Here is a 45904-nt window from a genome sequence, read left to right as displayed (position 1 = left end):
GCCCCTGGACGGCGCCGACGGCCTGACGGGCTTCATGATCATCGAGTCCGACATCACGGCGCGCAAGCAGCTGCAGGCCCAGGCCGACGAGGCGCGCCAGAGCTTCCAGGACCTCTACGACAACGCGCCCTGCGCCTACTACGCGCTGGACCAGAACGGCCGCTTCCTGCAGATCAACGCCCTCGGCCTGAGCTGGCTGGGTGCGACGGCCGAGGAGCTGATCGGCCAGGCCAGCCCGGCGGACTTCTTCGATGCCGAGGGCCGGGTGCTGTTCAGCCAGGCCTTCCCGCGCTTTATGCGCGAAGGGAGGGTCTCGGAGCTGGAGTTCAACGTCAAGGGCCGCCAGGGCGAGGTCCGCCGCGTCAGCCTGTCCGCCACGGCCATCTACGCCCCCGACGGCCGCTACCTGCGCAGCCGCTCGGTGATGTTCGACATCAGTGAGACCCACCGCATCCGCCAGCAGCTGCACCAGCTGACGCTGGACCAGGAGGCTATGCTGGAGAGCGATCTGGTCGGCATCACCAAGCTGCGCGACCGCACGATCGTCTGGCGCAACCATGCGCTGGAGCGCATCTTCGGCTATGCCGAAGGCGAGCTGCTCGGCATGCCGGCGCGCCAGCTCTACGTCGACGACACCGCCTACGGGACCCTGGGAGCCCTGGCCTATCCGCAGCTCAAGGCCGGCGGGCGCTTCCGCACCCAGCTGCAGATGCGGCGCAAGGACGGCTCGCTGATCTGGGTGGACCTGGCTGGCGTGGAACTGCCCGCAGTCTCCAGCGAACGGGGCGGCGAGTCGCTGTGGATGATGGTGGACATCACGCAGAGCAAGGCCCACGAGGCGCGCATGGAGCGCGCTGCCCTGCACGACGCGCTGACCGGCCTGCCCAACCGCCTGCTGCTGGGTGACCGGCTCAAGCAGGCCATCGCGGGCGCGGAGCGCAACGGCCACGTCTTTGCGCTGGCCTATCTCGACCTGAACGGCTTCAAGCAGATCAACGACAACCATGGCCACGACGCCGGCGACGAAGTGCTCAAGGCCGTGGCCGCGCGCCTGCATGCCGGCCTGCGCGCCAGCGACACGGTGGCGCGGCTGGGCGGCGACGAGTTCGTCGTGCTGCTGACGCCGGCCCTGGCGCCCGCCGACGCCGAGCCGGTGCTGAACCGCCTGCTGGACGCGCTGTCCCAGCCGATCACGCTGAGCTCGGGCGAGCAGGTCGCCGTGGGCAGCAGCCTGGGCCTGGCCCATTACCCCAACAACGGCCGCACGCCGGATGCGCTGATGCGCCATGCCGACGAAGCCATGTATGCCAACAAGCGGGCCGGCCGCGCCCGCTCACGTACAAGTTAGCAAACGTTTCATCCAGGGCGTATTCACGCGCGACGCATGCCGTGGATCAATTGGTTGTAACAGCCCCCGCGGCTTGCGGCATCATTCGCGCCCATGCTGACCCGCCGCCAAGCCCATCTCGCCCTGGCCAGCCTCGCGCTGCCGGCCACATTCGCTCGCGCCCAGGAACGCCGCGCCATCGTGCTCGGCCAGTCCGTGCCGCTGACCGGCCCTGCCGCCCAACTCGGCCTGCAGATGCAGCTCGGCGCCAAGGCCTATTTCGACGGCGTCAATGCGGCTGGCGGCGTCGGCGGACTGCCCATCGTGCTGAAGACGCTCGACGACGGCTACGACCCGGTGCGCTGCAAGGCCAACACCGAGAAGTTCATCCAGGAGGATGTCTTCGCGCTGTTCGGCTATGTCGGCACGCCCACCTCGCTGGCGGCCCTGCCCCTGGTCAACGCCGCGAAGATCCCCTTCGTCGCGCCCTTCACCGGCGCCGAGGCGCTGCGCGACCCCTTCAACAAGCTGGTCTTCCACGTCCGCGCGTCCTACTACGACGAGACGGAACTGATCGTCAAGCAGCTGACCCAGCTCGACCTGAAGAAGATCGCCGTCTTCCACCAGAACGATGCCTACGGCCAGGCCGGCCTCAAGGGTGTGCAGCGCGCGCTGGAAAAACGCGGGCTGCAACCCCTGGCCGTCGCCACCGTCGAGCGCAACAGCGTGGACGTGGCCTCCGCGCTGAAGACGCTGGTGCCGGCACAGCCCGAGGCCATCGTGCAGATCGGTGCCTACAAGGGCTGCGCCGCCTTCATTCGCGAGGCGCGCAAGGCCGGCTATTACGGCCAGTTCTACAACGTGTCCTTCGTTGGCACCCAGGCCCTGGCCGATGAGCTCGGCAAGGACGCCGCCGGCGTCGTCGTCTCGCAGGTGATGCCCTCGCCCTTCGGCACCGCGGTCGGCCTCGTCAACGACTACCAGCAGGCCATCACCAAGCTCGACGCCAAGGCCGAGCCCAACTACACCAGCATGGAAGGCTATGTCGCCGCACGCGTCATCGTCGACGGCCTGCGCCGCCTGGGCGGCCGCCTCAATCGCGACGCGCTGATCGGCGCGCTGGAGACGCTGTCCGGCTACGAGTCACGCGGCTACCGGTTGCATTTCACGCCCACCAAGCATGCCGGCTCGAGCTTTGTCGAACTGTCGATGCTGACCGGCGACGGCAAAGTCAAACGTTGAAGCCCCTCGTCCAGTCTGGCCCTGCTGAACACGGGCCAGCCTGACCGGTCCCCCGAGGGGACGGCGATGCTTGCGGCATTGAGCCGCAAGCACATCGCCATACGCGGGCCGGCTAGGGGCGGCCCGGCGCTCGGCCCGCAAACCCGAATGCAGAGCGCTGGATCAGCCCCTATCGTCTTTCGGCGAGTCCATGACGATGTAGCTCGTGATCATGCTGACCTGAGGCAGGCCGCCCAGCACGTCGGCATGGAAGCGCTTGTAGGCCGGCAGGTCGGCCACCTCGACGCGCAGCAGGTACTCGAAGGCGCCGGTCACGTTGTGGCATTCGCGCACGACGGGGCAGTCCTTCATGGCCTGCTCGAAGCTCAATTGCTCATCCAGCGTGTGGCGCGACAGGCCGATGGCAACGTAGGCGACGAAGCCCATGCCGAGCTGCGTCGGGTCCAGCACGGCACGGTAGCCCTTGATGACACCCAGCCTCTCCAGTTCCTGCACACGCCGCAGGCAGGCCGAGGGGCTCAGGGCAATGCGCTGGGCCAGCTCGGCATTGGTCAGGCGGCCATCGCGGGCCAGTTCGCGCAATATCTTGTCGTCAATCGCATCCATGACCGCAGATGATTGCACAACCGGCCCCAGCAACACCGCACAACGCAAGCCCATTCGACGCCGACCTGCCTAGAGTTGCGCGCCATGGAAACCACCCTCAGCACGCTGGCCGCCCTCACCGGCTTCGCCTTCGTCATGTCCATCACGCCCGGACCCAACAACCTGATGCTGCTGGCCTCGGGCACCAACTTTGGCTGGCGGCGCAGCCTGCCGCATCTGTTGGGCATCAGCTTCGGCTTCGGGGTCATGCTGGTGCTCGTCGGCCTCGGGCTGGGCGAGGTCTTCACGCGCTACCCCGGCCTGCATGAGGTGCTGAAGTGGGCGAGCCTGGCCTATCTGCTCTACCTCGCGGTCAGGATCGCCACCGCTGCGCCACCCAGCGCCCAGGGCGGCGGCCAGGGCCGGCCGATGGGCTTCGGCGCCGCGGCGCTGTTCCAGGTCGTCAACCCCAAGGCCTGGGCCATGGCGCTGACCGCCGTGACGGCCTATGGTGAACTCGGCATCGCGGCGTTGACGGCCGTCTTCGTCCTCGTCAACCTGCCCTGCTGCGGCTCCTGGGCCCTGCTGGGCGAACAGATGCGCCGTTGGCTGCACCGCCCACGCGCGCTGCAGGCCTTCAACTGGGGCGCCGCGGCGCTGATGGTGGTGTCGGTGCTGCCGCTGCTGCGCGGCTGACCGCAGCGCGGCTCAGCCGGCCACCGGCTCCACCGTCACGCCCACGCTCAGCGTCGCCACGCCACCGCCGCGCAGCACGCCGCGCAGTGGGGCCACATCGGCATAGTCGCGGCCCCAGGCCAGCGTGACATGGTCCAGGCCCGCGGGAATGGCATTGGTCGGATCCAGCGCCAGCCAACCCTGCTCGGGGCACCACAGCTCGGCCCAGGCATGCGAGGCGTCGGCGCCGACGAGCTTGGTCACGCCCTCGGGCGGGCGCGTCAGCAGATAGCCACTCACATAGCGCGCCGCCAGGCCGAGCGACCGGCAGGCGGCGATGAAGACATGGGCGAAGTCCTGGCAGACGCCGCTGCGCTGGGCCAGCGCATCCGCGGCACGGGTCGCCACGGTCGTGCTCTGCGGCAGATAGCGCAGGTCGGTGTGGATCTGGTGCATCAGCGACAGGCCACCGGCCGCCAGCGTGCGGCCGGGCGAGAAGGCCCGGCGCGCATAGGCGGCCAGCGTCGCGTCCGGCGCCGCATAGCCCGAGGCCAGCGCGAACTCGTCGGCCTCCTGCAGCGCCCGGCCGGCGCGGTAGCGCAGGCCAGCGGCGACCGACTCCCACGACGGCCCGCGCGTCGGGTCGGGCGCCGGGCGCTCCTGCAGCTCGGCCACGAAGCGGCTGTCGACGACCAGCCTCTCGTGCACGCGCGCATGGCCGAAGCTCAGGTGGCGGTTGCCCCAGGGGTCGCGGCGCAGGTGGCGGCCCAGCTCGGCGGCGTCCAGCTCCAGCCCTTCGACACCCCAGCCATCGGGCAGCGGGTCGATGCCCAGCTGCCAGCCGCTGACCTTCTGCCACGGCGTGTTGCGCGGTGCCAGGCAGGCGGCGTGATAGGCCCATTCCACCGAGTCGTCATAGGTGTACTCGGTGACATGGTGCACGGCCAACTTCACTGCCATACGCGTTGCTCCGCGCCGATGACATGGGCGAAATAGCGCTGGCTGATGAGGCTGGACAGCTCGCCGGCCTGGGCCGCCGCACGGTCCAGCTGTTCGATCAGCGCGCCGCCCGGCGCCGCCAGCTCGGCCAGCGGCCAGGCCTCGGGCACGGGCAGCTCGGCAGCAATGTCGGCCGCCCAGCCCGGGTCGTGGCGGGCGAGCTTGGCGAAGCGGTCGCGCAGCGTGCGCGCGACCCAGGCCAGCGAGCGCGGGTTGTCGGTGTCGTGCACGAGCAGATGCAGCAGCGGCGGCGCCTCGCGGCGCGCCTGGAACTGGGCGCGGTAGGTGATGGTGGAGTCGAACACGCCGAGCAGCAGCGCGAAGCCATCCTCGGTCAGCGCGAGGTCGCGTTCGAAGGTCTCGGCCAGCACCTCGGCATGGAATGAAAGGCGTTCGATCTGGCGGCCGATGGACAGCAGCCGCCAGCCGTCGTCGCGCGTCATGCGGTCGGTCTGGGCGCCGGTGATGGCGGCCAGATGGGTGTCGGCGCGGGCCAGCACATTGAGCACATCGCTGACGGGCGTGGCCGGGCCGGGCCGGTCCAGCACGGCGCGCAGATGCTGCTCGAACTGGGCCGCCGTCTCGTGGATGAGGCGCCAGGCCTCAGGCGACAGGCGTTCGCGCAGCGCCTGGGCGCAACCCTGCAGGGCGCGCAGGTTCCAGCCGACGCTGGTGACGCCGGAGGCCGGCAGCAGGGCCGTCAGCAGCGCGCGTTCGAAGCCGCGCGGGTCGTCCTCGGCGCGTGGCGCGTCGGGGCCGACCAGGCCGTGGCTGCGCGCCAGCGCGTCCAGCAGCGGCAGCATGGGCGGCGCCATCGCGCCGCGCTGCACCATGACGCTGGCCTCGATGACATAACGCGCGAGCCGCGCGCTGTTCTCGGCGCGCTCGGTGTAGCGGCCGAGCCAGAACAGGTTCTCGGCCGCGCGGCTGGTGACGGTCCAGTGCACGTCGCGCAGGTCGGCGGCCTGCAGGGGCTGGGACAGCAGCGTCGTCGGGTCGACCTCGCCATCGGTCATGACCCAGGTGTCGGCGCTGAGCGACCCGCGCTGGATGGACAGCCAGGCGTCGGCCAGTGGATCGCGGCGCGGTGCGACGCGCGCCAGGCCGCCGGGCAGCACCTTCCAGCCGCCCTGCCCGTCGGTCAGCGCGAAGACGCGCAGCACGGCCACGCGCGGCTCCAGCGCGCCGCGCGTCCAGACCGGCTGCTTGGTGGGCTTGACGCGCGCCTGCAGCGTGTAGGCGGTGGGGTCGGCGTCGATGCGCTCGGCCAGCGCCCACAGCTGCTCGTCGGTCAGCTCGGCGGCCACGATGGGGCTGAAGCTGCGCGTCGTGCTGCTGGCCGAGAAGGTCGGCACGACGACGAATTCCGCCAGCCGCGGCCGCAGCCTGCGCCAGGCGCTGTCTTCGCCGCACCACCAGCTCTGGATGGCCGGCAGCGTCAGCTCCTCGCCGAGCAGGCTCTCGGCCACGCCGGGCCAGAAGGCGGCCAGGCCGGGGCTCTCCAGCCAGCCGGCGCCGGGGGCGTTGGCGATGATGACCTCGCCGGCCCGCGCGGCCTGCAGCAGGCCGGGCACGCCGAGGATGGAGTCGGGACGCAGCTCCAGCGGGTCCAGCCAGGTGTCGTCGACGCGGCGCAGCAGCACGTGCACGCGCTCCAGGCCGGCCAGCGTCTTCAGGTAGACCTTGTCGGCGCGCACCGTCAGGTCGGCGCCCTCGACCAGCGTGATGCCGAGATAGCGCGCCAGGAAGGCCTGCTCGAAATAGGTCTCGTTGCGCGGCCCCGGGGTCAGCAGCGCCACGCGGCTGCGCTCGCCGGCGGGCGACAGCTTCATCAGCGTCTGGATGAAATCGCGGTAGCTGGCGGCCAGGCGCTGCACGGCCATCTGGCGGAAGGCCTCGGGGAACTGCTGGGCAATGATGAGGCGGTTCTCGAGCACATAGCCCAGGCCCGAAGCCGCCTGGGTGCGCTGGCCGACCACCCACCAGTGGCCGTCGGCGCAGCGCGTCAGGTCGAAGGCCAGCACCTGCAGATGCACGCCACCGGCCGGCTGGCTGCCGTGCATGCCGCGCAGGTATTGCGGGTGGGCCAGCACGAGGGAGGCGGGCAGCAGGCCCTCGTTGAGCAGCTTGCGCTCGCCATAGGTGTCGGCCATGACGGCATTGAGCAGGCGCGAGCGCTGGGCGATGCCGGCCTCGATGCCGCGCCACTCGTCCGGCTCGATGAGCATGGGCAGCAGCTCCAGCGGCCAGTGGCGGGCCAGCGGCGCACCCTCGCGCTCGTCCTGGCCCGGCAGCGGCGGGGCGTCGCTGTGCACGTTGTAGCTGGCGCCGTCCTCCAGCACGCGGCGCTGCACGCGCAGGGCCTTGGCGCTGAGTTCCTGCCAGCCCGCGGCACCACCGGCGGCGAAGAAGCGCCGCCAGCGCTCGGCCAGGCCGCCCTGGGGCTCGCCGGGCTGGTTGACCTGGCCGGTCAGCTCGTAGAAATGGCCGTCGCGGCTGCGCAGCGCGGCCGACAGGGCCAGCGCCAGCGGGTCGGGCGACAGCACCTCTTCGGGCTCGTCGGGTAACAGGCTCCATTGACTGGGGGTGAGCTCAGACATGGGCGAGGCGTATCGATGCAGTCATGCGGCGCGTTGAGGGCGAAAGGGCATTGTCGAGCAATGTCCATGCCGCGAAGCCCTGCGCCTAGGGTGTGGGCAAAGCGTCGCCGACCGGGCCGCGCGGCGACAGGAAGGCGCGCAGCACTTTCTCGGCAGCTTCGGGGTCGTCGCGCCAGGCGCCATGGCCGACGCCGGCGAAGCGCTCGAACTGCACCCATTGCGCCGGCAGCGCCGCGACGATCTCCTCGGCATCCTGCGGCGGCGTGACCGGGTCCTGCTCGCCGGCCATGACCAGCACCGGGCATTGCACCTTGGACAGGCCCGGGCGCAGATCCATGTCGCGCAGCTCGGTGCGGGTGTGGGCGAACAGGATCTCGGGCTTGAACATCATCCAGCCGCCCGCGTTGGGGTTCTTCGGCTGCGTGTTGTAGAGATGGCGGCAGTGCTTCTCGTAGACGGCCCAGGAGGCCGGCCCGGGGTTCTCCCAGAACTCGCGCGTGGCCGCTGCGGCATCGGGCCCGCCCAGGGCGCCGAAGCGGGCTATCTTGCGTTCCAGGCCGAAGTGATGCGAGGTGCTGGACAGCACGACCTTGCTCGGATGCTCGGGGTGGCGCGCCAGATAGCGCTGCGCGACAAAGCCGCCAAAGCTCTGGCCCAGCACGATGGGCTTGGTCACACCCAGCGCATCGCAGAGCCGCACCACATCGTCGGCGAACACATCCAGCACCCATTCATCCGCCGGCCTCGGGTCGCTGCGGCCGTGGCCGCGCTGGTCGTAGTAGACGACCTGGCAGAGGTCCGTGAAGCGGCTGAAGAAGGGGCGGAAAGCGGTGTGGTCGAAACCCGGGCCGCCATGGATGAGGATCAGCGTCGGCTTCTCGCGCAGCTCCGGGCCGACGGGCTCATGGCCCAGGCCCTCGATGTCGACGAAGAGGCGGACGCCGGGTTGGATCTCGATGTGCATGATGCAGGGGGTTTCAGCGCCGCCCCTGCCTTGCGGGGGGCGGACGACGATGGTGGAAGACGGCAACCACCAGCAACTCGTCGCCGGCAGCACGGTAGTAGAGCGAGTACGGGAAGCGCCTCAGCACGACGCGACGGCAGCCTTCCTCGACCTCGGCGAAGCCGGCAGGTTGCCGGCAGGCCGACTGCAGCGCGACCTCGAAGGCGCGGGCGAATTCCTGTCCCAGGCCGGGTGCGTGAGCTTCGTACCAGGCCTGCGCTTCGAGCAGCTCGTCGCGTGCTTCAGGCCGAAAGAAAACTCGCATGGCTCAGCGTGATGCAGGCCCTGCCATCAACTCGGCGCGCACCTGCTCCCAAGGCAGAGCAGCCGACGGATCCGACTCATGCGCACGCAGGCGACGTTGCAACTCCTGCCGCTGGGCGTCGGTCAGCCCCGGCGCCTCGGCGGCGTCCAAGGCGATGCTGTCCCACAAGTCCTCGGCCAGCTGAATGCGTTCAGCCACCGAGAGCTTGCGGAGTTCGGCGAGGTCAATGCTCATGCCGTGAGTTTGCCCCAAGCTGTCTAGACCGTCTTGCGAAGATCCAGCGTGAAAGGAAACTCCAGGCTGCGTTTCGGCTCTTTCACTTCGACACGCCCCGGCGTGTGGCCGATGGCCGCAAAACGCGCCAGGCGCCGGCTCTCGGCCTCGTAGGCGTTGACCGGCAGCGTCGCGTAGTTGCGGCCGCCGGGATGGGCGACGAAGTAGCGGCAGCCGCCGAGCGACTTCTGCTGCCAGGTGTCTACCAGGTCCACCGTCAGCGGCGCATGGATGCCGATGGTGGGGTGCAGGGCCGACTGTGGCAGCCAGGCGCGGTAGCGCACGCCGCAGACGAACTCGCCGACGCGGCCGGTGGGCTGCAGCGGCACGGGCTGGCCGTTGACCGTCACGCGGTGGCGCGGGTCGATGAGGCCGGTGACATGCAGCTCCAGCCTCTCCATCGACGCGTCCACATAGCGGACATTGCCGCCGGCCGAGCCCTCCTCGCCCATCACATGCCAGGGCTCCAGCGCGCCGCGCAGCGTCAGGTGCACGCCGCGCGACGCGAACTCGCCGTACTTGGGGAAGCGGAACTCGTAGTGCGGCGCGAACCAGGCTGCGTCCATCGCGTAGCCGGCCTCCTGCATGTCCTGCATGACATCGGCAAAGTCCTCGCGGATGAAATGCGGCAGCAGCCAGCGGTCATGCAGCTCGGTGCCCCAGCGCACCAGCGGCGCGCGGTAGGGTGTTTTCCAGAAGCGGGCGACGAGGGCGCGCAGCAGCAATTGCTGCACGATGCTCATGCGCGCATGCGGCGGCATCTCGAAGGCGCGCAGCTCCAGCAGGCCCAGGCGTCCGGTCGCGGAGTCCGGCGAATAGAGCTTGTCGATGCAGAACTCGCTGCGGTGGGTGTTGCCGGTCACGTCCACCAGCACATTGCGCAGCATGCGGTCGATGATCCAGGGCGGCACGTCTCCGGCGTCACGCTCGGCCAGCTTGTGGATCTCGTCCAGCGCGATCTCCAGCTCGCGCAGCTGGTCGTTGCGCGCTTCGTCCACGCGCGGCGCCTGGCTCGTCGGGCCGAGGAAGAGACCGCTGAAGAGATAGCTCAGCGAGGGGTGGTTGTGCCAGTAGGCCAGCAGCGAGGCCAGCAGCGACGGTCGGCGCAGGAAGGGCGAGTCGGCCGGCGTGGCGCCGCCGAGCACGAAGTGGTTGCCGCCACCGGTGCCGGTGTGGCGGCCGTCGATCATGAACTTCTCGCTCGAAAGCCGCGTCAGGCGCGCGGCTTCGTAGAGGAACTCGGTGTGGGCGACCAGTTCGCCCCAGCTGTGCGCCGGATGGATGTTGACCTCGATGACGCCGGGGTCGGGCGTGACGGCCAGCAGCTTCAGGCGCGGGTCGCGCGGCGGCGGGTAGCCCTCCAGCACGATCTTGTAGCCGGTGTCCTCGCAAGCGGCTTCCACCGCCGCCAGCAGCTCCAGGTAATGCTCAAGCTTCTCCAGCGGTGGCATGAAGACATAGAGGACGCCACTGGCCTTGCCCTTGGCTTCCGCCGCGGGGCCGTTGGCGCGGCGCGGGTCGCGGGCCTCGACGCACAGCGCGGTGCGCGTGATGTCGCGGGCACTCTCGAAGCGCCCCGGTGCGGCGGGGCCTGCACCCGTGCCCCCTGCACCGCCGGCCTTGCCGCCGGGCAGCAAGCCAGGCGTCGGCCCGGCCGAGGTCACGCCCAGCGTCTGCACACGCAGTGCCGCCGCCGCGGGCAGCATGCCGCGCGGGGCGAAAGGGTCCTGCTCGATCAGATAGGGGTAGTCGCCCTTGCTGACCCAGGGCAGCGAATCCAGCGGCAGCCGCCAGCCCATCGGCGAGTCGCCGGGGTGGAGGTAGAGGCGCTCGCCGCGGAAGAACCACGGCCCCGTCTGCCAGCGCGTGCCGGCCAGCGCCGGTGAGTCGCCGCTGCGACTGATGGGCAGCACATAGCCGACGACCTGGGCCAGCCCCTGCTCGAAGATGCGGCGCAGGCGTGCCCTCTCCATCTCGTCGTCCAGGCGCGAGTCGAAGGGGTCGACGTTGACCGGCAGGCGGCGTTCGCGCCACAGGTAGTAGTAGGTGTCCTCGTAGGCGGGCTCGACATGCGTGTCGGGCAGGGCCAGGCGGCGCGTCAGCGCGCTCATGAAAGCCTGGGCGTGCGTGCTCGTGTAGGCGTGGCCTTCCCGCTCGTCGGCGAACCAGTCGGGGTTGCGCCAGCAGGGCTGGCCGTCGGCACGCCAGTAGATGGACAGGGCCCAGCGTGGCAGCTGTTCGCCCGGGTACCACTTGCCCTGGCCGAAATGCAGGAAGCCGCCCTGGCCGTATTCGTCGCGCAACCGGTGCGTGAGCTGCTGGGCGCTGAGCCGCTTGGTGGGGCCGAGCGCCTCGGTGTTCCATTCGGGCGCGTCGCGGTCGTCGATGGAGACGAAGGTGGGCTCGCCGCCCATGGTCAGGCGCACGTCGCCGGCGGCCAGTTCGCGGTCCACCTGCTCGCCGAGCGTCAGCACCTCGGCCCATTGCTCTTCGGTGTAGGGCTTGGTCACGCGCGGCGACTCGTAGATGCGCGTGACGCTCATCTCGTGCTCGAACTCGACCTCGGCCTTGTCGACAGCACCGCTGATGGGCGCGGCGCTGCCGGGCGTGGGCGTGGCGGCCAGCGGGATGTGGCCCTCGCCCGCGAGCAGGCCGGAGGTGGGGTCCAGGCCGATCCAGCCGGCGCCAGGCAGGTAGACCTCGCACCAGGCGTGCAGGTCGGTGAAGTCGACCTCGGTGCCGCTGGGGCCGTCCAGCGCTTTCTCGTCCGGCGTCAGCTGGATCAGATAGCCCGACACGAAGCGCGCCGCCAGGCCGAGGTGGCGCATCAGCTGCACCAGCAGCCAGCCGGAGTCGCGGCAGGAGCCCGAGGCCTTGGCCAGCGTCTCCTCGGGCGTCTGCACGCCGGGCTCCATGCGGATCAGGTAGGAGACGCTGCGCTGCACCCTCTGGTTGAGCTCGACGAGGAAGTCATTCGTCGAGCGCCGGTCGAGCGGGATGTCCTTCAGGTAGGCGGCCAGCAAGGGTGTCAGCGGCTCGACCTGCAGATAGGGCGCGAGCTCGATCTGCTGGACCTCGTCGTACTTGAAGGGGAAGGTCTGGGCGTGCTCCTCGAGGAAGAAGTCGAAGGGGTTGTAGACCGCCATCTCGGCGACCAGGTCCACCGTGACGGTGAACTCCGTCGTCTTCTCGGGGAACACCAGCCGCGCGAGGTAGTTCGCGAACGGGTCCTGCTGCCAGTTGATGAAGTGGTCCGCTGGCTCGATTCGCAGCGAATACGACAGCACCGGCGTGCGGCAGTGCGGCGCCGGCCGCAGGCGCACGACCTGGGGGCCGAGGCTGACCGGGCGGTCGTATTTGTAGCGGGTGACGTGTTTGAGGGCGACGTGGATTGACATGCGTGGCCCTGTGGCTCAAGTCGAAGGAACAAGGAAGTCGCGGCTGATGGCGGCACCGAGGTCGGCCACCTCGGCGAGGAAGCCATCCAGGAAAGGGTGCAGCCCCTGCGCCAGGATCTCGTCGATGCGGCCATAGGCCAGTTCGGCCTCCAAGCGGCCGACGCGGCGCAGGGTCTCGTCGGACTGGGGGTTGGCCACACGCTTGAGGTTGGCCTGCATGCGCGTCATGCAATGCGAGAGCGAGCGCGGCATGTCGGGGCGCAGGATCAGCAGCTCGGCGACCTTGTCCGGCTGGATGACGTTGCTGTAGACCTTGCGGTAGATCTCGAAGCCCGACACGGAGCGCAGCACGGCCGACCAGTAGTAGAAGTCGCGTGCCGCGTCGCGCTCCGTGCCGGTTTCGTCCTGGCGATAGAACTTGATGTCCAGCAGCCGCGCCGTGTTGTCGGCCCGCTCCAGGAAGGAGCCGATGCGGATGAAGTGGAAGGCCTCGTCCTGCAGCATGGTGCCCACCGTCACGCCGCGCGACAGGTGACTGCGGTACTTGACCCACTCGAAGAGCTGCGACGGGTCGCGCGCCAGCAGGCCTTCGCGCAGCAGGCGGCGGAACTCCAGCCAGGTCTGGTTCATGGTCTCCCAGACCTCGGTCGTCAGCGCCCCGCGCACGGCCCTGGCGTTCTCGCGCGCGGCGCGCAGGCAGTTGAAGATGGACGACAGGTTGGCCTCGTCGGCCACCATGAACTCCATGACGCTGCGGCCGTTGATCTCCGCATACTTGGTGCCATAGAGGCTGTTCAGCTCGGAGATGGATACCAGGCTGCGCCAGGTCTGCTCGGACTCGCTGGCCGACTGCGGCTGCAGGGAGGTCTGGTAGGCGATGTCGAGCAGACGCGCGGTGTTCTCGGCCCGCTCGATGTAGCGGGACATCCAATAGAGATGGTCAGCAGTCCTAGACAGCATGCTTCGACTCCGAATCGTTGGCCGAGAACACAGCACGCGCTGGCGCGCGTCGCGGTGTTTTGCCTTCGGCGCAAGCGCTGTGCGCTTGAACGGCGCGCTCGATGTAGCGCGACATCCAATAAAGATGGTCAGCGGTTCTAGAAAGCATCTGGTTCTCTCCCTCAGTCTTCCAGCACCCAGGTGTCCTTGGTGCCGCCGCCCTGGCTGCTGTTCACCACCAAGGAGCCCTCCTTCAACGCGACCCGGGTCAGGCCCCCGGGCACCATGCGCACCGACGACCCCGACAGCACGAAGGGTCGCAGATCGATGTGACGCGGCGCTATGCCACTCTCCACGAAGGTCGGGCAGCTGGACAGCGACAGCGTCGGCTGCGCGATGTAGTTGCCGGGGTTGGCGATGAGCCGGGCGCGGAAGGCCTCGACCTCGTCCTGGGTCGCCGCCGGGCCGACCAGCATGCCGTAGCCGCCGGCGCCATGCACCTCCTTGACCACCAGCTCGGACAGATGCGCCAGCGTGTAGGCCAGGCCCTCCTTCTCGCGGCAGACATAGGTCGGCACGTTCTGCAGGATGGGTTTTTCGCCGAGGTAGAACTCGATCATCTTCGGCACATAGGGGTAGATGGACTTGTCGTCCGCGATGCCCGTGCCGATGGCGTTGGACAGCGTCACCTTGCCGGCCTTGTAGGCGCCGACCAGGCCCGCACAGCCCAGCTGCGAATCGGCACGGAAGACCTGCGGGTCGAGGAAGTCATCGTCCAGGCGGCGGTAGATGACGTCCACGCGCTTGGGGCCGCGCGTCGTGCGCATGTACACAAAGCCGCCGTCGACGAACAAGTCCTGACCCTCGACCAGCTCCACGCCCATCTGCTGGGCCAGGAAGGCGTGCTCGAAGTAGGCCGAGTTGTACATGCCCGGGGTCAGCACCACGACAGTGGGGTCGGACACCCCCGAGGGCGCGACGCTGCGCAGCGTGTCCAGCAGCAGGTCGGGGTAATGGGCCACCGGCGCGATGCGGTGGCTGACGAACAGGTCCGGGAAGAGCCGCATCATCATCTTGCGGTTCTCGAGCATGTAGCTCACGCCGCTGGGCACGCGCAGGTTGTCCTCCAGCACGTAGTAGTCGCCCGTGCCGTCGGCATTGCCGGCGCGCACGATGTCGACGCCGGCGATGTGGCTGTAGACATTGCCCGGCACGTCCACGCCCATCATCTCCTTGCGGAACTGGGCGTTGTTCAGGATCTCGTCGGCGGGCACGATGCCGGCCTTCAGGATCTCCTGGTCGTGATAGACGTCGTGGATGAAGCGGTTCAGCGCCGTCACGCGCTGGGCCAGGCCGGCCTGCATGGACGTCCACTCGGACGCCGGGATGACCCGCGGGATCAGGTCGAAGGGGATGAGGCGCTCGGTGCCTTCGCCCGAGTCCTTGTCGCCATAGACGGCGAAGGTGATGCCAACGCGGCGGAAGATCAGTTCGGCCTGCTCGCGCCGCTCGCGCATCAGCGATTCGGGCTGTTCGGCCAGCCAGCGGGCATAGGACTCGTAGTGGGCGCGGGTCTTGTTCGACCCTGCCGCATTCATCTCGTCAAAGGCGGTCTGCATCGTCGCTCCTGTTCCCTGCCGTGCGACGCAAGTTCCGCGCCCGCGCAAGAAGAAGCTTCTGGTGCGTGCACGCACGACTTGCGTGCATACCGCCCGGTGCGTGGGCGGCATGCACGGTTGTACACCGCCTTCGACCGTCAGAAACGCAGTTGCAACCCTGTACTCGCCGACCGACCTGGCTGGGGCGACAGGTCGCGGATGGTCGGCACGGCCGTCGCGTTGTAGGCCAGCTTGTTGCCCAGGTTGTCCAACTTCAGATACCAGAGCGCGTCCGTCTGGCCCCAGCGCAGCTGGCGGGCAAGACTCAAGCGCACGGTGCCGTAGCCGGGGGTCGGGGTGTCGAACTGGGCCACCCGGCTCTGGCGCGCAGAACCGCGCCATTCCAGCTTGCCCGACCAGTCGCCCTGCCTGGCCTCCAGGCCCAGCATGGCGCGCAGCGGCGCCAGCCGGGGCAGCGGCTCACCCGTCGCCCGGTTGTCGCCGCGCACGGCGTCGAGCTGGCTCAGCAGCGCAACGGCAGGGTGCAGCTGCCAACGGCCTTCGAACTCGACGCCGCGCAGTAGAGCCGGGACGGCCTGGAAGTTGTAGACCGGCACCGCCTCGCCGTCGTTGTCGGCCGTCTCGCCGGTGGCCTGCAGCGCGATGTAGTTGGCAAAGCGCGTCTCGTAGACGTTGACATGCACATGGCTGCCATCGCCTTCCCACTTCAGGCCGATGTCGGCCCCCTTGGAGCGCTCCAGGCCGAGGTTGGCGTCACCACGCTCGTAGGCGGCGCTGGCCAGATGCAGGCCATTGGCGAACAACTCGTAGTAGGCGGGCGCACGCTGGGTGCGGTTCAGGTTGGCGCTCAGGCTCCAGGCCGAATTCAGCGGATAGACGCCGCTGAGTGCGACGCTGACGGGCTTGAAGCGCCTGGATGCCGCCGCGCCGAAGCGCTCGCCACCGTCGGAGTCCACCGTCACGCTCTCGGTGCGCGCGCCAGCCGACCAGTCCACGCCGGCAAGCCTCGCCTGCTCCAGCAGGAAGACGCCGGTGTTGCGCGTGCGGGTGCTGGGCACGAAGGCCTCCTCACCCAGGGCGGAGAAGTCCAGCGCTTCGGTCTGCAGGCCGATCAGGCCCTTGACAGGGCCCCACGGTGTCTGGATCGCAGCGTGCTCCACCTCCACGCGGCCATCGGTGCCGGTGCTCTTGAAGGTCGTGCCGACCTCGCCCGTGCCTTCCACCTCCTGGTGCTCATAGCGGTTGCGGCTGAGCTGCCAGCTGATGCGGTGGATGGGGCCGTCGGCCGTCGCCCACTCACCCGCCGTGGCCAGGCGCTGGCGCTGCATGCGGATGGTCACGTCCTCCTCGGCCGTCGTCCCGTAGTTGGTGTGGAAGTCGTCCACCGACACGCCGGCAAAGCCGCCCTGGAAGAACACCGAGCCGCCCACCGCGCCACCATGGCTGCGGGCGGCCGAGTTGCGCACGCTGGTGCGGCTTTCACCCTCGCTGTCGAAGCGCGGCGCGGCCTGGTCGCCGGCATCGCGGCCGGACAGGTCGACGTGCCAGCCGAAACCGGCATGCGGCTGGCCGCTGCCGCCGTCCAGCACGAGGGCGCCACTCCTGTCGCGCGAGGCGCCGCCCAGGCGCACCTCGGCCGCGCCACTGAGGCCATCGATCAGCGTGCGGGGAATGCGGTTGTCCAGCGTGTTGACGACGCCGCCGACCGCGTTGCCGCCATACAGCAGCGCCGCGGCGCCGCGCAGCACTTCGACCTTGTCGATGACCAGGGGGTCGATGGCCACGCCATGGTCGAAGCTGAGATTGGACGCATCCACCGACGCGCCCGAGTTGCTGAGGATGCGCACCCGGTCGCCATCCAGGCCGCGGATGCTGGGCCGGCTGGCATTGGGGCCGAAGTTGGTGGCGGCCACGCCGGGCAGGCCCTGCAGCGTGTCGCCGAGGTTGGCGGCGCGGGTCAGCACCAGCTGGTCACCACCGAGGGAATCGCTGGGCTGGGCCAGCACCTGGCTCTTCAGCGGGTTGCCGGTGACGACGACCTTGTCGAGGGATTCGGCGGGCTCGGCGTGAGCGGAAAGGGAAACGAGGCAGGCAGCCGCAAGGGGCGCCAGGGCAAAGGAACGCATGAGGGGTACTTCCGCAAGAAAACGCAAACACCCGCGCCGGTTTCAGGCGCGGGAAGGCTGGAGTTCAGGCGGAAGCGGGGGGTGCCCGGGCGGGCGGCAGGCCGAGGCTGACGGCGCGCGGCGCACCGCCGCGGGCCACCAGCGGGGCGGCATGCGTGGCCGTATCGGCCACCACGGCCACCGGCTCGGCGGCCGGCGCGCCCGTGCCAAGGTCGGCGGCGGTCAGGCAGAGGTCGCAATGAACCAGGTGGGCGATGCCATCGTCCTGGCGGTCGGCACTGACGTGCGACAGCGCATGCACCCCTGCCATCGCTTGCGCGAGGGGCAGGAGAAAGGCCAGCCACAAAAGCCAGCCGCGGACGTTGCGACGCAGATTCACGGCCGCAATCCTAAACTCGACCCCTTACAGAGCCTGAAGTCACCCTCTCATGAAGCTCATCGACACCATCCTCGCCGACGCGCCGGCCATCACGGCCATCCGCCGTGACCTGCACAAGCACCCCGAACTCTGCTTCCACGAGCAGCGCACCGCGGACGTCATCGCCCAGGCGCTGACCGACTGGGGCATCCCCATCCATCGCGGCCTCGGCACCACCGGCGTGGTGGGCATCGTCAAGAACGGCACATCCGACCGCGCCGTCGGCCTGCGTGCCGACATCGACGCGTTGCCGATGACCGAGCGCAACCAGTTTCCGCACGCCAGTTCATATCTCGGCCGCATGCACGCCTGCGGCCACGACGGCCACACGGCCATGCTGCTGGCCGCGGCCAAGCACCTGGCCAAGCACCGCAACTTCGACGGCACGGTCTACCTGGTCTTCCAGCCCGCCGAGGAAGGTGGTGGCGGCGCCCGCGAGATGATCAAGGACGGCCTGTTCGAGAAATTCCCGATGGAGGCCATGTTCGGCGCCCACAACTGGCCCGGCATGAAGGCCGGCCAGTTCGCGCTGAAGAGCGGCCCGGTGTTCGCGTCCAGCAACGAGTTCAAGATCACGCTCAGGGGCAAGGGTTCGCACGCCGCCATGCCCCACCTCGGCCTGGACCCCGTGCCGGCGGCCTGCCAGCTCGTCACGGCCTTCCAGACCATCGTCAGCCGCAACAAGCGCCCCATCGACCCCGGCGTCATCTCCGTGACGATGATCCACGCCGGTGAGGCGACGAACGTCGTGCCGGACTCCGTCGTCATGGAAGGCACGGTGCGCACCTTCACGCTGGAGTTGCTGGACCTGTTCGAGCGCCGCATGAAGGAGATGACCGAGCAGCTCGCCGGCGCCTTCGAGCTCACCGCCGAGTTCGAGTTCCGCCGCAACTACCCGCCGACCATCAACCACCCCGCCGAGACCGAGTTCGCGCGCCGCGTGCTGGCCGACATGGTCGGTGCCGACAACGTGCAGGAGTTCGAGCCGACGATGGGCGCCGAGGACTTCAGCTACTACCTGCTGGACAAGCCCGGCTGCTATTTCCTCATCGGCAACGGCGAAGGCGAGCACCGCATCGGCGGCCATGGCATGGGACCTTGCACGCTGCACAACCCCAGCTACGACTTCAACGACGATTTGATCCCGCTGGGCGGCTCCATGTGGGTGCGCATGGCTGAACAGTGGTTGAACACGCCGCGATGAATTCCGAACAGATCATCCAGGACACCCGCGACTGGGTCGTCAAGGCCGTCATCGGGTTGAACCTCTGCCCCTTCGCGAAAGCCGTGCACGTCAACGAGCGCATCCGCTATGTCGTCAGCGAGGCGACCGATCCGGAACAGCTGCTGAAGGACCTGGCGCACGAGCTGCTGGCGCTGAACCGCGCCGACCCCGAGGAAGTCGACACGACGCTGGTCATCCATCCGAACGTGCTGACCGACTTCCTCGACTTCAACGACTTCCTCGACGCGGCAGACGGGTTGGTGGAAGAGCTCAAGCTCGACGGCATCCTGCAGATCGCCGACTTCCACCCCGGCTACCAGTTCGACGGCAACACGCCCGACGACATCGCCAACTACAGCAACCGCTCGCCCTACCCCACGCTGCACATCCTGCGCGAGGACAGCATCGAGCGCGCCGTCGAGTCCATGCCCGACACGGCCTCCATCTACGAGAACAACCTCGAGACGCTGGACAAGCTGGGGCACGAGGGCTGGGCAGCCCTCGGCCTGAAGAAGTAGCCGCTACTCCTTCACCCAGGAGAACGCGCCGCCGCCCTTCTTGGGTGAATTGGCGCGCGTGCGCAGCACCGCGTCGAAGCCGCTCTTGCCACCGTTCCAGATCGCCGTCAGCAGGCTGACGACATCATCGCGGGTGTAGGCGTCGAGGTCGGCGCGGAACTGCTTGATGGCCGCGGCCAGCATGTCGCGCGGCAGCTCCTGGTGGGTGGCCAGCACGAGAAACATCGCGGCATAGAGATCGGGCCAGGCCGCGCACAGCGCCTGGATGCGCCGCAACGCCTCCGCCGGTGCAAAGCGATGACCGGGCTGCAGCCAGTCCAACTCGTCGGGGCCTTCGTCTTGAACGTCGTCGTCCATCGCGGTCTCCTCGTGCCGCTCGCTGGCGGCTTGATTTATCACAGCGCCCATCTAGTGTCAGTCATTTATGACCCAAAGCGTGCAGCAAACCACGTTCCGATGGCTTTCCGAGACGCCCTGACGCCTCAGTCATGCGGCAAACTCCGCGGTTGCTCCCGTGTCCAACGCCGCCATGCACCCCAAGACCCTCGCCCTCATCGACGACGACGCTGAGTACTCCGAGTTCCTGACCCAGCATCTGCAGGAGCAGCAGGGCATCGCGGTCAGCCGTTTCGACGACAGCAACGCCCTGCTGGCCTCGCCCGAGGCCTTCAACTTCGACTTCTATCTGGTCGACCTGATGCTGCCCGGCGTCAACGGCGTCGAGCTCATCAAGATCCTGCGCCGGCGCACCGACGCCGGCGTCGTCGTCGTGTCCGGCCGCCTGGGCCCCGAGGTCTTCCGCGAGGTCATCACGGCCGGTGCCGACATGTACCTCGTCAAGCCGGTGCAGTTCGAGCAGGTGTCGCTGGCCATCGCCGCCGTGCAGCGCCGCGTCGCCAAGCCATCGGCAGCCGATGCGGTCTGGAAGCTGGACCGCGCCAGCGGCGAACTCGTCGTGCCCGACGGCACGCGCATCCAGTTGAGCGAGGCCGATCGGCAATTGCTGGAATGCTTTGCCCAGGCCAATGGCGAACCGGTCACGCGCGAGGCCCTGCTGAACAAGCTCGGCCGGGAAGTGCCCGATGGCGAGACCGACGACGGCCTGTCGGCCACCATCTACCGCCTGCGCCGGCGCATCGAGCGCGCCACGCCCACGCTGGTGCCGCTGCAAAGCAAGTCGCGCGTCGGCTATGTCTTCCGCGCGCCGCTGCAGCTGATCTAAGCCTGTTTTCTGAACACGCCCGGCGCCAGCTTCTCCAGGCCCGCCAGGCTCAGGTCCTCGCCGGCGCCGATGAAGAACAGGCCACCGGGCCGCAGCTGAGCCAGCACGCGCCCGACGACGGCCTGCCGGGTCGCCGCGTCGAAATAGAGCAGCGCATGGCGCAGCAAGACCGCGTCGAAGGGCCCGAGTTCGCCCACCGGCTGGCGCAGGTCCAGCCGCATGAAGTCGACACGCTCACGCAGGGCCGCCTGCATCTGGATCAGGCCGGCCGACCCCTCCTTGCCGCGCACGCCGTAGCGCCTGAGCCGCTCGGGCGTCAGCTGGCGCAGCCTGTCCTCGGCATAGATGGCCTCGAAGCCGGCGCGCAGCGCGCGCTCGCTGATGTCGGTACCGAGGACGGACCAGTCGGCGCCGATGCGGCCGGCCTGCTGCAGGTCGGCCAGCAGCATGGCCAGGCTGTAGGCCTCGTCGCCGAAGGCCGCGGCCGCGCTCCACAGCCGCAGGCGCGGCAGGCGCATGCCGCTGAGCTCGGACTCCAGCAGCTCGAAGTGGGCGGGCTCGCGAAAGAAATGGCTGTCGCCGGTGGTCAGCAGGTCGATGGCCAGCTGCAGCTCGGCAGCGCCGTCCGCGCCGGCGATCAGCGCGACATAGGCCTCATAGCTGTCCAGGCCCAGACGCTGCAGCCGCGGCGCCAGGCGCGACGCGACCACGGCACGGCCGGCCGTCGAGAAGCTCAGCCCCACCGCCTCCTGCATCAGCTCGGCGAGTCGCACACAGGTGGACTCGCGCAGTTCCTGCAACAACATCGATCAGGCGACCCTCATGGCTGCGGCTCGCTGGCGGTGGATGCGATGAGGTCGGCCAGGCCGAGAGCCCGGCAGGCATGGGCGAGGACGTCGCTGGCCCGCGTCAGCTGCAGGCGCTGGCCGCGCGCGCTGAGGGCATGCGCCAGGGCCAGCAGGCTCTGGGCACCGGCGGCGTCGAATTGCTCGACGGCCGATCCATCCAGCTCGATGACCTCGGCGTCGCCGGCGCGGCTCTCCAGCTCGACCAGCCACTGCGAGCGCAACTCGGCCGCCGTGTAGACGCTGATCTCCGCTGGCAGGCGGCCCCAGCAGACGCTGTGCGGCAGCGTGGCAGGGGCGGAAGTGGCCAGGGACAACATGGGCCCAAGCCTAGGAGGCACCGGCGGCGGCGGCTGCGGGGAGTTCTTGACCCCGCCTGTCGGGCCGCCTCCAGACCCGCCGCGGTTCAAGCCACGACTGCGGCCGTCTTCAACACGACGGCATTGCGTCCGCCGCGCTTGGCCTCGTACAGCGCGGCATCGGCGCGCGCGATCAGCGGGCCCACGTACTCGTCATCCGGCGAGGCCAGGCTGACACCGATGCTGATGGTCAGCTTGCCGACCTCGGGGAAGGTTGCGGCCTCGACAGCGGCGCGGATCTTCTCGGCCGCCATGACGGCCTCCAGCGGCCCGGCCAGCTCCGGCAGCAGCACGGCGAACTCCTCGCCACCGAAGCGGGCCGCGACGTCGCTGATGCGCACGTTGGCCTGCAGCATGGCGGCAAGCTGGCGCAGCACGGCGTCGCCGGCCGGGTGGCCATACACGTCGTTGACGCGCTTGAAATGGTCGACGTCCACCAGCAGCAGGCCGTGCACGTGGCCGTTGCTGACGCCGTAGCGGCGGTCCAGGGCCTGGGCCTCGGCCAGGCGCGCGTCCAGGCTGCGGCGGTTGTGCAGGCCGGTCAGCGGGTCGCGCGTGGCCAGGTGTTCCAGGGCCGCGTTGGCGGCCTGCAGTTCGGCGGTGCGCTGCTCGACCTGGGCCTCCAGCGTCGCATTGGTCTTCTGCAGCTGCTGCTCGGTGTCGAGCAGGGACGTCGCCATGGACTGCATCGCATCGCTGAGCTGGGCCAGCTCGCGGGCCGCCGGCTCGGCGGGGAATTCGGGGATGCGGCGCTCCGCCTCGACGCGCTGGGCGATCCTGGCCAGTTGCTCGACGGGCCGGCTGATGCGCCGCGCCAGCAGCAGGGCGGCCAGCGTCAACGCGGTGGCCATCATCAGGCCGAGCAGCACCAGCTCGCGGCGCAGCTCGCGCACCGGGCGCATGGCCTGCTCCAGCGGCTGGCGGGCGACGATGCGCCAGCCGAGCTCGGCATTGGTGCGCGCCTGCAGGGCGGCCTCGCTGGTCAGGTATTCCTTGCCGTCGCCAAAGGTCTGCCGGCCTTCGATGCGGCCATTGGCGAGGTTGCTGGGCAGCACGGCCGCGCCGGCGCTCTGGGCGAGCTTCATCGCCTCCGGGTAGAGGATGCGGCCCTGGCGGTCGAGGATGAGGGCGTCGATGCCGCTGCCGGGCTGCTGGCGGCGTACCGTGCCGTCGACGATGCCGGTGATCCAGCGCCAGTGCGCATGGGCGCCGACGACGCCGCGCAGCCGGCCTTCGGCATCGCGGATGGGGGCGGCGAAGTCGATGAAGCGCGTCGGCTCGCCATTGGGCTGGGAGGGCAGCATGGTGGCGAGCAGCTTGGCCTCGTGCACATCGCCCACATAGACACGCTCGCGTGCCGCGATGAACCATTCGCGCTGGGCCACTGAGCGCCCGGTCAGCATGCCGCCGGTGGCCTGCAGCACGATGCCGTCGGGGGCAGCGACGCCCATCCAGGCGAACTCGTCGTGCAGGGCCTGGCGGCGGTCCAGCGCCTCGCGCACGGCAGCGGCGTCAAGCTTGCCGTCCACGAGATGGGGTGCGATGCTGAGCAGCTCGATCTCGCGCTCGCGGTCGCGCAGCTGGGTGGCCAGCAGCTCGGCGGCGGCCTGGGCCGTGGCCCGCACGGCCGACTGCTGGGCCGTGTAGAGCTCATCGGTCGCCAGGTTGCCGAGGTAGCCGCCGACGCCGGTCAGGATGGCCAGCGCGAGGCCGCCCAGCACCAGGCTGAGCTGGCTGCGCAGGCTGAGCGGGCCCTTCTTCATGACAGCACGATCCATGGGGCCCGCAGCCTAGCGGGACCGCAGCGCGGCGTCGCGTGACCCGGCACGGTTTCAGCCGTAAAAGTCGTGTCGGCCATCACGCTTGGCGGCATCTAGTCGGCCTGCGGCAGGCTCAACCGCATCACGGTACCCAGCGGCCCGGTGCGCAGCAATTCGGCCGTGCCACCGTGCATGTCCATCACGCGGCGCACGATGTACAGGCCCAGGCCGTGGGCCGACTCGCCGACGCCGGCATGGCCGCTGCCGCGCGCGCCACGCGTGAACAGGCGTGGCAGCAGCTCGCGCGGAATGCCGGGGCCGGCATCGGCCACCTCGAACTGCAGCACGGCGGGTTCGTCGAAGTCGATGACGTGCAGCGTCACCGGGCTGACGCCGGGTGCGTACTTCAGCGCGTTGGACAGCAGGTTGCGCAGGGCCAGGCGCAGCAGGCTCATGTCCATCAGCGCGGTGCGCGTGGCGGTGTGGCGGTGCACGACGATGCGGTCGCGCTGCTCGCGCGGCAGGTCGGCAATCGTCACGGCGATCAGCGTGTCGATGTCGGTGTCCTCGCGGGCGACGCGCCCGCCACCGGCCAGCAGGCTGGCCGCGGCCAGGGTGTTGTCGACCCCGGCCAGCACCGTGCCCAGCACGGCCTGGGCGCGCGTCAGCCGCTCCTGCGCCTGGCGCTCGCCACGCCCGGCCAGGCTGGCGGCGGCGCCCTGCAGCGCGGCGCTGGCGTTGTTCAGCGGCTGGCGCACCTCGTGGGCCAGCACGTCCAGCATCTCGGAGCGCTCGTGCAGCAACTGGTCCAGCTCCTGCACATGGCGCTCGGTCTGGCGGCGCATGCGCTGCTCGTGGGCCAGTTCGGCGCGGCGCTGCAGGTCCTCGGTGATGTCGTCCACCAGCGCCAGCGCGCGCAGCGGCTGACCCGAGGCGGTGTATTCGGCCACCGCCGAGACCAGCACGTCGCGCAACCGGCCGTCGGCGCAGATCAGCTGCACGGGGCAGTCGCTGACATGCCCGTCGCGCCACATGGCGGGGCGGTAGATGTCGCGCACCTGCTGCGACGACTCGGGCGTCATGAAATCGTCCATGGCCCGGCCGATGACCTGCTGGCGCTTGTAGCCCAGGCGTTCCAGCCAGCGGTCGGACACGCTGAGCACGCGGCCGGCCGCGTCGACCGAATGCATCAGCGCCGGCGTCGACTCGTACAGCGCCCGCAGCCGCTGGCGGTTGTGCTCCAGCTCGACGGCAGCGCGGTGATGCTCGGTGACGTCCTGGAAGGCGCCCACCAGCCGCACCGGCACGCCGTCCTGCCAGTCCACCTGGCCCTGGGACAGCACCCAGATCTCGCGCCCCTTGGCCGTCACCAGCGGCAGCTCCAGGCTCCAGGCCTCGCCATGCTGCATGCCCCGCTGCACGGCGGCCTGGATGACGGTGCGCGCCTCGGGCTTGTAGTAGTTGATGGCCTCTTCCAGCGAAGGGACGTGGCCGGGCTCGAGGTCGTGGATGCGGCAGGTCTGGTCGCTCCAGACGATTTCCTCGGTCTGCAGGTCCAGGCTCCAGCCGCCGATGCCGGCGACGCGGCCGGTGCGGTCCAGCAGCACCTTGCTGTCGCGCAGCTCGCGCTCGGCGCTGATGCGGTCGGTCACGTCCTCCGTGATGCCGACAAAGCCGCGCAGCCCGCCGTCCGGCGCCAGCAGCGGCCGGGCCCGGGCCCAGACCTGGCGCACGCCGTGGCCGTTGCCGCCGCGTCGCAGCCGGTAGCGCATCTCGAAGGGCTGGCGCAGCTCGATGCAGCGCTGCCAGTGGTCGAGCACCGAGCTGCTGTCCTCGGTCGTCAGCGTCGCCGCCCAGCCTTCACCGAGGGCCGCGCGCGCCGACAGGCCGCAGATGCGCTGCCAGTTCGCATTCGTGAAGATGAAGTGCCCCGCCGCATCGGTGCGGAAGATGCCCAGCGGCGTCGTCTCGGCCAGCACGCGAAAAGGCTGCTCTGCCGCCTCGTCGCCGGCCAGCCCCAAGGCGCGCTCGCGCATCATCAGCGCTTCGGCGGCCGCGTCGGCCAGGCGGGTCAGCGCCTCGCGCTGGGCCTCGGTCAGCTCGCGCGGCTTGAAGTCGACGACGCACAGCGTGCCGGGGTGGCTGCCATCGTCCAGGCGGATGGGCACGCCGGCGTAGAAGCGCAGCGGCGGGCTGGCCAGCACGTCGGGATGCTCGACGAAACGCTCGTCCAGGCGCGCGTCGCACACCTCGAACAGGCCGTCGGCCAGCAGCGTGTGGGCACAGAAGGTCAAGGCCCGCGGCGTCTCGCTGCGGCCGAAGCCGACGGCGGCCTTGAACCATTGGCGGCGCTCGTCCAGCAGGCCGAGCAGGGCGACGGGCGTGCCGCAGATCTGCGCGGCCAGCGCGGTCAGGTGGTCGAACAGCGGCTCGGGCTCGCTGTCCATGACGGCCAGCGCCGCCAGGCGGGCGAGGCGGCGGTCTTCGTCGGGCGGTGGAGGCGGGGTCACCATGGCCGACAGCTTAGGGCAGGTCTTGCCGCGCCCGGTCGCACGGCGTAGCGTCGCCCCTTTGCTGCTCAGGGAGAAGTTCATGCTCAAGCTCACTGTCCTGCTGCTGGTCCTGCTGGCGTCTGCGGCACATGCCGACGTCGTCAGCGACTGGGCCGAAGCCACGCCCAAGGTGCTGCAGAAATCGCCGCGCGGCCAGGTCCAGCCGGCAACGCTGCTGACCGACCTGGCGATGTTCAACGCGCTGAATGCCATCACGCCGCGCTACCAGGCCTATGGCGCGGCACCGGTGCCCGTGCCCGACGCCTCGCCTGACGCCGCCGTCGCCTCCGCCGCGCGCGTCGTGCTCGGCAGCGTGCCGGGCGCCGACCAGGCCCTGCTCGACAAGACCTACGAGGCCTCGCTGAAGGCGGCCACCGATGCAACGGCCCGCGCCAAGGGCGTGGCCCTGGGCCGGCGCGTCGCGCTGGCGTTGCTGGCCCTGCGGGCCGACGACAGCCATGCCCGCGTCGAGCCACCCAAGGTCGAGGCTGCACCCGGCATCCATGTGCTGACGCCGGAATACAAGCAGGAGTCCGGCGTGGGGCTGGCCAGGCTCAAGCCCTTCGGCATCAAGGACGTCGCCGCCTACGACCCCGGCCCGCCGCCGGCCGTCGGCAGCGCCATCGCGCAACGCGACCTCGCCGAGGTCAAGGCCGTTGGCGGCCGGGTCAGCACGCAGCGCACAGGCGAGCAGTCGGTCATCGCGCTGTTCTGGAATTCCGGCGAGGGCGAGGACGCCGTGGCGATGCTCAAGACCCTGGCTGAGGCCAACAAGGCGACGCCGCTGGAATTCGCCCGCATGCTGGCGCTGATGGACATGGCCGACCTCGATACGCGCATCGTCTATGTCGGCCTGAAGACCAAGTACCGCCACTGGCGGCCCCACAACGCGCTGCGCGGCGCCTTTGCCGATGCCAGGCTGCGCGACGCGGCGTGGGAACCACTGATCCACACACCGCCCAACAGCGACTACCCCTCGGGCGGCGCCGCCGGCGGCGGCAATCTGCAGACGCTGCTGGCCAACTTCCGCGGCGGCAGCCAGGCGCCGCTGGTCTGGGTCAACTCGACCTTGTCGATGACGCGCAGCTGGGCCACGCCCGAGGCCATGGGCCAGGAGCTGGCCAACTCACGCGTCTGGAGCGGCGTGCACTTCCGCAACTCGATCGATGTGGGCTACCGCCTCGGCCAGAAGGTGGCCGAGGAAGTGCTGGCGACGCAGCTGCGGCCCTTGCCCTGACCTTGGATCAGGGAGCAGCGCGACCGAGGTTGCGCACCCAGAAGGCCTCGTACTTGCGGTGCCAGCCGGCCGGCTTGACGACGCCGCCCAGGGCATGGACGCCGTCCGGGTCGAGGAAGAGCTCGACGAGGGACTCCTTGCCCGAGTCCAGCAGCTCGCGGTAGACGTTGACGGTGTCCTGGTAGAGCACGTTCGGGTCCTGCATGCCGTGCACCAGCATCAGCGGCTTCTTGAGGCCCTTGGCCAGCGGCAGCAACGAGTATTTGCGCAGCACCGGCTTGGTCCGGTCGGTGGCCTTGCCGATGGTGCGGCCGCTGTACCAGCTGTTGTAGTTCTCCCATTCCGTCGGGCCGGCACCGGCGATGCCGGCAGCGAACACGTCGGGCCGGGTGTACATCGTGTACTGGGTCTGGAAGCCTCCGAAGCTCCAGCCGTTCAGGCCGATGCGGCGGGCGTCGACGCCGTATTGCGCGGGCAGCAGCTTGGCGAGGTCTTCCAGGTCCTCGGCCTGGGGTTCGCCGGCGCGCTCCCAGTTGGCATCGGAGAACTTGCGGCCATAGTTGCTGTGGCCACGCGGGTCCACGGCGACGGTCACATAGCCATGCTTGGCGGCCATGTACTGGCCGAACAGGTAGGCGGTGTTCTGGAAGCTGTCGACCTCGACGATGTGGCGGTCGTTCAGCGGGCCGCCGTAGACGTAGACGATGGCCGGGCGCTTGTCGCTGGCCTTCCAGCCGGCGGGCTTGAAGACATAGGCCTCGATGCGGTCGCCATGGCGGTTCGTGAAGTTGAAGCGCTCGGGCTGCAGCAGCTTGAGCTGGGCCCAGGCCTTGTCGCTGCTGTCGGTCAGCGTGCGCGGTGCCGCCTTGCCGTCGGCGGCCAGCAGCTTGAGCTCGGGGCGCTGGGCCCAGTTGCCGGCGTTGGCGGCCACCCAGCGGCCGTCCTCGGATGAGGCCGCGGCGCGGTGGAATTCACCGGCCGTGCCCACGGCCTGCGTGGCACCGCTGGCCAGGTCGACACGCAGCACATTCATGGCCGCCGTGTCGCCCTGGTTGGCCAGCACGAACATGGCCTTGCTGTCGGCCGTGAAGCCGACAACCTGGTGGGCCTCGAACTCGCCCTTGACCAGCGGGCGCAGCGCCTTGCTCGCCACGTCGATGGCATAGGGCTGGCGCCAGCCGCCTTCGTCCAGCGTCAGCACCAGCGTCTTGGCGTCCGGCGTGAAGCGCGGCTTGAGGACATTGACCACCTCGTGGCCGACATCGCCACGGCGCTCCAGCACCATCTCGGGTTTGGCGCTTTCCTCAGCATTGCCGAGGTAGACGCGCAGCAGCTCCTTGTCGCGCTCCCAGGTCGTGAAGGCATAGCGGCTGCCGTCGCGCGCCCAGGCCACGTCGCTCATCTCGAACCAGACGTCGCCGCCGGCGTTGGTGAACACCGGCTCGGCCTGCTTGCGCGGCGACGCGTCACCCGGCGGCACCTGGCGGATGTAGAGGGCCAGCGGCTTCTCGCTGCGCTTGTCGTCCGACACCTCGCGGTTGACCTTCTTGGCCGTGGCCCAGCGTTCGCTGTAATTCATGATCTCGACCTGCTTGGGCGGCGGGGCCGGCTTGTCGTCGGCCGTCTTCAGCGGCGCCCTGGCGAGCAGCGACATCCAGCGGCCATCCTCGCTGATGGCGGTCTGGTCGATCTTGTACTTCTTCTGCTGCTCATCGTCGCCATGGATGAGCTCGCGGTTGACGACCTGCACACCAGGCAGCTTGAAGCTGGTGCGCAGCACGCGGGTGTCGTCGTTGAACAGCACGCCGCTGTCGTCGCCCGTGTAGCCCACCAGGCGCAGCTCGCGCTGCGTCGCCACCAGCGGCAGCACGGCCGGCGCCTTGTCGTCGGCCTTCCAGCGGTAGAGGCCGCCGCGGTACTGGAAGACCAGTTCGTCGGCCTTGTGCGCCCAGGCGAACTGGGTCGGCCCGGGGTAGAGGTCGCTGGGCTTGAGCTTTTCGCGGGCCAGCTTCTTCTTCAGCTCGTCGCGCAGCTCCCAGACCTCCTTCTCCTTGTCGTCCTTCTTGTCGGCGGCGGAGGCGGCCGATGCCGGCGCAGCCGCAGGCACGGGCTTGCCGGCACGCTTGGCCGCCAGCGCGGCCATGGCCTGCTTCTCGGCCTCGGCCTCGGCCTTGTCGGCGGCCTTCTGGGCGTCGTCCTTGACCTTCTTCTCGGCCAGTTCCTTCTTCAGGATGGCCAGCTGGGCGTTCTCCCATTGCGACAGGTCGACCTTGTCGCCACGCAGATAGGCCTGCTGCGCGACCTCGCGAACCTGGCGCTCGGCGTATTCGGTGTTGCGCTGCTTGAGCTTCTTGTCGAAGCGCTCCATGTCCTCGGGCGACTCGAAGGCCGCCATGACCTGGGGCGAGGTGATGCGCGTCGTCTTGCCCGTCTTGGTGTCATGCACCCACAGGTCGGTGCCGGGCTCGCCGAAGGGGCTCCAGAGATAGGCCAGATAGCGGCCGCTGCGGCTGAAACTGGCTTCCTTGGCGTTCTCGCCACGGTAGGGCTCGGCGCGGAAGATCTGCTCGAGGGAGGCGACGGCGGCGGGCGCCGTCTGGGCCTGCAGCGGGGCTGCAGCCGACAGGGCAATGGCAAGGGCCAGGCTGCTCAGCGCAGCGACGGTCACGGGCTTCAAGGGGGTCTCCTGAATTGGCCCCCTAGGGTTAGGGGCGCTGAATTTTAGGGAAGGACCGCGTCCACTCCATTCGTCACGGCCCGCCCAGGCCCGCAGGGCCTCAGAGCCAGTGCATCAGAACGGCACCCAGGCCGGTTGCGCCGCTGGACGCACCGATCAGCCACACGTCGCGCCTCTCATTGCGGAGACGCCAGGCATGCAAGGCGGAACCAGCCAGAACGGTGGCGAGGAGGGTGAGGCAACCAGTCAGGGGTTCCATGAGGCAGGCAGATGAGAGTTGGGTGAGAGGCGATCAGCGCAGCGCCGCGACGGTTTGCGGTGCCGTGGACTGCCGGGACTTGCGCCACAGCGCGATCGCCAAGTGGATGGCCAGGCCGATGCCCAGCAGCAGCAAGGCGCCCAAGGCCCACACCACCCAGGCCAGCACGGTCACGCCGCCGGACAGCGACGGCAGCATGCCTGCGAGTGACTGCAACTGGGGCGTCAGCGTTTCCAGCGTGGACACCAGCCAATCCGCTACCGGCCCCGGCAACCAGGCGGTCAGCGACGCGGGCAGACTCCAGTCACCCGAGCCGATGCCGCCGGCATGCGTCAACATGGCCACCAGCAGCGCATGCCCGGCCATGACCAGCCCGGACCACAGGGCCAGCAACAGCAACACCAGCACCCACCCGACCAGAAACACCATGGCACGACCCTCGGTCAAAGAACCGCCGGAGTGTGTTCGGCCGGCCCTCGATGAGGAAGATGCTCAGCCCTCAGCCAAGCTTCTGCAAAACCGAAGTGACCCTATCTCAAGCCACACGAGAAAGCACGGGTTTCAGCGCCACGCCGGTATGGCTGCCGCTGGCCACCACCTGCTCCGGCGTCCCTTCGATGACGACACGACCACCGGCATCCCCGCCCTCCGGCCCCAGGTCCAGCACCCAGTCGGCCTCGGCAATCACATCCAGGTCATGCTCGATGACGACGACCGAATGCCCGCCCGCGACCAGGCGATGCAGCACGCGGATCAGCTTCTCCACGTCGGCCATGTGCAGGCCCACCGTCGGCTCGTCCAGCACATAGAGGGTGTGCGGCGCCTTCTGGCCGCGGCGGGTGACGTCGTCGCGCACCTTGACCAGCTCGGACACCAGCTTGATGCGCTGCGCCTCGCCGCCCGACAGCGTCGGTGACGGCTGGCCCAGCGTCAGATAGCCCAGGCCGACGTCCTTCAACAGCTGCAGCGGATGGGCGATCGAAGGCATGGAGGCGAAGAACTCGACGGCTTCGTCGACCTCCATGGCCAGCACATCGCCGATGCTCTTGCCGCGCCAGCTGACGCCCAGGGTCTCCGGGTTGAAGCGTTGGCCATGGCATTGGTCGCAGGGCACCTTCACGTCGGGCAGGAAGCTCATCTCGATGGTCTTCATGCCCTGGCCCTCACAACCGGGGCAGCGGCCCGCGCCGGTGTTGAAGCTGAAGCGCGCCGGCGCATAGCCGCGTGCCTTGGACTCCAGCGTCTCGGCGAACAGCTTGCGGATGGCGTCCCAGAAGCCGATATAGGTGGCCGGGCAGGAGCGCGGCGTCTTGCCGATGGGGGTCTGGTCGACCTCCAGCACGCGGTCGACCTGGGCATGGCCTTCGATGCCATCGCAGCCCGCCCACTTGGCCGGCGCCTTGCGCAGCGGCACGGCGACGGCCATATTGGCCAGCAGCACGTCGCGCGCCAGCGTGGACTTGCCGGAGCCGGACACGCCGGTCACGGCCACGAGGCGGTGCAGCGGCACGTCCACCGTCACGGCCTTGAGGTTGTGCAGTGCGGCGTTCAGCACGGTCAGCTTGGGCGCATCGGCCTCGATAGGCCGGCGCGCCTGCAGCGGGTGGATCAGCGGGTGGGCCAGCATGCGGCCCGTTGTCGATTCAGGCTCCAGTGCGAGCTGCGCCGCCGTGCCCTGGGCCACGACGCGGCCACCGCGTTTGCCGGCGCCGGGGCCGATGTCGATGATGTGGTCGGCGCGGCGGATGGTGTCCTCGTCGTGCTCGACGACGACCAGCGTATTGCCCTTGTCGCCGAGCGTGGCCAGCGCCTTCAGCAGGATCTGGTTGTCGCGCGGATGCAGGCCGATGGTGGGTTCGTCCAGCACATAGCAGACGCCCTGCAGATTGCTGCCGAGCTGGGCGGCCAGGCGAATCCGTTGCGCTTCGCCGCCCGACAGCGTCGGCGCCGCGCGGTCCAGCGTCAGATAGCCCAGGCCGACCTCCTGCAGGAACTCCAGCCGGCCGAGGATCTCGCTGACGACGTCACGCGCGATGTCGGCATCACGGCCGTGCAGGTGCAGGCCCTTCACCCAGTCGCGCGCCTCGCCGACGCTCCAGGCGGCGACTTCGCCGATGCCCTTGTCCTCGAACTCCACCGAGCGCGCCGTCGGGTTCAGGCGCGTGCCGTGGCAATCCGGGCAGACCGCGTCAGTCAGGCCCTCGACCTCGGCCTCCTCGGACGGGAAGCTCTGCTCGCGGCCGCGGTTGTCGTCGCTCTGCACGCTGTCGTCCAGCGCCTTGCGCTGCTCCCGCGTCAGCGCCAGGCCCGTGCCGACGCAGCCCTTGCACCAGCCATGCTTGGAGTTGTAGGAGAACAGCCGCGGGTCCAGCTCGGGGTAGCTGGTGCCACAGACGGGGCAGGCACGCTTGGTGGAGAACACCTTGACGCTGCCGACACCGGCGCCGGTCGAGCCGGCTTCGACGCTGAGGCCGTCCAGGGGCGCCAGCAGATGCAGCACGCCCTTGCCGATGTCCAGCGCCTTGGCCAGCAGCTCGCGCAACTCGGCCTCGCGCTCGGGCTCGATGACGAGGTCGCCGACCGGCAGCTCCAGCGTGTGCTCCTTGAAGCGGTCGATGCGCGGCCAGGGCGAGGTGGGCAGGAACTCGCCGTCCACGCGCAGATGGGTGTGGCCACGGCCCTTGGCCCATTTGGCGAGGTCGGTGTAGACGCCCTTGCGTGCCACCACCAGCGGCGCCAGCAGGCCGACATGCTGGCCACGGTAGTCGCGCATCAGCTGGGCGGCGATGGACTCGACGCTCTGCGGCCGCACCGGCGCGCCGTCGTTGATGCAATGCTGCACGCCCAGCTTCACGTAGAGCAGGCGCAGGAAATGCCAGACCTCGGTCGTCGTCGCGACCGTGCTCTTGCGGCCGCCGCGACTCAGGCGCTGTTCGATGGCGACGGTGGGCGGGATGCCCCAGACCGCATCCACCTCGGGCCGGCCGGCCGGCTGCACGATGGAGCGGGCATAGGCGTTCAGCGATTCGAGATAGCGGCGCTGGCCCTCGTTGAACAGGATGTCGAAGGCCAGCGTCGACTTGCCGGAGCCGCTGACGCCGGTGACGACGTTGAACTTGCCGCGCGGGATGTCGACGCTCAGGCCCTTGAGGTTGTGCTCGCGGGCGTTGACGATCTTGATGGCCTCGTCGGTCTGGCGGCGGGCGCGAATGATGGACTGCAGCGCCCTGCCCCCCTCTTCCACGACGGTGGCAGGGCGGTCCATGTGCAGCGCGTAGTCGCGCAGCGCCGCGGCGGTGTGCGAACTGGCGTGCTTGGTGATCTCTTCGGGCGTGCCGACGCAGACGACTTCGCCGCCCGCCTCGCCGCCTTCGGGGCCGAGGTCGATGAGCCAGTCGGCCGCGCGGATGACGTCGAGGTTGTGCTCGATGACCAGCAGCGAGTGGCCGGCCGTCAGCAGCTTGCGCAGGGCGCGCATCAGCTTGGCGATGTCGTCGAAGTGCAGGCCGGTCGTCGGCTCGTCGAACAGGAAGAGCGTGCCCTTCTTGGCCACGCCAAAGCGCGGTGAAGCCGCCGCCTCGGCGAGGAAGCCGGCGAGCTTCAAGCGCTGGGCTTCGCCGCCCGACAGCGTCGGCACCGGCTGGCCCAGGCGCACATACTCCAGGCCCACGTCGACGATGGGCTGCAGCTTGGCCAGCACCGCGCGATGCTCGCTGAACAGGTTCACGGCCTCGGCGACCGTCAGCTCCAGCACGTCGGAGACGCTGAGGTCGCGGTCCTTCAGCGCCAGCTTGACGTCCAGCATCTCGGCACGAAAGCGCTTGCCGTCGCAGTCCGGGCAGCGCAGATAGACGTCGCTGAGGAACTGCATCTCCACATGCTCGAAGCCCGAGCCGCCGCAGGTCGGGCAGCGGCCGTCGCCGGCGTTGAAGCTGAACATGCCGGCCGTGTAGCTGCGCTCGATGGCCAGCGGCGCGACGGCGAACAACTTGCGGATCTCGTCGAATGCGCCGACATAGCTGGCCGGGTTGGACCGCGCCGTCTTGCCGATGGGCGACTGGTCGACGAAGACCGCGTCGGCGAGGAAGTCCGCGCCCAGCAGCCGCTCGTGCACGCCGGGCGTCTCGGTGGCCTTGCCGAACTGGCGGGCCAGGGCCGGGTAGAGCACGTCCTGCATCAGCGTGCTCTTGCCCGAGCCACTCACGCCCGTCACGACGACCATGCGCTGAAACGGGAACTCGACGGACACGTCCTTCAGGTTGTGCTCGCGCACGCCTTCGAGGATGAGCTTGGGCGTGGACTCGTCCACCAGCCGCTTCAGCCCCATGCCGACATGCTTGCGCCCGCCCAGGTAGGCGCCTGTCAGCGTGTCGGCCGAGCGGATGCTGTCGGGCGTGCCGTCGAAGACGATCTGGCCGCCGCGCTCGCCGGGGCCGGGGCCCATGTCGATGAGGCGGTCGGCCGCCAGCATGACGGCGGGGTCATGCTCGACGACCACCAGCGTGTTGCCGGCATCGCGCAGCCGCTGCATGGCCTGCACGATGCGGCCCATGTCGCGCGGGTGCAGGCCGATGCTGGGCTCGTCCAGCACGAACAGCGTGTTGACCAGCGAGGTGCCCAACGCCGTCGTCAGGTTGATGCGCTGCACCTCGCCGCCGGACAGCGTGCGGCTCTGGCGGTCCAGCGTCAGATAGCCCAGGCCGACGTCGCAGAGGTAGCGACTGCGGTGGCGGATCTCGTCCAGCAGCAGCTTCAGCGCCTCGTCCAGCATGGTGCTGGGCAATTGCAGGCCGTCGACGAAGTCGCGCAGGCGCTGGATGGGCAGCTGCATCAGGTCGTGCAGGGCCAGGCCCGGCATTGCCTCCAGCTGCTCACGCGACCAATCGACGCCGACGGGCAGGAAGCGTTGCGCCGCCGGCAGCGCGGCGTCGGCCAATGGCTTGGCGCCGACACGCCACAGCAGCGCCTCGGTCTTCAGCCGTGCGCCGCGGCAGGCCGGGCATTCCGTGTAGCTGCGGTATTTGGACAAGAGCACGCGGATGTGCATCTTGTAAGCCTTGCTCTCGAGGTAGTCGAAGAAGCGCTTGACCCCGTACCACTGCTTGTTCCAGTTGCCGTTCCAGTTCGGCGTGCCGTTGATGACCCATTCGCGGTGGGCCGGGCTCAATTCCTTCCACGGCGTGTCGCGCGGAATGCCGGCCTCGCCGGCGTACTTCAGCAGGTCGTCCTGGCAGTCCTTCCAGGCCGGCGTCTGCATGGGCTTGATGACACCGTTGCGCAGCGTCTTGCGGTCGTCGGGAATGACGAGGCCGAGGTCGACACCGATGACGCGCCCGAAGCCGCGGCAGCTGTCGCAGGCGCCGAAGGCCGAGTTGAAGGAAAACAGCGCCGGCTGCGGGTCGGCATAGCGGATGTCGCTTTCGGGACAGTGCAGGCCGGTCGAGAACCGCCAGAGTGTTGCGCCATCGTCACCAACGTGAACATTCACCCGGCCCGCACCGCGCTTCAAACTCAGCTCGATGGCCTCCATCGCGCGCTGCTTGTCGGTGCCCCGGATGCGGAAGCGGTCGGCGACCACGTCCAACACTTTTTTACCCTCGACCTCGCGCTCCCCCTGGACGCGCGTGAAGCCGCTTGCCGACAGCCATTGCTGCACCTGCTCGGCCGAGGTGTTGCCGGGCAGCTCCACGGGGAAAGTGAGCACCATCCTGGGGTCGCCAGCCTCCTCGCCACGCGCCATCAGCTCCACATAAATGCTCTGCGCCGTGTCATGCCTGACCGGCAGCGCCGTCTTGCGGTCAAACAGCTCCGCCGCGCGTGCAAAAAGCAGCTTCAGGTGGTCATTCAGCTCCGTCATGGTGCCAACCGTGGAGCGGCTGGTGCGCACCGGGTTGGTCTGGTCGATGGCGATGGCAGGGGGAACGCCGTCCACTTTGTCGACGGCGGGGCGGTCCATGCGGTCCAGGAACTGGCGCGCATAGGCCGAAAAGGTTTCCACATAGCGCCGCTGGCCCTCGGCATAGAGGGTGTCGAACACCAGGCTGGACTTGCCCGAGCCGCTGGGCCCGGTGACGACGGTCAGCTCCGCGGTATGCAGATCGAGGTCGAGATTCTTGAGGTTGTGCTGCCGAGCGCCTCGGATGCGGATCAGACCGTCAGACATTGATGGGGAGCGCCAAAACGACAAAGGCGAGCAGTGTAGGGACGCGCCTGGCTGAAAACTGTCAGCACGCGCGACCGACAGGCGGTCGATTCAGGCGACATCGACGGCCAAATTCGCACCGTATTCGTGGGGGCAAGCGGTTGCGCGGCGGCGCCGGCTGAGGCAACAATGGCCCACGGCCTTTCGAGGGCCGCATAAGAAAAGAACAAGCTGACACAAGGACATGGGGATGGACAAGTCGAGGTTGCCCGAGCCAGCGCTGGCGTTGGTTCCGTTCTGGCTCAACGCCGCCACCGGAGGTGCGGGTGTTGACGCGCCGGAGCCCGACGAGGGCGGTGCCGCCCCGAGCCAACGACAAGCCCAGGTCCTGCTCGTCGAGGACAACCACATCAACCAGGTCGTCGCGCTGGAATTCCTGGCGCTGATGGGCGTTCAGGCCCGCCTGGCCAAGAACGGCCTCGAAGCGCTGGCCGCCTGCGCCGAATCCGCACCCGACCTCGTGCTGATGGACATCCAGATGCCCGGCATGGACGGCCTGGAATGCGCCCGCCGCATCCGCACCCAGCAGCGCGAAGGCAAGCTGCCCGCCTTCCCCATCCTGGCCCTGACGGCCCATGCGCTGGACGCCGACGTGGCTGCCAGCCTCGAGGCCGGCATGGACGAGCACCTGACCAAGCCGCTGGACTTCGTCGCGCTGCGCACGCGCTTGCAGCGTTGGCTCAAGCTGCCCACAGCAAACTGAGGCCCCTCGTCCAGTTCGCCTGCTGAACGCGGCGAAGCTGGTCGGTCTTGCAGACCGCGCTGCGGCAGTGCCGCAGCTCTTCGGCAGGCACATCACGCCCACTGGGCGTAATGTGTCCGGCCTCAGCCCCCTGGGGGACGGCGATGCTCGCGGCATTGAGCCGCAAGCACATCGCCCTGGCGGGCCGGCTAGGGGCGGCCCGGCGCTCGGCCCGGCTTGCCGGATCGACCGGCAAGCATCGCCAATTCAAACAGCCGGCACGTAGACGTAGCCGACGTTTCTCACCGTCTTGATGACCTCCGGCTTGTCGGGGTTGCGCTCCACCTTGCGGCGCAGGCGCATGACGCGCAGGTCGATGCTGCGGTCGAAGACGTCCCAGCCGCGGTTGTGCGCCTGTTCCATGATCTGGTCGCGGTTCAGCGGGCGGTTGGGGTGGCGGGTGAACAGGGCCAGCAGGTCGAATTCGGCGGCGGTGATGTCGATCTCCTCGCCGTCCGTGCCGAAGAGCTTGCGCTGGGCCATGTCGAGCTCGCACAGGCCGAAGGCGACACGCTCCGGGTCGCCGGGCGCCGGCAGGGGCGCCGCCGTCACCTGCAGGCGGCGCAGCACGGCGCGCACGCGGGCCAGCAGTTCGCGCAGCTCGAAGGGCTTGGCGATGTAGTCGTCCGCGCCCACCTCCAGGCCCACGATGCGGTCGATGGCCTCACCGGCCGTCGTCAGCATCAGCACGGCCAGGCGCGGGTGGCTCTCGCGCAGCGCCCGGGCCAGGGACAGGCCGTTCTCGCCCGGCATGTTGATGTCGAGCACCGCAACGTCGGGCACGCGTTCAGCGACGCGCAGGCGCGCCTCGGCTGCGTTCTCGGCCTGCATGACCTCGAAGCCGTTGCGGCCGAAGTACTCGGCCAGCAGGGCGCGCAGTTCGGGCTCGTCGTCGACGAGCAGCACGGTGGGGGTGACGTCTGGCATGGCGACGAATGATAGGCAGGACCGCCCGGCACGGCACGGGGCTGAAACAAACGCAACACAGGCGCGCCAGCGTGAAGCGGGTTTGAAACCGGCGCTGCCGACAGTAGCGACACACCAACCGGAAGACCCCCATGCACTACCGCAGCGACAACCCCCACACCGACTGGCCCGAGACCATGCTGGTCGGCTACCGCAGCGAAGCCTTCGCCGAAGACCTCGAGCACAGCCCCCAGCCCGCGCCCCGCTGGAATCTGCTGGAGCGTCTCGTCATGGCCCTGCCGCTGCTGTGCGTGTTCGCCCCCGTCGCCGACGCCTACCTCATCCACTGAACCGAGACCGCCGCCATGACCCCGCAGCAAATCGACCTGATCCGCAGCAGCTTCGCGCCGCTCAAGCCGCTGGCGCCCACCGTGGCCGAGGCCTTCTATGCCCAGCTGTTTGCCCGTGACCCCGCACTGCGCGCGCTGTTCCGCGGCGGCGACATGGGCGAGCAGGGTGCGCGGCTGATGCAGATGATCGGCGCCGCCATCGACCTGCTGGACCGTCCCGCCTCCCTGAACCCCGTGCTGCTCAAGCTCGGCCAGCGCCATGCCGGCTACGGCGTCGTCGAGGCGCACTACGCCAGCGTCGGCGCCGCGCTGCTCGACACCCTGGCCGCGGGCCTGGGCGACGGTTTCACGGCCGAGGTGCGCGAAGCCTGGACGGCGATGTACGGCCATGTCGCGCGCACCATGCAAGAGGGTGCTGCTACCGAGGTGCTGGCCGCCTGAGCCCCGCGCGGCCGCCCGAAGGGGCTCAACTCCCGCTCGGCGGGACAGCGCGCAGCGCGATGGGTGCAACAGTGCTTCCTTATCATCGGCCGCGTATGGGGCCTGTTAACGCTACGGCAACGGGCCGCGTTGTGACCAGAACGGCCGCGAGCAAGGCGCAAACCGCAGCCGGGTTGAACACCCGGCGAGGATTTGCAACGCTGCGCGCGACCGTTCTGGCCACAACCCTTCGGGACGGCCATGCGCCTGGGGCGACTCGGCGTTGCATCGCTGGCCCGCACACGAGTGCGGGCGGCGCGCTGCGCCTGGATTCGCCCCAGGCGCATGGCCGTCGCGGCCCATTGCCGCAGCGTTAACAGGCCCCAGCTCGCCGCATGACAGAGACCTTGCATTTCCATCCCACGCCGGACGCAGGCGTGGGCGAACTCGGCAGCGTGCTCAAGGCCACGCTGCCGCTGCTGTCCCAACTGCTGGAAGCGGTGCCGGCGCGCGTCGTCGTCATCGACGTCGGCGAACGCTTCGTCTGGGCCAACCACGAGTTCTTCAAGTTCACCGGCCTGCATGCGAAGCAGGTGCTGGGCCAGCCCATCGGCCGCATCCTCGGTGAGGCCGCCTACGCCAGCTACAGCGCGGTGCGCGAGCGCCTGGCCACGGGCCAGACCGTCGCCTGGGAGGGTTGGACCGAGCTCGCCGGCGTGGGCCGGCGCTATATGCGCGAGCACCTCGTGCCGGTGGACGTGCGCGAAGGCGTGCCCCAGTCGACCGTGGCCATCAGCCTGGACCTGACCGAACTCAAGATCCGCGACGCCGAACTGTCGGCCAAGGTCGCCGAACTGCAGGCCAGCGAGGCCCTCAAGTCTTCGATCTTCGACCATGCGATGGCGGCCCTGGTGTCCACCGACGCGAGCGGCCACATCGTCGAGTTCAACCCCGCTGCCGCTGCGATGTTCGGCCTCGCCCGCGACGCGGCCCTGGGTCGCCCGGTCTCCGAGGTCATGATCCCGGCGCGACTGCGCGCCGCCCACGAGGCCGGCATGGCCCGCGTCACGGCCGGCGGTGAACAGCGCATCATCGGCAAGCGCATCGAGATGCAGGCCCAGCGCGCCAACGGCGACGAGTTCCCGGTCGAGATGGTGCTGTGGCGCACCGACGTCGCCGGCCAGGCCTTCTACACGGCGTCGCTGTTCGACCTGTCCGAGCGCCAGACGGCCCTCAGCGAGATCGAGCGCCAGCGCGAGGCGCTGCGCCAGAGCGAGAAGCTGACCGCCATGGGCAGCCTGCTGGCCGGCGTGGCCCACGAGCTGAACAACCCGCTGTCCATCGTCATGGGGCGTGCGGCGCTGCTGGCCGAGAAGATGAGCGGCGACCCCCGGGCTGCCGATGCCCAGCGCATCCACGAGGCCGCCGAGCGCTGCGGCCGCATCGTGCGCACCTTCCTGAACATGGCGCGCAGCCGGCCGGCCAACCGCAGCGAGGTGGCGCTGAACGACCTCGCCACCGCCGCCGTCGACATGCTGGGCTATGTGCTGCGCAGCCACGGCATCGCCGTCACGCTGGACCTGCTGCCCGGCCTGCCGCCCGTCAAGGCCGACGCCGACCAGATCGGCCAGATCGTGCTCAACCTCATCGTCAACGCCCAGCAGGCCCTGGGCGCGCGCGACAACGGCCGCCGCCTGACCGTCTCCACCGGCGTCGCACCTATGACCGACGGTGACCGCCGCCGCACGCCGCGCGTCTGGCTGCGCGTGCGCGACAACGGCCCCGGCATCGAGTCCGAGCTGCGCGAGCGCATCTTCGAACCCTTCTTCACGACCAAGAGCGAGGGCGTGGGCACGGGCCTGGGCCTGGCCGTGTCCCGCTCCATCGCGCGCGACCACGGCGGCGAGCTGACGATGCAGGACGACGGCGACTTCGGCGCAGGCGCCTGCTTCTGCCTGCAGATGCCCGTCAGCGGCGAGCCCGAGCCCAGCGAGACCGAACCCGTGCCCCTGCCGGAGACGGATGAATGCAGCGCCCGCCTGCTCGTCGTCGACGACGAGGCCGAGATCGCCGAGCTGATCGGCGAGATGCTGTCCGGCGCCGGCTACGAGGTCATGACGGCGGAGTCCGGCGCCGTCGCACTGGCCATGCTGGCCGAGGCGCGCTTCGACGCCATCGTCAGCGACCTGCACATGCCCGACATCGACGGCGCCCAGCTCTGGCGCGAGGTCAAGGCCCTGCACCCGGCGCTGGCGCGACGCATGCTGTTCGTCACCGGCGACACGCTGTCACCCATCGCCCGCCAGTTCCTCAGCGAGGCGCGCTGCGACAGCCTCAACAAGCCCTTCTCCAAGCAGGAGCTGCTGGCGCGCATCACGGCGCTGCTGCAACCCTGAGCCTTGCCCATAATCCCGGCACAACACTGACGGAGACGAGCCGATGAAGCGACGCATGCTGCTGCCTGCGCTGGTGAGCCCCTGGCTCGTGCAGGCCCAGGGCAACAAGCCCTACACCTGGATCGTTCCCTTCCCCGCCGGGGGCGGCACCGATGCCTTCGCGCGGCCGCTGACCGCGCTGCTGACCCGGCAGCTGGGCCGCCAGGTCATCATCGACAACAAGGGCGGTGCCGGCGGCACGGTGGGCGCGGGCATCGCGGCCAAGCTGGCGCCGGACGGCAGCAATTTCTTCATGGGCGCCGTGCACCACACCATCGCACCGTCCATGTACCCCCGGCTGGACTACCGGCTGGAAGAGGACTTCATCCCCGTCGCCCTGCTGGCCAGCGTGCCCCAGGTCATCGTCGTGCACCCGGGCCAGGTGCCCGTCAGCGACCTCAAGGGCCTGCTCGCCACCGTGCGCGCCAAGCCCGGCAAGCTGAACTACGGCTCGGCCGGCAACGGCACCTCCCACCACCTGGCCGGCGAGCTGTTCAAGCTGCAGACCAAGACCTTCATCACCCACATCCCCTACCGCGGTGCCGGCCCGGCCCTGCAGGACCTGATCGCCGGCCAGGTGGACCTGATGTTCGACGGCCTGGGCTCGTCGGCCACCCACATCAAGAGCGGCCGCATCAAGGCGCTGGCCGTGGCCGGCAAGCAGCGCGCCGTCGGCTTCCCCGATGTACCGACCGCCGCCGAGGCCGGCGTGCCGGGCTATGAGGTGTCGACCTGGTATGGCCTGTGGGCCCCCAAGGGCACGTCCAAGGAAGCGATCAGCGCCATGCAGGCGGAGCTGAAGCGCGCCTTCGCGACGGACGACATCCGCAACATCTGGCACGGCCTGGGCGCCGAGACGCCCAATCTCTACGGCGACGCCTTCGGGCAGTTCGTCAGCGCCGAGGTCAAGCGCTGGGCGGAGGTCGTCAAGCGCTCCGGCGCCAAGATGGACTGAGCGCCGATGAATCTCTACTCGGCCCTGCGCGCCGGCTTCCCGGCGGATCTCGACTCGACCGCCATCGACAACGATGGCCTGCTCTACAGCTGGCGTGACCTCGACACCGGCAGCGCCATGCTGGCCAACTGGCTGGGCCAGCTCGCCCTGCCCGCCGGCAGCCGCGTTGCCGTGCACACCGACAAGAGCGTCGAGGCGCTCATGTTCTACCTCGCCGTGCTGCGCGCCGGCTTCGTCTATCTGCCGCTGAACCCGGCCTATCACGCGGCCGAGCTCGAGCATTTCATCAGCGATGCCGCGCCCGGCGCCGTCATCTGCGCGGGCAGGAACTTCGGCTGGGTCAGCAAGCTGGCCTTCCAGCGCGGCGTGCGCTGGGTCTTCACGTTGAACGATGACCGCACGGGCACGCTGCTGGACCGCGCCGCGCAGATGCCGCTGGCCCACGAAACCGTCGAACGCGCCGACGGCGACCTCGCCGCCATCCTCTACACCAGCGGCACGACCGGACGCAGCAAGGGCGCCATGCTCAGCCACGGCAATCTGCTGAGCAACGCGCAGACGCTCCAAACCTTCTGGGATTGGAAGCCCGACGACGTGCTGCTGCACGCCCTGCCCATCTTCCACGTGCACGGCCTCTTCGTCGCCTCGCATGGGGCACTGCTGAACGGCAGCAAGATGCTGTGGTTCAACAAGTTCGAGGCCGGCCCGGTGGCGCGCCGCCTGCCCGAGGCCACCGTCTTCATGGGCGTGCCCACGCTCTATGTGCGGCTGCTGCAGGAGAAGCGGCTCGACACGAAGAACATCCGCCTCTTCATCAGCGGCTCGGCGCCGCTGCTCATCGAGACCTGGCGCGACTGGCAGGCCCGCACGGGTCACCTGATCCTGGAGCGCTACGGCATGAGCGAGACGCTGATGCTGACCTCCAACCCCTGCCGGCCCRCAGACGGTGAACGCATCGGCGGCACCGTCGGCCCGGCCCTGCCCGGCGTCGGCCTGCGCATCGTCAACGACGACGGCGAAGCCTGCGCGGCGGACGAGATCGGCCATGTGCAGGTGCGCGGGCCCAATGTCTTCAGCGGCTATTGGCAGATGCCCGAGAAGACGGCCGAGGAGTTCACGGCGGACGGCTGGTTCAAGACCGGCGACGTCGGCCGCGTCGGCGCGAACGGCTATCTGACGCTGATCGGCCGCAGCAAGGACCTCATCATCAGCGGCGGCTTCAACGTCTACCCGGCCGAGATCGAGGGCTTCCTGAACGAGTTGCCGGGCGTGGGGGAATCGGCCGTCATCGGCGTTCCCCATGCGGACTTCGGCGAGGCGGTCGTCGCCGTCATCACGCCGGCCGGCCAGCCCGACCCCGAGGCGCTGATCCAGGCGCTGAAGGCCCGCATCGCAGGCTTCAAGGTGCCCAAGCGCATCCTGGTCGTGCCGGAACTGCCGCGCAATGCCATGGGCAAGGTGCAGAAGAAGCTGCTGCGCGAACAGCACGCCGGGCTGTTCTGCGCGAAATAGCACCGCACGCGGATGGGCCTGCGGCGCAAAATGCCCCGCAACCCCTGCCCCCGATGAGCGACGCCACCCCGCCCGCCGAGCCGCTGCGCCAGGCACGCCGCCGCCGCTGGCGCGAGCGCGCGCTGCTGCTGGCACCCGCCCTGGCCTTCGGCTCCGTCGTGCTGACGATCTGGGTCGTGGTGGGCTGGTACGCCATCGAGAAACCGCGCGAACTGCTGGCCCGGCAGCGCCAGGAACTCGCCACCGGCGTGCGCGCCGTCGCGATGCAGACCGAGCCGGTGCTGCGCCAGGCCGAGAGCGCGCTGCGCGTCGTCGACCTGTGGCTGCTGACGCGGCGCGGCGACCGCCCCCAGGCCGACGCCATGCTGCGCCAGTTCGTCGACAGCGTGCGCAGCGGCTCGCGCCAGATGGTCGACATCGTCCTCGTCTCGCCCACCGGCAAGGTGCGGCGGCTGCAGGCCGGCAGCGAGGATGACGACGCCAGCATCGCCGGCACCGCGGCCTTCGGCGAGATCGCCGGCCTCGTGCCCGAGGGCATCTCGCTGGGCCTGCCGCTGCGCCTGGGTGGCCGCATCGACGACGGCCGGCTGCGCCTGCCGCTGCTGATGCGCCTGTCGCGGCCGCTGGACGACTATGAGTTCGTCGTGGCCACCATCGACCTGCAGCGCCTGCACGACGCCCAGGGCCTGTTCGTGCCGCTGCCGCCCGCCTCCCTCGTCATGCTGCGCGCCGACGGCCTGACCCTGTCGCGCTGGCCCGAGATACCGGGCTTTGTCGGGCGCAACATCTTCGAGCAGTTCCCGGCGGCCCGCCGCGACCTCACCGGTGACGAAGGCTTCTACGCCAGCAGCGGCGCGGCCACCGACGGCCGGCCCCGCATCGGCGCCTTCGTCAGCCTGTCCGACTACGGCCTCAAGCTGCTGCTGTCTGGCACCGAGGAGGACGCGCTCCTGCCTTTCTGGCGCCAGCGCACCCTGTTGCTGGCCCTGGCGGCCATGGCCACCCTGGGCCTGGTGCTGCTGGCGCGCTGGCTGGGCCAGCTGCAGCGCGCCGCGCGGCTGCGCGAGGCCACGCTGCAGGCCACCAGCAATGCCATGCCGCTGGGCTTGTTCCGCACCGACGAGACCGGCCGCATCGTCTATGTGAACGACAGCTATCTGCGCGTGCACGGCCTCAAGCGCGAGGACATCGAATGGGGCTGGACCACGCTGGTGCAACCCGAGCAGCGCGACATGCTGATCCAGCGCTGGAAGCACCAGATGGCCACCGGCGAGCCCATCGACATGGTGCGCAAGATGAAGCGCGGCGACGATGGCCGCATCCGCTGGATCGCGGTGCGCACGGCGCCGCTCTATTTCGATGGCCAGGTGGCCGGCCAGGCGGGCACTGTCGAGGACGTGACCGAGCGCGGCGAGCAGGAGAAGGCGCGCCAGACGCTGACCGCCATCTTCGACATGACGCCCGACTTCGTCTGCCAGGCCCGCGAGCATGGCCAGGTCACCTATCTGAACCCGGCGGCACGGGCCTATCTGGGCATGGCGGCGGACGCGCCGCTGGCCGACGCCCACATCGCCGACTACTTCTCGGCCGAGCAGCTCGACCTCTACGAAAAGCTGGTCCTGCCCGAAGCCATGCGCGAAGGCCATTGGCGCGGCCGCATCAGCCTGCAGATGGGTGATGCGCGGGTGCCCATGGACTGTCTCATCATCATGCACCGCGATGTGCGCGGCCGCGTCGAGACGGTCTCGGTCATCCTGCGCGACATGTCCGAGCAGCTGCGCGCCCAGCGCGAGCGCGAGCGCAGCGAGGCCATGCTGCTGGCCGTCGCGCACACGGCGCGGGCCCAGTTCCTCGTCGGCGATACCGAGGGCCGCGTGATCTTCTTCAATGCCGCCTTCGAGGAGCAGCACCGCGTCGAACTCAAGGACTGGGTCGGCCGGCCGCTGGCCGATCTGTTCGGCGCGCAGCACTACGCAGCCCGCGCGCCGCTGATCGCCAGCGCCCTGGCCGGCGAAACGCGCCGGCTGGATCTCGTCGACCCCTGCGAGCGCGACGGCCACAGCTTCGACGTGCAGTACGCGCCGCTGCGCGTGCAGAGCGGCAAGATCGAAGGCCTGATCGCGATCGAGGTCGATGTGACCGAGGCCAGGCGCGAGGAGGCGCGGCTGCGCCTGGCCTCGCAGACCGATGCGTTGACCCAGCTGCTCAACCGCGCCGGTTTCGAGGCGGGCGCGCGCCAGCTGCTGGCCGACGCCGACG

General features: G+C 69.5%; 35 protein-coding genes. 14 read left to right on the top strand and 21 right to left on the bottom strand.

Features of this window, described 5'->3' with window-relative positions:
- Positions 1–1348 (top strand): diguanylate cyclase domain-containing protein (locus AC1DW3_RS26285; RefSeq protein ID WP_477936453.1); only part of this gene is annotated, 1348 nt, incomplete at its 5' end.
- Positions 1349–1441: 93 nt separating this feature from the next.
- The gene (locus tag AC1DW3_RS26280; RefSeq protein WP_477936451.1) at positions 1442–2569 is read left to right on the top strand and encodes an ABC transporter substrate-binding protein; all 1128 of its coding nucleotides are present in this window, start codon (positions 1442–1444) and stop codon (positions 2567–2569) included.
- Positions 2570–2731: 162 nt separating this feature from the next.
- Here the strand turns inward: AC1DW3_RS26280 and AC1DW3_RS26275 are convergent, their stop codons facing one another.
- Positions 2732–3175, bottom strand: a complete 444-nt coding sequence (locus AC1DW3_RS26275; RefSeq protein ID WP_477936449.1) for an Lrp/AsnC family transcriptional regulator — start codon at positions 3173–3175, stop codon at positions 2732–2734.
- A gap of 84 nt (positions 3176–3259) precedes the next feature.
- Between AC1DW3_RS26275 and AC1DW3_RS26270 the strand changes: the two genes are divergently transcribed.
- A complete protein-coding gene (locus AC1DW3_RS26270) occupies positions 3260–3850 on the top strand; it encodes a LysE family translocator (RefSeq protein WP_477936447.1) in 591 nt (196 codons plus the stop codon).
- A gap of 12 nt (positions 3851–3862) precedes the next feature.
- On the opposite strand, the gene AC1DW3_RS26265 is transcribed toward AC1DW3_RS26270, so the two are convergent.
- From AC1DW3_RS26265 to AC1DW3_RS26215, 11 genes are all read right to left on the bottom strand, one after another.
- Positions 3863–4789: a transglutaminase family protein gene (locus tag AC1DW3_RS26265; protein ID WP_477936445.1), complete on the bottom strand. Its 927-nt coding sequence runs from the start codon at positions 4787–4789 to the stop codon at positions 3863–3865.
- Positions 4780–7428, bottom strand: a complete 2649-nt coding sequence (locus tag AC1DW3_RS26260; protein WP_477936443.1) for a circularly permuted type 2 ATP-grasp protein — start codon at positions 7426–7428, stop codon at positions 4780–4782. Before AC1DW3_RS26260 ends, AC1DW3_RS26265 begins: the two co-directional genes overlap by 10 nt.
- An 85-nt stretch (positions 7429–7513) precedes the next feature.
- Entirely contained in the window at positions 7514–8392 is an 879-nt protein-coding gene (locus tag AC1DW3_RS26255) for an alpha/beta fold hydrolase (protein WP_477936441.1), read from the bottom strand.
- 13 nt (positions 8393–8405) lie between these two features.
- Positions 8406–8696, bottom strand: coding sequence for a type II toxin-antitoxin system RelE/ParE family toxin (locus tag AC1DW3_RS26250; RefSeq protein WP_477936439.1), 291 nt, complete (start codon positions 8694–8696; stop codon positions 8406–8408).
- Between the two features lie 3 nt (positions 8697–8699).
- Complete coding sequence (locus tag AC1DW3_RS26245) at positions 8700–8930, bottom strand: addiction module protein (RefSeq protein ID WP_477936437.1); 231 nt, start codon at positions 8928–8930, stop codon at positions 8700–8702.
- Positions 8931–8953: 23 nt separating this feature from the next.
- Positions 8954–12367: a transglutaminase family protein gene (locus tag AC1DW3_RS26240; RefSeq protein WP_477936435.1), complete on the bottom strand. Its 3414-nt coding sequence runs from the start codon at positions 12365–12367 to the stop codon at positions 8954–8956.
- A 15-nt stretch (positions 12368–12382) separates the two neighbouring features.
- Positions 12383–13327, bottom strand: coding sequence for an alpha-E domain-containing protein (locus tag AC1DW3_RS26235; protein WP_477936433.1), 945 nt, complete (start codon positions 13325–13327; stop codon positions 12383–12385).
- Positions 13317–13475 carry an alpha-E domain-containing protein gene (locus AC1DW3_RS26230; protein ID WP_477936431.1) on the bottom strand — a complete coding sequence of 53 codons (159 nt, stop codon included), beginning with the start codon at positions 13473–13475 and terminating at the stop codon, positions 13317–13319. Before AC1DW3_RS26230 ends, AC1DW3_RS26235 begins: the two co-directional genes overlap by 11 nt.
- Positions 13476–13488: 13 nt before the next feature.
- Entirely contained in the window at positions 13489–14925 is a 1437-nt protein-coding gene (locus tag AC1DW3_RS26225; protein ID WP_477936429.1) for a circularly permuted type 2 ATP-grasp protein, read from the bottom strand.
- 137 nt (positions 14926–15062) lie between these two features.
- Complete coding sequence (locus AC1DW3_RS26220; protein WP_477936427.1) at positions 15063–17051, bottom strand: TonB-dependent receptor; 1989 nt, start codon at positions 17049–17051, stop codon at positions 15063–15065.
- Positions 17052–17115: 64 nt separating this feature from the next.
- Positions 17116–17430, bottom strand: a complete 315-nt coding sequence (locus tag AC1DW3_RS26215) for a hypothetical protein (RefSeq protein WP_477936425.1) — start codon at positions 17428–17430, stop codon at positions 17116–17118.
- Positions 17431–17479: 49 nt separating this feature from the next.
- Here AC1DW3_RS26215 and AC1DW3_RS26210 point away from each other — a divergent pair, with 49 nt between their 5' ends.
- Positions 17480–18673 carry a M20 aminoacylase family protein gene (locus AC1DW3_RS26210; protein WP_477936423.1) on the top strand — a complete coding sequence of 398 codons (1194 nt, stop codon included), beginning with the start codon at positions 17480–17482 and terminating at the stop codon, positions 18671–18673.
- Complete coding sequence (locus tag AC1DW3_RS26205; RefSeq protein ID WP_477936421.1) at positions 18670–19212, top strand: DUF1415 domain-containing protein; 543 nt, start codon at positions 18670–18672, stop codon at positions 19210–19212. Before AC1DW3_RS26210 ends, AC1DW3_RS26205 begins: the two co-directional genes overlap by 4 nt.
- Before the next feature lie 3 nt (positions 19213–19215).
- Here AC1DW3_RS26205 and AC1DW3_RS26200 read toward each other — a convergent pair whose 3' ends face one another.
- On the bottom strand, positions 19216–19569 hold the full coding sequence (locus AC1DW3_RS26200; protein ID WP_477936419.1) for a hypothetical protein: 354 nt from the start codon (positions 19567–19569) through the stop codon (positions 19216–19218).
- 172 nt (positions 19570–19741) lie between these two features.
- Here AC1DW3_RS26200 and AC1DW3_RS26195 point away from each other — a divergent pair, with 172 nt between their 5' ends.
- Entirely contained in the window at positions 19742–20434 is a 693-nt protein-coding gene (locus AC1DW3_RS26195; protein WP_477936417.1) for a response regulator transcription factor, read from the top strand.
- Here AC1DW3_RS26195 and AC1DW3_RS26190 read toward each other — a convergent pair.
- The 4 genes from AC1DW3_RS26190 to AC1DW3_RS26175 form a co-directional block, all read right to left on the bottom strand.
- Positions 20431–21240 (bottom strand): CheR family methyltransferase, encoded by an 810-nt coding sequence (locus AC1DW3_RS26190; protein WP_477936415.1) that lies wholly within the window; start codon positions 21238–21240, stop codon positions 20431–20433. The two genes, AC1DW3_RS26195 and AC1DW3_RS26190, sit on opposite strands and share 4 nt — an antisense overlap.
- A 14-nt stretch (positions 21241–21254) precedes the next feature.
- Entirely contained in the window at positions 21255–21599 is a 345-nt protein-coding gene (locus tag AC1DW3_RS26185; RefSeq protein ID WP_477936413.1) for an STAS domain-containing protein, read from the bottom strand.
- Positions 21600–21685: 86 nt separating this feature from the next.
- Positions 21686–23401: a sensor domain-containing diguanylate cyclase gene (locus AC1DW3_RS26180; protein ID WP_477936411.1), complete on the bottom strand. Its 1716-nt coding sequence runs from the start codon at positions 23399–23401 to the stop codon at positions 21686–21688.
- 110 nt (positions 23402–23511) lie between these two features.
- Positions 23512–25992 carry a sensor histidine kinase gene (locus tag AC1DW3_RS26175; RefSeq protein ID WP_477936409.1) on the bottom strand — a complete coding sequence of 827 codons (2481 nt, stop codon included), beginning with the start codon at positions 25990–25992 and terminating at the stop codon, positions 23512–23514.
- Here AC1DW3_RS26175 and AC1DW3_RS26170 point away from each other — a divergent pair.
- Complete coding sequence (locus AC1DW3_RS26170; protein WP_477936407.1) at positions 25991–27187, top strand: vanadium-dependent haloperoxidase; 1197 nt, start codon at positions 25991–25993, stop codon at positions 27185–27187. The two genes, AC1DW3_RS26175 and AC1DW3_RS26170, sit on opposite strands and share 2 nt — an antisense overlap.
- 7 nt (positions 27188–27194) lie before the next feature.
- On the opposite strand, the gene AC1DW3_RS26165 is transcribed toward AC1DW3_RS26170, so the two are convergent.
- The 3 genes from AC1DW3_RS26165 to uvrA form a co-directional block, all read right to left on the bottom strand.
- Positions 27195–29855 (bottom strand): S9 family peptidase, encoded by a 2661-nt coding sequence (locus AC1DW3_RS26165; RefSeq protein WP_477936455.1) that lies wholly within the window; start codon positions 29853–29855, stop codon positions 27195–27197.
- A gap of 301 nt (positions 29856–30156) precedes the next feature.
- Positions 30157–30552, bottom strand: a complete 396-nt coding sequence (locus tag AC1DW3_RS26160) for a hypothetical protein (protein WP_477936405.1) — start codon at positions 30550–30552, stop codon at positions 30157–30159.
- A 106-nt stretch (positions 30553–30658) separates the two neighbouring features.
- A complete protein-coding gene (gene uvrA, locus AC1DW3_RS26155; protein WP_477936403.1) occupies positions 30659–36286 on the bottom strand; it encodes an excinuclease ABC subunit UvrA in 5628 nt (1875 codons plus the stop codon).
- 229 nt (positions 36287–36515) lie between these two features.
- Here uvrA and AC1DW3_RS26150 point away from each other — a divergent pair, with 229 nt between their 5' ends.
- Entirely contained in the window at positions 36516–37028 is a 513-nt protein-coding gene (locus tag AC1DW3_RS26150) for a response regulator (RefSeq protein ID WP_477936401.1), read from the top strand.
- Positions 37029–37274: 246 nt separating this feature from the next.
- Here AC1DW3_RS26150 and AC1DW3_RS26145 read toward each other — a convergent pair whose 3' ends face one another.
- Positions 37275–37994 carry a response regulator gene (locus AC1DW3_RS26145; protein ID WP_477936399.1) on the bottom strand — a complete coding sequence of 240 codons (720 nt, stop codon included), beginning with the start codon at positions 37992–37994 and terminating at the stop codon, positions 37275–37277.
- Positions 37995–38125: 131 nt separating this feature from the next.
- Between AC1DW3_RS26145 and AC1DW3_RS26140 the strand changes: the two genes are divergently transcribed.
- The 6 genes from AC1DW3_RS26140 to AC1DW3_RS26115 form a co-directional block, all read left to right on the top strand.
- The gene (locus tag AC1DW3_RS26140) at positions 38126–38323 is read left to right on the top strand and encodes a hypothetical protein (RefSeq protein WP_477936397.1); all 198 of its coding nucleotides are present in this window, start codon (positions 38126–38128) and stop codon (positions 38321–38323) included.
- 15 nt (positions 38324–38338) lie between these two features.
- Positions 38339–38764: a globin family protein gene (locus tag AC1DW3_RS26135; protein ID WP_477936395.1), complete on the top strand. Its 426-nt coding sequence runs from the start codon at positions 38339–38341 to the stop codon at positions 38762–38764.
- 374 nt (positions 38765–39138) lie between these two features.
- Complete coding sequence (locus AC1DW3_RS26130) at positions 39139–41139, top strand: hybrid sensor histidine kinase/response regulator (protein ID WP_477936393.1); 2001 nt, start codon at positions 39139–39141, stop codon at positions 41137–41139.
- Positions 41140–41182: 43 nt separating this feature from the next.
- Positions 41183–42133 carry a Bug family tripartite tricarboxylate transporter substrate binding protein gene (locus AC1DW3_RS26125; protein WP_477936391.1) on the top strand — a complete coding sequence of 317 codons (951 nt, stop codon included), beginning with the start codon at positions 41183–41185 and terminating at the stop codon, positions 42131–42133.
- Between the two features lie 6 nt (positions 42134–42139).
- The gene (locus AC1DW3_RS26120; RefSeq protein ID WP_477936389.1) at positions 42140–43645 is read left to right on the top strand and encodes a malonate--CoA ligase; all 1506 of its coding nucleotides are present in this window, start codon (positions 42140–42142) and stop codon (positions 43643–43645) included.
- A 53-nt stretch (positions 43646–43698) separates the two neighbouring features.
- Positions 43699–45904 (top strand): PAS domain-containing protein (locus AC1DW3_RS26115; protein ID WP_477936387.1); only part of this gene is annotated, 2206 nt, incomplete at its 3' end.

The organism is Roseateles sp. P2_H4 (assembly GCF_056403315.1).
Note: the sequence above shows the minus strand (reverse complement) of the source record. Positions and strands in the feature narration are given on the sequence as shown.

Coding starts and splice junctions, on each gene's coding strand:
- AC1DW3_RS26210 (WP_477936423.1), top strand. CDS start 17,480: ATGAAGCTCATCGACACCATCCTCGCCGACGCGCCGGCCATCACGGCC.
- AC1DW3_RS26170 (WP_477936407.1), top strand. CDS start 25,991: ATGCTCAAGCTCACTGTCCTGCTGCTGGTCCTGCTGGCGTCTGCGGCA.
- AC1DW3_RS26205 (WP_477936421.1), top strand. CDS start 18,670: ATGAATTCCGAACAGATCATCCAGGACACCCGCGACTGGGTCGTCAAG.
- AC1DW3_RS26185 (WP_477936413.1), bottom strand. CDS start 21,599: ATGTTGTCCCTGGCCACTTCCGCCCCTGCCACGCTGCCGCACAGCGTC.
- AC1DW3_RS26125 (WP_477936391.1), top strand. CDS start 41,183: ATGAAGCGACGCATGCTGCTGCCTGCGCTGGTGAGCCCCTGGCTCGTG.
- AC1DW3_RS26230 (WP_477936431.1), bottom strand. CDS start 13,475: ATGCTTTCTAGAACCGCTGACCATCTTTATTGGATGTCGCGCTACATC.
- AC1DW3_RS26280 (WP_477936451.1), top strand. CDS start 1,442: ATGCTGACCCGCCGCCAAGCCCATCTCGCCCTGGCCAGCCTCGCGCTG.
- AC1DW3_RS26225 (WP_477936429.1), bottom strand. CDS start 14,925: ATGCAGACCGCCTTTGACGAGATGAATGCGGCAGGGTCGAACAAGACC.
- AC1DW3_RS26135 (WP_477936395.1), top strand. CDS start 38,339: ATGACCCCGCAGCAAATCGACCTGATCCGCAGCAGCTTCGCGCCGCTC.
- AC1DW3_RS26235 (WP_477936433.1), bottom strand. CDS start 13,327: ATGCTGTCTAGGACTGCTGACCATCTCTATTGGATGTCCCGCTACATC.
- AC1DW3_RS26260 (WP_477936443.1), bottom strand. CDS start 7,428: ATGTCTGAGCTCACCCCCAGTCAATGGAGCCTGTTACCCGACGAGCCC.
- AC1DW3_RS26190 (WP_477936415.1), bottom strand. CDS start 21,240: ATGTTGTTGCAGGAACTGCGCGAGTCCACCTGTGTGCGACTCGCCGAG.
- AC1DW3_RS26195 (WP_477936417.1), top strand. CDS start 19,742: ATGCACCCCAAGACCCTCGCCCTCATCGACGACGACGCTGAGTACTCC.
- AC1DW3_RS26150 (WP_477936401.1), top strand. CDS start 36,516: ATGGACAAGTCGAGGTTGCCCGAGCCAGCGCTGGCGTTGGTTCCGTTC.
- AC1DW3_RS26180 (WP_477936411.1), bottom strand. CDS start 23,401: ATGAAGAAGGGCCCGCTCAGCCTGCGCAGCCAGCTCAGCCTGGTGCTG.
- AC1DW3_RS26140 (WP_477936397.1), top strand. CDS start 38,126: ATGCACTACCGCAGCGACAACCCCCACACCGACTGGCCCGAGACCATG.
- AC1DW3_RS26145 (WP_477936399.1), bottom strand. CDS start 37,994: ATGCCAGACGTCACCCCCACCGTGCTGCTCGTCGACGACGAGCCCGAA.
- uvrA (WP_477936403.1), bottom strand. CDS start 36,286: ATGTCTGACGGTCTGATCCGCATCCGAGGCGCTCGGCAGCACAACCTC.
- AC1DW3_RS26255 (WP_477936441.1), bottom strand. CDS start 8,392: ATGCACATCGAGATCCAACCCGGCGTCCGCCTCTTCGTCGACATCGAG.
- AC1DW3_RS26270 (WP_477936447.1), top strand. CDS start 3,260: ATGGAAACCACCCTCAGCACGCTGGCCGCCCTCACCGGCTTCGCCTTC.
- AC1DW3_RS26240 (WP_477936435.1), bottom strand. CDS start 12,367: ATGTCAATCCACGTCGCCCTCAAACACGTCACCCGCTACAAATACGAC.
- AC1DW3_RS26265 (WP_477936445.1), bottom strand. CDS start 4,789: ATGGCAGTGAAGTTGGCCGTGCACCATGTCACCGAGTACACCTATGAC.
- AC1DW3_RS26250 (WP_477936439.1), bottom strand. CDS start 8,696: ATGCGAGTTTTCTTTCGGCCTGAAGCACGCGACGAGCTGCTCGAAGCG.
- AC1DW3_RS26245 (WP_477936437.1), bottom strand. CDS start 8,930: ATGAGCATTGACCTCGCCGAACTCCGCAAGCTCTCGGTGGCTGAACGC.
- AC1DW3_RS26160 (WP_477936405.1), bottom strand. CDS start 30,552: ATGGTGTTTCTGGTCGGGTGGGTGCTGGTGTTGCTGTTGCTGGCCCTG.
- AC1DW3_RS26130 (WP_477936393.1), top strand. CDS start 39,139: ATGACAGAGACCTTGCATTTCCATCCCACGCCGGACGCAGGCGTGGGC.
- AC1DW3_RS26200 (WP_477936419.1), bottom strand. CDS start 19,569: ATGGACGACGACGTTCAAGACGAAGGCCCCGACGAGTTGGACTGGCTG.
- AC1DW3_RS26220 (WP_477936427.1), bottom strand. CDS start 17,051: ATGCGTTCCTTTGCCCTGGCGCCCCTTGCGGCTGCCTGCCTCGTTTCC.
- AC1DW3_RS26275 (WP_477936449.1), bottom strand. CDS start 3,175: ATGGATGCGATTGACGACAAGATATTGCGCGAACTGGCCCGCGATGGC.
- AC1DW3_RS26175 (WP_477936409.1), bottom strand. CDS start 25,992: ATGAACTTCTCCCTGAGCAGCAAAGGGGCGACGCTACGCCGTGCGACC.